This window comes from Arcanobacterium urinimassiliense, assembly GCF_900119495.1.
Taxonomy (GTDB): domain Bacteria; phylum Actinomycetota; class Actinomycetes; order Actinomycetales; family Actinomycetaceae; genus Arcanobacterium_A; species Arcanobacterium_A urinimassiliense.
Window position 1 is genome coordinate 668,359 of record NZ_LT632435.1, and the last position, 57,671, is coordinate 726,029.

The 57,671-nt window shown below is 50.5% G+C and carries 51 protein-coding genes (1 of these 51 running past the window's edge); 44 read left to right on the forward strand and 7 right to left on the reverse strand.

Annotated elements, in window-relative coordinates; translation table 11 throughout:
- Window positions 1–95: 95 nt before the first annotated feature.
- On the forward strand, window positions 96–1,748 hold the full coding sequence (ptsP, locus tag BQ7117_RS03035; protein ID WP_073996134.1) for a phosphoenolpyruvate--protein phosphotransferase: 1,653 nt from the start codon (window positions 96–98) through the stop codon (window positions 1,746–1,748).
- Between the two features lie 92 nt (window positions 1,749–1,840).
- Here ptsP and ald read toward each other — a convergent pair whose 3' ends face one another.
- Window positions 1,841–2,956 (reverse strand): alanine dehydrogenase, encoded by a 1,116-nt coding sequence (gene ald, locus BQ7117_RS03040; RefSeq protein ID WP_073996135.1) that lies wholly within the window; start codon window positions 2,954–2,956, stop codon window positions 1,841–1,843.
- Window positions 2,957–3,290: 334 nt separating this feature from the next.
- On the opposite strand from ald, the gene BQ7117_RS03045 reads away from it, so the two are divergent.
- From BQ7117_RS03045 to ffh, 8 genes are all read left to right on the forward strand, one after another.
- Window positions 3,291–4,034: an SDR family NAD(P)-dependent oxidoreductase gene (locus BQ7117_RS03045; RefSeq protein WP_073996136.1), complete on the forward strand. Its 744-nt coding sequence runs from the start codon at window positions 3,291–3,293 to the stop codon at window positions 4,032–4,034.
- A gap of 311 nt (window positions 4,035–4,345) precedes the next feature.
- Complete coding sequence (gene ileS, locus BQ7117_RS03050; RefSeq protein ID WP_073996137.1) at window positions 4,346–7,570, forward strand: isoleucine--tRNA ligase; 3,225 nt, start codon at window positions 4,346–4,348, stop codon at window positions 7,568–7,570.
- Complete coding sequence (locus BQ7117_RS03055; RefSeq protein ID WP_073996138.1) at window positions 7,567–9,096, forward strand: bifunctional folylpolyglutamate synthase/dihydrofolate synthase; 1,530 nt, start codon at window positions 7,567–7,569, stop codon at window positions 9,094–9,096. The genes ileS and BQ7117_RS03055 overlap by 4 nt, the downstream gene beginning before the upstream one ends.
- A 60-nt stretch (window positions 9,097–9,156) precedes the next feature.
- Entirely contained in the window at window positions 9,157–9,570 is a 414-nt protein-coding gene (ndk, locus tag BQ7117_RS03060; RefSeq protein WP_073996139.1) for a nucleoside-diphosphate kinase, read from the forward strand.
- 3 nt (window positions 9,571–9,573) lie between these two features.
- Window positions 9,574–13,134 carry a chromosome segregation protein SMC gene (gene smc / locus BQ7117_RS03065; RefSeq protein WP_073996140.1) on the forward strand — a complete coding sequence of 1,187 codons (3,561 nt, stop codon included), beginning with the start codon at window positions 9,574–9,576 and terminating at the stop codon, window positions 13,132–13,134.
- A gap of 262 nt (window positions 13,135–13,396) precedes the next feature.
- Window positions 13,397–13,819: a hypothetical protein gene (locus BQ7117_RS03070; RefSeq protein ID WP_073996141.1), complete on the forward strand. Its 423-nt coding sequence runs from the start codon at window positions 13,397–13,399 to the stop codon at window positions 13,817–13,819.
- Window positions 13,820–13,829: 10 nt separating this feature from the next.
- Complete coding sequence (gene ftsY / locus BQ7117_RS03075; RefSeq protein ID WP_073996142.1) at window positions 13,830–14,990, forward strand: signal recognition particle-docking protein FtsY; 1,161 nt, start codon at window positions 13,830–13,832, stop codon at window positions 14,988–14,990.
- A 64-nt stretch (window positions 14,991–15,054) separates the two neighbouring features.
- Complete coding sequence (gene ffh, locus BQ7117_RS03080) at window positions 15,055–16,623, forward strand: signal recognition particle protein (RefSeq protein ID WP_073996143.1); 1,569 nt, start codon at window positions 15,055–15,057, stop codon at window positions 16,621–16,623.
- Here ffh and BQ7117_RS03085 read toward each other — a convergent pair.
- Complete coding sequence (locus tag BQ7117_RS03085) at window positions 16,620–17,615, reverse strand: cation diffusion facilitator family transporter (protein ID WP_073996144.1); 996 nt, start codon at window positions 17,613–17,615, stop codon at window positions 16,620–16,622. The genes ffh and BQ7117_RS03085 overlap by 4 nt on opposite strands.
- A gap of 418 nt (window positions 17,616–18,033) precedes the next feature.
- On the opposite strand from BQ7117_RS03085, the gene rpsP reads away from it, so the two are divergent.
- From rpsP to BQ7117_RS03145, 12 genes are all read left to right on the forward strand, one after another.
- Window positions 18,034–18,528 carry a 30S ribosomal protein S16 gene (rpsP, locus tag BQ7117_RS03090; RefSeq protein ID WP_073996955.1) on the forward strand — a complete coding sequence of 165 codons (495 nt, stop codon included), beginning with the start codon at window positions 18,034–18,036 and terminating at the stop codon, window positions 18,526–18,528.
- A complete protein-coding gene (locus BQ7117_RS03095) occupies window positions 18,528–18,761 on the forward strand; it encodes an RNA-binding protein (protein ID WP_073996145.1) in 234 nt (77 codons plus the stop codon). The genes rpsP and BQ7117_RS03095 overlap by 1 nt, the downstream gene beginning before the upstream one ends.
- Window positions 18,762–18,945: 184 nt before the next feature.
- Complete coding sequence (gene rimM, locus BQ7117_RS03100; protein WP_073996146.1) at window positions 18,946–19,488, forward strand: ribosome maturation factor RimM; 543 nt, start codon at window positions 18,946–18,948, stop codon at window positions 19,486–19,488.
- The gene (gene trmD / locus BQ7117_RS03105) at window positions 19,489–20,898 is read left to right on the forward strand and encodes a tRNA (guanosine(37)-N1)-methyltransferase TrmD (RefSeq protein WP_073996147.1); all 1,410 of its coding nucleotides are present in this window, start codon (window positions 19,489–19,491) and stop codon (window positions 20,896–20,898) included.
- A 127-nt stretch (window positions 20,899–21,025) separates the two neighbouring features.
- Window positions 21,026–21,379, forward strand: a complete 354-nt coding sequence (rplS, locus tag BQ7117_RS03110) for a 50S ribosomal protein L19 (RefSeq protein ID WP_073996148.1) — start codon at window positions 21,026–21,028, stop codon at window positions 21,377–21,379.
- 152 nt (window positions 21,380–21,531) lie between these two features.
- Window positions 21,532–22,464: a signal peptidase I gene (gene lepB / locus BQ7117_RS03115; protein ID WP_143273960.1), complete on the forward strand. Its 933-nt coding sequence runs from the start codon at window positions 21,532–21,534 to the stop codon at window positions 22,462–22,464.
- 2 nt (window positions 22,465–22,466) lie between these two features.
- Window positions 22,467–23,162 carry a ribonuclease HII gene (locus BQ7117_RS03120; RefSeq protein WP_073996149.1) on the forward strand — a complete coding sequence of 232 codons (696 nt, stop codon included), beginning with the start codon at window positions 22,467–22,469 and terminating at the stop codon, window positions 23,160–23,162.
- Window positions 23,163–23,177: 15 nt separating this feature from the next.
- Window positions 23,178–23,492, forward strand: coding sequence for a DUF2469 domain-containing protein (locus tag BQ7117_RS03125; RefSeq protein WP_073996150.1), 315 nt, complete (start codon window positions 23,178–23,180; stop codon window positions 23,490–23,492).
- Between the two features lie 202 nt (window positions 23,493–23,694).
- A complete protein-coding gene (locus BQ7117_RS03130; protein WP_073996151.1) occupies window positions 23,695–24,102 on the forward strand; it encodes a YraN family protein in 408 nt (135 codons plus the stop codon).
- Window positions 24,099–25,742 carry a YifB family Mg chelatase-like AAA ATPase gene (locus tag BQ7117_RS03135; RefSeq protein ID WP_073996152.1) on the forward strand — a complete coding sequence of 548 codons (1,644 nt, stop codon included), beginning with the start codon at window positions 24,099–24,101 and terminating at the stop codon, window positions 25,740–25,742. Before BQ7117_RS03130 ends, BQ7117_RS03135 begins: the two co-directional genes overlap by 4 nt.
- Window positions 25,742–26,869 (forward strand): DNA-processing protein DprA, encoded by a 1,128-nt coding sequence (dprA, locus tag BQ7117_RS03140; RefSeq protein WP_073996153.1) that lies wholly within the window; start codon window positions 25,742–25,744, stop codon window positions 26,867–26,869. Before BQ7117_RS03135 ends, dprA begins: the two co-directional genes overlap by 1 nt.
- Window positions 26,870–26,888: 19 nt before the next feature.
- Window positions 26,889–27,860 (forward strand): tyrosine recombinase XerC, encoded by a 972-nt coding sequence (locus BQ7117_RS03145; RefSeq protein WP_073996154.1) that lies wholly within the window; start codon window positions 26,889–26,891, stop codon window positions 27,858–27,860.
- Window positions 27,861–27,968: 108 nt separating this feature from the next.
- On the opposite strand, the gene BQ7117_RS07545 is transcribed toward BQ7117_RS03145, so the two are convergent.
- Window positions 27,969–28,634, reverse strand: a complete 666-nt coding sequence (locus BQ7117_RS07545) for a M23 family metallopeptidase (protein WP_161939414.1) — start codon at window positions 28,632–28,634, stop codon at window positions 27,969–27,971.
- Window positions 28,635–29,036: 402 nt separating this feature from the next.
- Between BQ7117_RS07545 and rpsB the strand changes: the two genes are divergently transcribed.
- A complete protein-coding gene (gene rpsB / locus BQ7117_RS03155; protein WP_073996155.1) occupies window positions 29,037–29,924 on the forward strand; it encodes a 30S ribosomal protein S2 in 888 nt (295 codons plus the stop codon).
- Between the two features lie 27 nt (window positions 29,925–29,951).
- A complete protein-coding gene (tsf, locus tag BQ7117_RS03160; protein ID WP_073996156.1) occupies window positions 29,952–30,809 on the forward strand; it encodes a translation elongation factor Ts in 858 nt (285 codons plus the stop codon).
- Window positions 30,810–31,033: 224 nt separating this feature from the next.
- Here the strand turns inward: tsf and BQ7117_RS03165 are convergent, their stop codons facing one another.
- The gene (locus BQ7117_RS03165; protein ID WP_073996157.1) at window positions 31,034–32,584 is read right to left on the reverse strand and encodes an MFS transporter; all 1,551 of its coding nucleotides are present in this window, start codon (window positions 32,582–32,584) and stop codon (window positions 31,034–31,036) included.
- Window positions 32,585–32,928: 344 nt separating this feature from the next.
- On the opposite strand from BQ7117_RS03165, the gene pyrH reads away from it, so the two are divergent.
- From pyrH to BQ7117_RS03205, 8 genes are all read left to right on the forward strand, one after another.
- Complete coding sequence (gene pyrH, locus BQ7117_RS03170; protein WP_073996158.1) at window positions 32,929–33,696, forward strand: UMP kinase; 768 nt, start codon at window positions 32,929–32,931, stop codon at window positions 33,694–33,696.
- Window positions 33,693–34,250 (forward strand): ribosome recycling factor, encoded by a 558-nt coding sequence (gene frr, locus BQ7117_RS03175; protein WP_073996159.1) that lies wholly within the window; start codon window positions 33,693–33,695, stop codon window positions 34,248–34,250. Before pyrH ends, frr begins: the two co-directional genes overlap by 4 nt.
- A 13-nt stretch (window positions 34,251–34,263) precedes the next feature.
- A complete protein-coding gene (locus BQ7117_RS03180) occupies window positions 34,264–35,151 on the forward strand; it encodes a phosphatidate cytidylyltransferase (RefSeq protein ID WP_084789847.1) in 888 nt (295 codons plus the stop codon).
- 91 nt (window positions 35,152–35,242) lie between these two features.
- Entirely contained in the window at window positions 35,243–36,502 is a 1,260-nt protein-coding gene (gene rlmN, locus BQ7117_RS03185; protein ID WP_073996160.1) for a dual-specificity RNA methyltransferase RlmN, read from the forward strand.
- Between the two features lie 48 nt (window positions 36,503–36,550).
- The gene (locus tag BQ7117_RS03190) at window positions 36,551–37,153 is read left to right on the forward strand and encodes a DivIVA domain-containing protein (protein ID WP_073996161.1); all 603 of its coding nucleotides are present in this window, start codon (window positions 36,551–36,553) and stop codon (window positions 37,151–37,153) included.
- On the forward strand, window positions 37,154–38,371 hold the full coding sequence (dxr, locus tag BQ7117_RS03195; protein ID WP_073996162.1) for a 1-deoxy-D-xylulose-5-phosphate reductoisomerase: 1,218 nt from the start codon (window positions 37,154–37,156) through the stop codon (window positions 38,369–38,371). It begins immediately after the preceding gene.
- Between the two features lie 69 nt (window positions 38,372–38,440).
- Window positions 38,441–39,592 (forward strand): flavodoxin-dependent (E)-4-hydroxy-3-methylbut-2-enyl-diphosphate synthase, encoded by a 1,152-nt coding sequence (gene ispG / locus BQ7117_RS03200; RefSeq protein WP_073996959.1) that lies wholly within the window; start codon window positions 38,441–38,443, stop codon window positions 39,590–39,592.
- Between the two features lie 193 nt (window positions 39,593–39,785).
- Window positions 39,786–41,567 (forward strand): proline--tRNA ligase, encoded by a 1,782-nt coding sequence (locus BQ7117_RS03205; RefSeq protein ID WP_073996960.1) that lies wholly within the window; start codon window positions 39,786–39,788, stop codon window positions 41,565–41,567.
- A gap of 31 nt (window positions 41,568–41,598) precedes the next feature.
- Here BQ7117_RS03205 and BQ7117_RS03210 read toward each other — a convergent pair whose 3' ends face one another.
- Window positions 41,599–42,495 carry a hypothetical protein gene (locus tag BQ7117_RS03210; RefSeq protein WP_073996163.1) on the reverse strand — a complete coding sequence of 299 codons (897 nt, stop codon included), beginning with the start codon at window positions 42,493–42,495 and terminating at the stop codon, window positions 41,599–41,601.
- Window positions 42,496–42,576: 81 nt separating this feature from the next.
- On the opposite strand from BQ7117_RS03210, the gene BQ7117_RS03215 reads away from it, so the two are divergent.
- From BQ7117_RS03215 to truB, 5 genes are all read left to right on the forward strand, one after another.
- Window positions 42,577–43,080 (forward strand): ribosome maturation factor RimP, encoded by a 504-nt coding sequence (locus tag BQ7117_RS03215; protein WP_073996164.1) that lies wholly within the window; start codon window positions 42,577–42,579, stop codon window positions 43,078–43,080.
- A gap of 13 nt (window positions 43,081–43,093) precedes the next feature.
- A complete protein-coding gene (nusA, locus tag BQ7117_RS03220; protein WP_073996165.1) occupies window positions 43,094–44,098 on the forward strand; it encodes a transcription termination factor NusA in 1,005 nt (334 codons plus the stop codon).
- A 305-nt stretch (window positions 44,099–44,403) separates the two neighbouring features.
- Window positions 44,404–47,226 (forward strand): translation initiation factor IF-2, encoded by a 2,823-nt coding sequence (infB, locus tag BQ7117_RS03225; protein WP_073996166.1) that lies wholly within the window; start codon window positions 44,404–44,406, stop codon window positions 47,224–47,226.
- A 37-nt stretch (window positions 47,227–47,263) separates the two neighbouring features.
- Window positions 47,264–47,746, forward strand: coding sequence for a 30S ribosome-binding factor RbfA (rbfA, locus tag BQ7117_RS03230; RefSeq protein ID WP_073996167.1), 483 nt, complete (start codon window positions 47,264–47,266; stop codon window positions 47,744–47,746).
- The gene (gene truB, locus BQ7117_RS03235; RefSeq protein WP_073996168.1) at window positions 47,718–48,752 is read left to right on the forward strand and encodes a tRNA pseudouridine(55) synthase TruB; all 1,035 of its coding nucleotides are present in this window, start codon (window positions 47,718–47,720) and stop codon (window positions 48,750–48,752) included. The genes rbfA and truB overlap by 29 nt, the downstream gene beginning before the upstream one ends.
- Before the next feature lie 94 nt (window positions 48,753–48,846).
- On the opposite strand, the gene BQ7117_RS03240 is transcribed toward truB, so the two are convergent.
- A complete protein-coding gene (locus BQ7117_RS03240) occupies window positions 48,847–49,410 on the reverse strand; it encodes a DUF421 domain-containing protein (protein ID WP_073996169.1) in 564 nt (187 codons plus the stop codon).
- 60 nt (window positions 49,411–49,470) lie between these two features.
- Between BQ7117_RS03240 and BQ7117_RS03245 the strand changes: the two genes are divergently transcribed.
- The 6 genes from BQ7117_RS03245 to dapB all read left to right on the forward strand — a co-directional run bounded on the left by BQ7117_RS03245 (window position 49,471) and on the right by dapB (window position 55,876).
- Window positions 49,471–49,710, forward strand: a complete 240-nt coding sequence (locus BQ7117_RS03245; protein ID WP_143273961.1) for a hypothetical protein — start codon at window positions 49,471–49,473, stop codon at window positions 49,708–49,710.
- Window positions 49,711–50,697, forward strand: coding sequence for a bifunctional riboflavin kinase/FAD synthetase (locus BQ7117_RS03250; protein ID WP_073996171.1), 987 nt, complete (start codon window positions 49,711–49,713; stop codon window positions 50,695–50,697).
- 214 nt (window positions 50,698–50,911) lie between these two features.
- Window positions 50,912–51,181, forward strand: coding sequence for a 30S ribosomal protein S15 (gene rpsO, locus BQ7117_RS03255; protein WP_073996172.1), 270 nt, complete (start codon window positions 50,912–50,914; stop codon window positions 51,179–51,181).
- A 183-nt stretch (window positions 51,182–51,364) separates the two neighbouring features.
- On the forward strand, window positions 51,365–53,695 hold the full coding sequence (locus tag BQ7117_RS03260) for a polyribonucleotide nucleotidyltransferase (protein ID WP_073996173.1): 2,331 nt from the start codon (window positions 51,365–51,367) through the stop codon (window positions 53,693–53,695).
- Between the two features lie 113 nt (window positions 53,696–53,808).
- Complete coding sequence (locus BQ7117_RS03265; RefSeq protein ID WP_073996174.1) at window positions 53,809–55,125, forward strand: M16 family metallopeptidase; 1,317 nt, start codon at window positions 53,809–53,811, stop codon at window positions 55,123–55,125.
- 13 nt (window positions 55,126–55,138) lie between these two features.
- Window positions 55,139–55,876, forward strand: a complete 738-nt coding sequence (dapB, locus tag BQ7117_RS03270) for a 4-hydroxy-tetrahydrodipicolinate reductase (RefSeq protein WP_073996175.1) — start codon at window positions 55,139–55,141, stop codon at window positions 55,874–55,876.
- A gap of 24 nt (window positions 55,877–55,900) precedes the next feature.
- Here dapB and BQ7117_RS03275 read toward each other — a convergent pair whose 3' ends face one another.
- Entirely contained in the window at window positions 55,901–56,536 is a 636-nt protein-coding gene (locus tag BQ7117_RS03275) for an N-acetyltransferase (RefSeq protein WP_073996176.1), read from the reverse strand.
- Window positions 56,537–56,611: 75 nt separating this feature from the next.
- Here BQ7117_RS03275 and dapA point away from each other — a divergent pair, with 75 nt between their 5' ends.
- Together dapA and BQ7117_RS03285 are read left to right on the forward strand one after the other, a co-directional pair.
- On the forward strand, window positions 56,612–57,517 hold the full coding sequence (dapA, locus tag BQ7117_RS03280; RefSeq protein WP_073996177.1) for a 4-hydroxy-tetrahydrodipicolinate synthase: 906 nt from the start codon (window positions 56,612–56,614) through the stop codon (window positions 57,515–57,517).
- Between the two features lie 32 nt (window positions 57,518–57,549).
- Window positions 57,550–57,671, forward strand: partial view of a ribonuclease J gene (locus BQ7117_RS03285; protein ID WP_073996178.1) — the start only. Its footprint extends 1,555 nt past the window's final position; only the first 122 of its 1,677 coding nucleotides appear in the window; the start codon lies at window positions 57,550–57,552; its stop codon lies beyond the right edge, outside the window.

The window sequence follows — 57,671 nt, forward strand, 5'->3', positions numbered from 1 at the left end:
GCCCCCGCCGATGCTTTTAACCCTTGGTAGAGCGCCGTAACTTCGTGGTAGCGCGCCATAATCCCGTGGTAGAGTGCAGTAGTTGAGGAGGAAAAATGAGCGAGATTATACGGGGAATCGGGGCAGCTCCGGGAATCGGCTACGGACCTGCCTATTTGCTTTTTCCACCTAGCGGGCCAGATTTAGCGGAACCTGCCGGCACACCGGCAGATTTAGAGAGAGTACAGATAGCTTTTCGCGAAATATCGGCAGATTTTCAGCAACGAGCAGCAGATACGACGGGCACCCGGGCAGAAATTTTACATATGACAGCCGGCTTAGCTCGCGATAAAGGGCTGATTAACAACGTCTTGCAAAAAATTCAATCCGGAGTAGGAGCCACTACCGCAGTAGGGCAAGCGACTGCAGAGTATATGCAGATGCTCAGCTCTTTAGGTGGCTACATGGCAGAGCGGATCACCGATTTAAAATCAGTGCGCGATTGTGTAATCGCAAAATTGCGCGGGCTCCCGCTACCTGGATTACCGGAAATTACTACTCCGGGAATTTTGGTGGCCGTAGATTTGGCACCCACGCAGGTAGCGGAACTAGATACTGAAAAAGTTTTAGGTATTGTACTGGAGAAAAGTGGCGCCACTTCCCATACGGCAATTTTGGCAGAAAGTATGGGGATTCCTACCGTGGTGGCAGTGGCAGAGAGAGCAAAAATAAAAGCTGGCGATAATCTACTGGTGCGAGGGCGGGAAGGGAAAATATATATTAATCCGCAACCGGTGGCGGTGCAGAAAACTTTAGCTGCTGCCACGGCGCAGGAGAAAATTCTAACTTCGCTGCGCGGGCCGGGGCATACTAAAGACGGCTGCCCGGTGCACTTACAGCTAAATATCGCTTCCGCAGCTGATGCGCAGCGGTTTGCGGCGGCTGATACCGAAGGAATTGGGCTGCTGCGTACGGAATTTATGTTTCTTTCGCGCCCGCAGGCTCCTTCTTACCGCGAGCAGGTAGAGCAATTCCAAGAAATTTTTCACGCCTTTTCTGCTCGCCCAGTGACTGTACGTACCTTAGATGTGGGGGCAGATAAGCCTTTGCCGTTTTTAGAGCGCCCAGCAGAAGATAATCCAGCTCTCGGGCAAAGAGGAATTCGGCTGAGCCAAGCTGAGCCTGAACTTTTCATGCAGCAGCTCCAGGCGATAGGAGCCGCCGCAAATGAGTTTACGCAAGTAATGGCTCCGTTAGTGAGCACAGTCGCGGAAGTGGAATGGTTTATAGAGCAAGCGCATGCCGCGGGTTTGCACCGCGTAGGTATTATGGTGGAGACTCCGGCGGCGGCGCTAAATAGCCGTGCCTTGCTGGAAAATTTAGATTTCGTATCTATTGGTACCAATGATTTGACGCAGTACGTGATGGCAGCGGACCGTCTGAATCCGCAGGTAAATGAGCTAAATAATCCTTGGCAGCCGCCAGTACTAGAGCTGGTAGAGCGCACCTGCCAGGCCGGAGAAATTACTCAGACGGAAATCGGTGTCTGCGGAGAAGCGGCGGGAGATCCATTATTGGCTTTAGTCTTGGTGGGGATGGGAGTGCGCGTGCTCTCGATGGCGGCGGCAAAAATACCGGCGGTGCGCTTAGCTTTGGCGCAGCATACTCTCGCTGAATGCCAGGAAATAGCGCAAGCGGTGCGGCAGGGAATTTCGCCGGAGCAGGCTCGAGCAGCTGCGGCACAGGCGGCGAAAGAAATAATTTCTTAAAAATAATTTTCGAAAAGCGCGGCATAAACCTATAGAAAAACGGTGGGAGGCTGGTAAACAGCCTCCCACCGCGTGGATTCAGAAACTAAATTCTAGGCAAATAGCGCATCTGGATCGTTGTACTCGATATCGAGGGCATCAGCTACGCCCTTGTTGTAAATCTTTCCAGCGTGGGTGGTGAGGCCCCGACGCAAATCCTTGCGGCGGCGGCAAGCTTCTTCCCATCCCAGATCAGCGATAGTCGTCATGTAGCGCAGTGTCGAATTTGTCAGGGCATAGGTCGAAGTATTCGGCATTACGCCCGGCATATTCGCTACGCAGTAGAAGACCGAATCGTAGACCTTGAAGGTCGGGTCGTCGTGCGTAGTCGGATGCGAATCTTCGAAGCAGCCGCCCTGATCGATAGCAATATCGACCAGTACCGAACCCGGCTTCATATCCTTAACCATTGCATTGGTCACTAGATGCGGGGTGCGGGCACCCGGAATGAGTACCGAACCGATTACCACATCCGCGCTCTTCAAGGCTTCAGCCACTGCGAGCGGTACCGAGTAAGCGGTGTCGATTTCGTCGCGGTTCACATCTTCGATATAGGACATCCGGTCGATATTCACATCGAAAATCGTCACTAGTGCGCCCATACCGGCCGCTACTTTTGCCGCTTCATATCCGGCGGTTCCGCCACCTAGTACTACTACCTTGGCCTTAGCCGTGCCAGTGGTGCCACCCATAAGCAGGCCACGCCCGCCGTTAGTCTTCATGAGTAGGTTAGCGGCTACCTGTACGGAAAGCCGGCCGGCTACTTCAGACATGGGGGAGAGCAAGGGGAGCTTCCGGTCGTCGGTCTGGACGGTCTCATAAGCAATAGAAGTAATATTCTTCTCCAGCAGCTTCTCGGTCAAAGGCCGATCGGCAGCCAAATGCAGATAGGTAAAGAGAATCTGATTGTCCTTCATCAAGTCGTACTCGGGCTCAATGGGCTCTTTTACCTTCATAATTAAATCAGCCGCATCCCATACTTCTTTAGCAGTATCGAGAATCTTTACTCCTACTGCGGTGTATTCCGCATCCGGAATAGCTGATCCTTCGCCGGCTGCCTTCTCCAAATACACGGTGTGCCCCTTTTCAATTAGAGCATGTGCACCTGCGGGAGTAAGAGCTACCCGGTATTCGTTATTCTTAATTTCTTTTGGAACGCCAATAATCACGTTTTCACTCCTTTGTAAAACAATTGCTGACACTATAAATATAATGCTTTATCTAGCATTTCGTAACCATTTTAAGAAACTACTACTTAAAGTTTTATAAAACTCTGCGTTCGGGAAACTTTAGAGGTTATTTTTTGTTGATTTTTCGCCAATTTCTTGCTTGTGTCACTTTTCAGTAAAATTATTAATAGAGACGAAATTACTTAGAAAAGTCGGCGTTTAACTAATGAATCGTGGTAAAGAATCGGTGAGTAGCCAATATTCGCCCGGCGAATAAGAAAATTGCGTAGGAAAATTAGCGAGTTAAAAAATTAACGAAGGTGAGGAAAATAAAATGACTAGACGCGTATTAGTTACAGGCGCTTCTTCTGGAATCGGAGCGGCTACCGTGCGGGCGCTGTGTAAAGAAGGTTTGCAAGTGATAGCCACCGCGCGGCGTGCGGAAAAATTAGCTGCGTTAGCTGCAGAAACGGGAGCGCAGCAGATAGCTGCCGATATTACGCAAGAATCTGGGCGGCAGCAAATAGTAGATTTTGTACACGCGCAAGGCAAACTCGATGTGTTAATTAACTGCGCCGGTGGTGCTTTAGGGCAAGATCCCGTAGCCGTAGGAGATCCGGAAGAGTGGCGGGCTATGTACGAGCTGAATGTGATTGCACCGCTGCGGATGACGCAAGCCTTTTTACCGGAAATGCGCGCCCACGGGGGAGATATAGTGTTTATTTCTTCCACCGCTGGGCATGCTACTTATCCGGGAGGAGCCGGCTACGTGGCGGCGAAACACGCCGAACGGCAAATCCCAGCTACTTTACGTCTCGAGCTAGTAGGGGAGCCGGTGCGCATTATCGATATTGCTCCCGGAATGGTGAAGACTGAAGAATTTTCGTTGCGGCGTTTCCATGGCGATAAAGAAAAAGCTGCGCAGGTGTATGCCGGAGTTGAGAAGCCGCTAACTGCCGAAGATATTGCGGAAACTGTTCGCTGGGCAGTCACGCTGCCGGCACACGTCAATATCGATACGCTCGTGGTGCGCCCCGTCGCCCAAGCCTCTAATCTGCTGGTAGCGCGGAAGAACTGAAAAAATTTTTGCTGCTGCCAATTAGGGAAAATCAAAAAAGAAATGGGTAAAATACCACAGTTACCTAATTGGCGGGAGCAGATTGGCTAGATTAGACTCGCATACAGGGCGATGAACCGGCAATCACCGGGGAGCTTCCGGAAGAACAGCATAAAGCGCAGATAAGCAGTTTATGCTCAGTAGACCCGGGCGGGTAGGATCCGAAATCATCTTTCAATGAGCGGTCTGCCGAGAGGTAGACAAGCGGGGTGGTACCGCGGTGTGAAAGCGCATCGTCCTCGTGGGCCAAAGTAATCCACGAGGAGAAAAGAATGACCGATAAGAACCACTATCCGCTACATAAGAGCGGTAAAGTAGCTGCTTCCCCCGATCTTCCCCAATTAGAAGAGAATATTCTCAAATTCTGGGCCGAAGATAATACTTTTCAAGCCTCAATTGATAACCGCCCGGCCGGCAAAGATGGTTCGAATGAATTTGTGTTTTACGATGGGCCTCCTTTTGCTAATGGTCTACCGCACTACGGGCATTTACTCACTGGCTATGTAAAAGACTTAGTGGCGCGTTTTCAGACTCAATTAGGGCATAAAGTTGAGCGTGATTTCGGTTGGGATACCCACGGTTTGCCAGCCGAGTTAGAAGCCGAACGTATTCTCGGCATTGAAGATAAATCCGAAATTGAAGAAAAGTTCGGAATTGAAAGCTTTAATGATGCTTGCCGCTCTTCCGTCATGACCTACGCCGGAGAGTGGAAAGACTATGTGACTCGCCAAGCGCGGTGGGTAAATTTTGATGGCGGCTATAAGACGCTCGATCCGACCTATATGGAATCGGTAATCTGGTCTTTTAAGACCCTTTACGATAAAGGCCTCATCTACGAAGGCTACCGCGTACTGCCATATTGTTGGAATGACGAAACTCCTCTTTCCAATCATGAATTGAAGATGGATGACGATGTCTACCAGGATCGGCAAGACCAAACAGTCACGCTCGGTTTGCGCTTAGAGAGTGGCGAACTGGCACTTATTTGGACCACCACGCCGTGGACTCTACCTTCGAATCTTTTAATCGCCGTCGGGCCCGATATTGAGTACCTGACGGTGGAGCCGAGCGAAGGGCCACTGCAGGGTGAAAAGATAATTATTGCGGAGGCGCGCTTAGCTGACTATGCAAAAGAGCTGGGAGAGAATCCGCGAGTAGTAGCGCGGCAAAAAGGTAGCAATCTCGCAGGGCGAAGCTACTATCCTATCTACGATTACTATAATCGCGAAGAAGAAGCTCCCGGGCCGAAAGCCTGGCATATTTACGCCGCCGATTTCGTATCCACCGAAGATGGTACTGGGCTAGTACACTGCGCTCCCTACGGTGAAGACGATATGCTCCTCATGAATAAAGTAGGAGTAAAAGTAATCGAAACAGTAGACGAAGGCGCGAAATTCTATAATCGTATCTCCGACTATGCCGGTATGCAGGTATTCGATGCCAATAAAGAAATCATGCGCGATCTGCGCAATAGCAGCGGGCCGTTGAGCCGGAGAAGCGCCGAAGAGCGAGCCATTTTAGTGCGAGAGCAATCCTATGTGCACTCTTATCCGCATTGCTGGCGCTGCCGGAAACCGCTTATCTACAAGCCAGTTACCTCTTGGTTTGTGGAAGTGACCAAATTCCGCGACCGCATGGTGGAGCTGAATCAGCAGATCACTTGGCAGCCCGAGCACATCAAAGACGGTATTTTCGGCAAATGGCTGGAAGGCGCGCGCGATTGGTCTATTTCGCGCAACCGCTACTGGGGCACCCCGATTCCGGTATGGAAATCCGATAACCCGGATTATCCCCGTATCGATGTGTATGGTTCTTTTGCTGAATTAGAGCGAGATTTCGGCCGTTTGCCGGTAGGGCCAGATGGAGAGCCGAATCTGCATCGGCCTTATATCGACGAGCTAACTCGCCCCAATCCCGATGATCCGAGCGGTAAATCTACTATGCGCCGGATAACCGATATTCTGGACGTCTGGTTCGATTCTGGATCTATGCCCTATTCGCAGAAGCACTATCCTTTCGAAAACCAAGATTGGTTTGAGCACCACTTCCCAGGCGATTTCATCGTGGAATACGTGGGGCAGACGCGCGGCTGGTTCTATGTGATGCACGTGCTGAGCACGGCTCTATTCGATAAACCTGCTTTTACCTCCTGTATTTGCCACGGCATTGTGCTGGGGAATGACGGAAGAAAAGCCTCTAAATCGCTGCGTAATTATCCAGATCCGATGGATATGTACAAAAAGTACGGTTCCGATGCGGTGCGCTGGATGCTTATGAGCTCTCCAGTGCTGCGCGGCGGGGATTTGATCGTCGCGGAAGAAGGCATTAGAGAAGCAGTACGGCATGTGATATTACCGCTGTGGAATACCTATTACTTCTTTACCCTCTATGCGGGAGCTTGCAATAATGGCGCCGGCTATTTAGCGAAAAAGCTGGATTTAGCTGATAGTGAGCAATTGGCGCAGCTCGAAGTGATGGATCGCTACTTGCTTTCCCATACTGCAGCTTTAGCGGATGAAGTACGGGATTCTTTTGTGGATCTGGATATTCCGGCGGCGGCGGAAAAGGTGCGCGCCTATATCGATCTGCTCACTAATTGGTATGTGCGCACCACCCGCGATCGCTTCTGGAATGAAGATAAAACCGCTTTCGATACGCTTTATACAGCGCTCGAGATTCTTATGCGAGTGGTAGCGCCTTTACTGCCGATGATTGCAGAAGAAATTTGGCGTGGTCTCACCGGTGGTAGATCGGTGCATTTAGAGGATTGGCCGCAAATGCCGGCAGCGCTCTATGACGAAAAACTCGTGCAGGTGATGGACGAAGTACGGGATGTAGTTTCCCATACGCATGCGCTGCGCAAAGCGAATAAGCTGCGCGTGCGCCAGCCACTCACTTCTTTGACGGTAGTTACTGCCCAAGATCTCACTCCGTTTACCGAGCTGATTGCAGCGGAAGTAAATGTGAAGGAAGTAAAGGTATTGAGTGCTGATGAATCTGGTTTAGATATATCGGAGAAACTGGCCGTGCTGCCGCGCGAACTCGATCCAGATATTCGCCGTTACACTTCGGCGCTTTTCCAAGCTGCCCGCAACGGCAATTGGGAAAAGCTGGAAGAGGGAGTGCTTATGCACACCGATCCAGAAATCAAATTACTGCCCCATCAGTATGAACTCACCACGGTAGTGAGTGCAGCTACCGGTTCGGTGGCGGCCGTGTTGAATTCGGGAGCATTCGTCGTGCTCGATACGCTACTCACTCCGGAGCTGGAAGCAGAAGGATATGCACGCGATGTAGTACGCGTAGTGCAGGATAAGCGAAAAGCTGAAGACCTGCATATTTCCGATAGAATTCGCCTCGAATTGCGAGTACCGGATGATAAAGTAGGTGCCGTAGAGGCTAATTTGGCCATGATTAAAGAAGAGACGCTCTCTCTCGAAGCGAAAGTGCAGGGAGGCAGCGCTGATATTGAAGTACAGGTGGAAAAAATCGGATGAGTGGAGAAGAAAATTCTCCTGCCGATGAGGCAGAGCAGTTAGAAGCAGCAGCCCTGGCTGCTCTGCTTTCTTCGGGTCTGATTGTGGGGCCAGACCCGCATATCTTAGAAGAAGTGCGGGAAAGCCCCGATTTAGCCCCAGAGCCACCTAATGAATATGCGCTTGAAAGCCAAGTCGAAGAGATTTATCAAGAAATTTCGCGGCGGGCTCCAGAGCACAAGATTCAGCCCTCTACAGAGCGGGTCGCAGCGTGCCTAGAATATCTAGGCAATCCCCAAGATTCCTATCGTGCTATTCATATTACGGGTACGAATGGGAAGACCTCTACCGCACGAATGATAGAGGCGCTGCTCAGAGAAAAAGGGCTGCGTACGGGGCGTTTTACTTCTCCGCACCTCACCTCGGTGCGGGAGCGCATCTGTATAAATGGGGTAGCTATTTCGGCTGCAGATTTCATTGAAACCTGGGAAGAAGTAAAACCCATAATCGAGATGGTAGATGCCAAGTCGGTGCAATCCGGCGGCTCGCCGCTTTCTTTCTTTGAAGTATTTACCGTGATGGCCTACGCCGCTTTTGATACCGCGGCGATAGATGTGGCGGTAGTAGAAGTAGGGATGGGCGGAATCTGGGATGCCACGAATGTAATCACTGCGGATATTGCGGTATTAATGCCGGTTGGTCTAGATCATCAAAAATGGTTAGGAGCCACGGTAGCGGATATTGCGCGGGAAAAATTAGGAATTTTGAAGGAGCGAAAGAGTCTTATCTGCGCTCCCCAAGTGCCAGAAGTGCTGCAGTTGGTAGAAGAAAGAGTCGCTGCTCTGCACGCGCGATTGTTCTACTTCGGGGAAGATTTCCGGGTGCTGAATCGGGAGCGTGGAGTAGGAGGGCAGCTAATCTCGGTGCAGACTCCGGCTGCTCGCTACGAAGATGTGCCGGTGGCGATGTTCGGTGCTCATCAAGCCTTAAATGCGGCAGTCGCTTTGAAAGCCGTCGAAGAATTTTTCGGCGGGGGAGCACTGGATGCGCAAGGGGTAGAGCAAGCGTTGATGGCCACCACTTCTCCGGGGCGTTTGGAAGTACTTAAAGGCTCTCCCGCAGTTATCGTAGATGCTGCCCACAATCCAGCGGGTATGGAAGTGACGCTAGCGGCTTTAGAAGAAAATTTCCCTGGCGAACGCATTGCCGTATTTTCTGCTATGGCAGATAAAGATATTGCGGGCATGCTCAGCCTGATGGAGCCGAGTTTCTCCAAGATAGTAGTGACGCAGATGCCCGGGCCGCGCGGCGCTGAATTAGCGGATTTAGCGGCACAGGCTGAAGAAGTATTTGGCGAAGATAGAGTGCGGGCGGAAGCAGATTTAGGCAATGCTATTAGCGCAGCCGCTGAATTAGCGGCAGCTAGTGAAGTAGATGCCGCTCGGGAAGCTAAATTCCTTCCGCCCAGTATCGTAATTCTCGGCTCGATTATGCTGGTGGCACAGGCGCGTGAACTCTTAGGAGCTCGCCGCCCGGACAGTATCTGAAAAACTATACTGCCTGTTGTTATTAGGGAGAATCTACGGGAAAATGCTACACTTTTAGACATGAGTGAAAAGACTTTAATACTAGTAAAACCGGACGGCGTAAAGCGCGGATTGACCGGAGAAATTCTCAAGCGAATCGAAAATAAAGGCTATGTGATTACCCAGCTGCGGATGCTGGAAGCTACTCCTGAGCTTTTAGCTAAGCACTATCATGAGCACGTAGAAAAGCCTTTTTATTCGGAATTAGTGGAGTATATGACGGCCGGGCCAATAGTTGCAGCAGTAGTAGAAGGCACGCGCGTAATTGAAGGAGTGCGGGCGCTCTCTGGCGCAACTGATCCGACGGCGGCTGCTCCGGGAACTATTCGCGGAGATTTTGGGCGTTCTTGGGAAGGAGGAGCTATCTATAATTTGATTCACTCCTCGGATTCTCCGACCTCGGCTGCCCACGAAATTTCGGTGTGGTTCGCCTAAAACGTGCATCTAAAAACTCTGGTACTGCGCGGTTTTAAATCTTTTGCAGCTTCGACTGTTTTAAAGTTTGAGCCCGGAATTAACTGCGTGGTAGGCCCGAATGGTTCGGGGAAATCTAATGTAGTGGATGCCTTAGCCTGGGTGATGGGTGAGCAAGGCGTAAAAAATTTGCGCGGCGGCAATATGGCAGATGTAATTTTTGCCGGTACCGCAGCTCGCCCCGCTCTAGGTAGGGCAGAAGTATCCCTTACTATCGACAATACCGACGGGGCATTGCCGATAGATTATTCCGAAGTTACCATCACACGTACCCTTTTTCGCTCGGGTGGTTCTGAATATGCCATAAACGGTACTCCCTGCCGTTTGCTCGATATTCAAGAATTACTTTCCGATACCGGTATGGGCAAAGAAATGCACGTGATTATCGGGCAAGGAAAATTAGATGAAGTGTTGGCCGCTACGCCGGAAGAGCGGCGCGGCTTCATCGAAGAAGCAGCTGGAGTGCTGAAGCATCGAAAAAGAAAAGAAAAAGCTCTGCGCAAGCTGGAGGCAATGCAGGCAGATTTGTTGCGCATTGAAGATATAAGTGCCGAACTTCGCCGGCAGCTGGGTCCGCTGGCGCGGCAAGCGGCGGCGGCGCGGCGTGCGCAAGTGATTCAGAGTGAAGTATTTGCCGGCCGGGCGCGAATTCTCGCTGACGATATTGCCCAAGCGCAAGCGCGCCTCAGCTCCCAAAATAGTGATTCATCGCGGTTGGAAGAAGAAAAAGCACAGCTCGGTGCAGTGCTGACTGAGAAAAAAGCGTATCTTGCACAGTTGCAGCAAGACGCCGAAAACGCCAATCCACATTTAGCGGCGCTTATTGCCCGTTGGCAGCAACTTGCGTCTTTGGTGGAACGCTATCGTGGGCTTATTCAACTGGCACAAGAGCGGATGCGCTCTTTAGAAACGCCGGCTTCGGCGCCTGCGGGTGAAGATCCGGAGCAGCTGCGCCAACGCGCTGCGCAGGTAGCTGCCCAAACTGCAGAACTAGAGCAAGAAATAGTAGCTGCCCAGCAAGAATTACAGGCAGTTATTGCGGAGCGGGAAACTAAAGAAGCGGCAGAGAAAAACTTAGATCAGCGCCTCGGGCAGATGAACCGTTCGGTAGCGGATAGACGCGAAACAGCTGCGCGGCTGGGCGGAAAAATAGCGGCGGCGCGTTCCCGCCTAGAAGCTTGGGCAGAAGAATATGAGCGAGTGCAGAAAGCCACGGCGGCTGCGCAGGAACGAGTGGCGGAAGCAGCTGCACAGATAGCGGAATTAGAGCAAGATGCAGTGGCGCAGAGTGACGGGGGAGATGATATTTCCCAAACCTATGCCGAGCTCGCCGGGCAACAGCAAAAATGTGGAGAAAAAGTAGAGAGCGCCCGGAAAAATTTAGCGCTTGCGCAGCAGCGCGCCGCCGAATGGCAAGCCAAGGCTGATACGCTGCAGCTCTCTTTAGCGCCCGAAGATGCCACCGCGTGGGTGGTGAAAGATTACCGGCTCGGGGTATCTGGGCTAGTGCGAGACCATATTAAAATTCAGCATGGTTGGGAAGCGGCTTTAGAAGCTGCTTTGCAAGGAATAGCGGGCGGTGCATTAATTTCCGATACGGCGGCGGCAGTCGATGCTTTAAGAGCTGCTCGCGCCGCAAAAGCAGGGCATCTCGAACTACTTATAACGGATGCACAGAAAAATTCTGCTGCGCTAGCGCAAGCGGCAGCACAAGCCCTGCAAACGAGTGGATTTTCTGCCGATAGAGCGCAAATCGCGGGTGAAGTACTTCTAGGAGAAGACCGCCCCACGCAGGCACTGCGGGAAATGCTGGCCGGTACTTTACTTTGTGTAGATTTAGTGACGGCAAAAGAGCTACTCGCTTGCGGAGCTCCGCAGGTAGCTACCGCGGAAGGTGATTTACTTTCCCCGCATCGGGTGGCGGGCGGAGAAGTAGATAAGAATCTACTACTCAGCCGCCAGAGTGCTTTCGCAGCGGCAGTGGAAGAAGCGGAAAAAGCGAAAACGGCGGTAGAAAAAGCGGCTCAAGCACTGGAATCTGCGCAAGCAGAAGCAGAAAGAGTGCAGAGCGATTATGAGAACGCCGGCCGGGAATTGAATGCGCGCGATGCACGGCTTGCAGCCGTTACTGCCCAGCTGGGCGTATTGCGCCAGAGCTTGACGGCCGGAGAGAGTGAAGTAGAACGAAATCAGGCCCGAGCTGAACATATCCGCCAAGAGCAGGAAAAAGGAGAAAGTGAATTAGCGGCTGCGGAGCAAGCACACGCTGATTTAGGGGTACAACCGCAGGATTTGGAGAAAAAACTTCTCGATTTACAAGAAGAGCAGCGGGCTGCTCATATCGCCAGCATGGAAGCGCGTGGAAAAGAAACAGAAGCGCGGTTATTGCTACGTACGCGGGAAGAAAGATTGCGGCCACTTGCTGGAAAAGTGGAGTATTTAGAAAAATCTGCGCGAATTGCCGAAGAAAAACTGGCGCAGGCGGCGCGGGCAGCGGCGCGACGCGCAGAATTGCATGGTGAAATTCAGGAACTTTCGGAGCAAGCGGGGCAGGCTCTCGCAATAGCAGAAGATTTACTGCAGGCGGCGCAAGAGGAGAGAACTGCTGCTGATGCTGCGCGCTTAGAACGTGATACAGCTCTGCGTGCCGCGCGGCAAGAAGTAGATGAGTTAGCAGAAAAAGCGCACCAGTTAGAAGATCTGCAGCATCAACGAGAATTAGCACGCACGGAAATGCGGATACAATATGAGCAGTTAGCGGCGAAGTCGGTGGAATTATTGGGGGTGGAACCGGATACTCTTATCGAAGAATACGGCCCACATCTACCTATCGTCACTGCCGAAGGGGAAGAAATACCCTATGTGCGTGCCACTCAAGAGCAGAATTTAGCCCGGGCAGAAAAAGCCCTCGCGCGATTAGGGAAAATTAATCCCCTCGCTCTCGAAGAGCATGCCGCCTTAGAGGAGAGGCAAAAATATCTGACTACGCAATTGCAGGATCTGCGGCGCTCGCGGGCAGATTTGCTGCAAATTATTGAAGAGATTGATGCCCGAGTAGAAGGCATAATGCAGCGGGCCTTGGCAGATGTGGCCAAAGAGTTCCAAGAAGTATTCTCTTATCTTTTCCCCGGGGGAGAGGGAAAGATAGAACTTACGGATTCTGCTTCACCGCTTACCGCCGGAGTTGATATTTTTGCGCGCCCGCCCGGGAAAAGAGTAAAGCGTCTTTCGCTTCTCTCAGGAGGAGAACGTTCACTCACGGCTATCGCTTTCTTAATGGCTATTTTTAAAGCTCGCCCCTCGCCTTTCTACGTGCTAGACGAAGTAGAGGCCGCTTTAGATGACACCAATCTTTCCCGGCTATTAGAGCTTTTCCGCAATTTGCAGCGCAATTCGCAGTTACTAATAATTACGCATCAAAAGCGCACTATGGAAATAGCGGATGTAATTTACGGAGTGGCGATGCGCGAGCAAGGAGTGACCTCTGTGATTTCGCAGCGTCTGCCGGAGCTACTGGGCGAATAAATATCTGGTGCACCCAATCTAAAAGTGTGAGATGAAATAGCGACTTTCAGTATTTGTGTGGGAATCTGGGATGCTGGATTCAGGATGTTGGATTTGAGGTATTGGATTTGGCAATACCAATTGCAGATTCGGGGTGCTGGATTCGGGATGCTAATTGGGAATCTGGAATTCGAAATTTGAAATTTGAAATTCTAATTGTGAATTTAGGGTTTGTTGCCAATCTTCAGTTCCCCTCGCGGATATTTTTACGTAGACTGAGCGCGTGCTTCTGGTAATCATATTGTTTCTAATAATTTTTTTCGTAACTTTGCTTGCGCTGGGCGTTATCTTCTATTTGAGCTGGGGAAATAGAGAGTTTATTTCTCCGTTGCAGCTGCTTAAATCCGCTTTTGCGCCCCCAGAGAAACCGCGCACCTATGTGCCTAAAGTGCGGCCAGTAGAGGCGGCGGCTATTTTTCAAGATTTTCCTCCTGCCGCCGAATCCGAAGAACTCTCCGCCGGATACTACCAATTTGCAAAAGTGACGGATGTTTTTTCTACGCTTACTCGCTACCGTGCTTCGCGGCGGCAAAATCCCTCTATAATAGAGGAAAAGAAGGCAGCTACCGAGGCTGAGGAAGTTATCGAAGTTAATGAAACTGCCGAAGCTAGTGAAGTTAAAGAAGACGCCTCGCGCATAAACTAGGAGCTATGGAGTGAATACAGTAATCATTGCCCTCGTACTTGGTGTAATTTTCCTGGGCGGCGGTGCCGTACTTATCTACAAATACCGCCAAAAACCTACTGCAAAAGAACTTCCTGGAAAAGATAGTAAAGCACAGCTAGAAGCAGAAGCACTAGTAGATGCGGAAGTAATAGAAGATATTCCGCCGCTTGCTGCTAGTTCAGCGGCTTCTGCAGAAGAAATCCAGAGTGCTCCCGAGTCGCTTCCTTCGCGTATGCAGAGAGTGCGGGCGCGGTTAGCGAAATCGAATGGTTTGGGTAAAGCGCTGCTATCAGTGCTATCGCGCGCAGATTTACAGCGTTCTGATTGGGAAGAAATAGAAGAAACACTTTTGCTAGCAGATGTGGGGCTAGATGCTACCACTGAGTTGCTTGATATTCTGCAACGCGAAGTGAAGGTGCGCGGAAATTCTGATTCGGCAGTGGTGCGGGAAATTTTGCGCGCAGAATTATTAAAGCTAGTGGAGGCGCCGGCGTCGCGCGAGTTACAAATAGCTCCTATGCGCGGGGAATCTGGAGAGTCCCTCCCCGCAGCTATTCTCATGGTAGGAGTAAATGGCACCGGCAAGACTACTACCACTGGGAAGCTCGCTCGGCTGCTGGTAGCGGAAAATAAAAAAGTAGTGCTCGGAGCAGCCGATACTTTCCGGGCAGCTGCTGCGGATCAACTGCAAACTTGGGGAGAACGAGTCGGAGTGCCGGTGGTGCGCGCCGCAAAAGAAGGAGCAGATCCGGCGGCAGTAGCTTTCGACGCGGTGGAAAAGGCCTGCCAAGATCAGGCAGATGTGGTGATTGTGGATACGGCGGGCCGGCTCCAAAACAAAGCGGGCCTGATGGATGAACTGAGCAAAATAAAACGGGTAATGGAAAAGAAAGTACCGGTAAAAGAAGTACTTTTAGTCTTAGATGCCACTACCGGCCAGAACGGATTGCGGCAGGCAGAAGTATTTGCGCAGGCTGCCGGTGTGACTGGAATCGTTTTAGCGAAATTAGACGGCACGGCCAAAGGTGGAATAGTGATTTCTGTACAGCGCGAGCTGGGGGTGCCGGTAAAATTTATCGGTCTCGGAGAAGGTGCAGATGATTTTGCGCCTTTTGCAGCAGAAGCCTTTGTGGATTCTTTGCTCGGCTAGGCTATGCCCTAGAATAGGGGCAGTTAATAGATTTTATAGAAACTAACTTGAACAAGGTGGGTGCATGTTTAGCTCTCTTTCCGATCGCCTTACTAACTCTTTGCGTAATTTGCGTAAACAAGGCCGGCTCAATGCAGAAGACGTAGAAAAAGTAGTCAGTGAGATGCGCCGCGCTCTCTTGGATGCCGACGTGGCATTGCCAGTGGTGCGTTCCTTTACCGATGCGGTCAGAGAGAAAGCGACGGGAGCAGTTGTTTCCGAAGCGCTCAACCCGGGGCAGCAAGTAGTAAAAATAGTAAATGAAGAATTAATTGCCATGCTCGGGGGAGAGAGTCGGGAGCTCAATTGGGCACAAACTCCTCCTACCGTCATTATGCTGGCGGGCTTACAAGGTGCTGGAAAGACCACTCTGGCCGGAAAGCTAGGGCGTTGGCTGCGGGAAAATGGCCATAAGCCCTTGCTGGTAGCTTCGGATTTACAGCGTCCGAATGCAGTAAATCAGTTGCAGGTAGTGGGGCAGCAGGCGGAAGTAGAAGTATGGGCTCCGGAGCCGGGAAATGGAATTGGTGATCCAGTCGCCGTAGCTAAGAGCGGATTAGACTACGCGCGCAGTCATGCTTTTGATGTGGTGGTAGTGGATACTGCCGGCCGGCTGGGTGTCGACGAAGAGATGATGGAGCAGGCGCGCAATATTCGCGATGCGGTTTCTCCAGATGAAATTTTATTCGTACTAGATGTAATGATTGGGCAAGACGCCGTCAACACTTCTTTAGCTTTTCGGGACGGAGTAGGCTTTACCGGCGTCGTGCTCTCAAAGCTAGACGGTGACGCGCGCGGCGGTGCAGCTCTTTCAGTACGAGGAGTAACTGACCGGCCAGTATTATTTGCTTCTACTGGCGAGAAGTTGAGCGATTTTGAGCGATTCCATGCCGAGCGCATGGCCTCTCGAATCCTCGATATGGGTGATATTCTCACCTTGATTGAGCAGGCAGAAAAGACCTGGTCAGAAGCGCAGGCAGAAGATTTAGCGGCTAAAATGGTCGAGGGGAGCTTTACGCTCGACGACTTCATTGAGCAGTTAGAACAAATGCGCAAGATGGGCTCCATGAAGAAGATCATGGGGATGCTCCCGGGGATGAATCAGTATCGGGATGCGCTCGAAGCTTTTGACGAAAAAGAAATTGATCGCCAAGTAGCTATTGTGCGTTCGATGACGAAAGCGGAGCGGAAAGATCCAAAGATTCTGGACGGATCGCGCCGGCAACGGATTGCGAAAGGTTCGGGCACCACTGTGCAGGAAGTAAATTCGCTGATGGAGCGTTTTGCCCAAGCGAAAAAGATGATGCAAAGTGCTGCGCGGGGAGGGATGCCCGGAATGCCGGGGATGCCGCGTATACCAGGGATGCCGGGAATGCCCGGAGGCGGTTATACCAAAAAGAAATCGAAGAAAGCGCGGGGGAAGCGCAATCAATCTGGTTTCAAGAAAGGGCGTTCTGGAAATCCAGCGAAGCGGAAGCAGCAGGAATTAGCTGCGCAGAATGCGGGCGAAAAAGCGGAAAAAGGAAGTGCTTTCGGAATAAAGAATTCGGAGCCGGAAGTAGATTTAGATACGTTGGCTAAGTATCTGCGTTAATCACTCTCGGCAGGAGTTTGCGGATAGAGTTGATCTTTTCCATCTAAAGGCACGTAGCCTACGGGGATATCGTCATAAGATTTAGGATCTTCAATGGCCTCTAAGTGCAGTGCTACTTGTGCGTGAGGAATTTTCTCGTGTAGCGCAGTTTCTACCTCTACACAGAAATCGTGCCCGCGGCGTACGGTCCAATCTCCTGGCACCAGCACATCTACGTTGATATAAGAGATATGGCCGGCTTTCCGAGTGCGCAAGCCGTGGAAAGATATATGGCTTTGCCGGAAAGAATTTAGGGTATCTATTACTAGTTGGTTTTCTTTATCGGGCAAGGTTACATCCATTAGCCCAGCTAAAGAGCTATGGAGCAATTTATGCCCCGTCCAGGTGATATTTATTGCCACGAAAATAGCGAGCACCGGATCGAAAATATTTATTTTCGTCAAGCAGATGAGAAATACGCCCAGAATTACTCCGGCTGTGGTCCAGAAATCGGTGAGCAGATGTTTACCATCGGCGTGCAGGGTAGGAGATTGCTGTTTTTTCCCTACTCTTACTAGATAGAGGCCGACTCCGCCGTTGATTAGTGCGGAAAGCCCAGAAATAGTTAATCCAACTTCAAAATTGCTGAGGGCAGCCGGGTGCATAATTCGGTTTATTGCCGAGATAATAATCAGCAAGGCAGCTACGAGAATCATGCTTCCTTCTACTGCTGCAGAAAAGTACTCCACCTTGGAGCGGCCGAAAGTATAGCGAGAATTAGCTGGTTTAGCGGCCAATTTTAGAGCAAATAGTGCTATCAGTGCCGCCACTAGGTTTACTACGGATTCGAGGGCATCAGAGAGTAGAGATACCGAGCCTACCAGCAGATAAGCGAGAGTTTTCAAGAGAATTGTGCTGATAGCAGCGGCAATAGAAATCCAGGCGTAGCGCGAAAGATCAGGGCTTTCACTTTGCGCTTTATTTGGCGCTGCCGCCGGAGAATTTTTCTGCATAATTCTTTTGTAGCCGATAATCGCGGGAATTTACACCGGAGAAAGGGGGCTCCTTTGCGCATTTTCCCACAGTTCGCAGCCCCGAAGTATCGCCTTCCGTGCACTAGAAATCTTTTATTTTATGGAAGTAATTTTTTCGGCCGTATTTAATAAGTAAATAATTTAATGCAGTGGATACGTAGATATAGGTGTGTAATTTAGATAATCATCGGTATGAAACTTTAAGTGAGCGGAAACACCGCTATTTTGCGGTACTCGACTATCTTCTCCGAGAAAAATCTGGCAGAATATACGAATGTACTTCGGCTTTATCGAGCCCCTCTCTTCCTCGGTAGAGTCTTAGTCCGGGTAAATGGCAGGCGTGTTTCCCACCGCCCTAAATTTCCCACTGATAAAAGAACTAGGAGTGACCGCACAAGTGGCAGTCAAAATTCGTTTAAAGCGTACAGGTAAAATTCGTGAAGCTTCCTACCGTGTGGTAGTAGTGGATTCGCGCAAGAAGCGTGATGGCCGGGTAATTGAAGAAATTGGTTTCTATAACCCGCGTACCAATCCTTCTACTATCGACATTAATTCGGAGCGAGCCCGGTACTGGATTTCCGTGGGCGCGCAGCCGACTGAGCCGGTATTAGCGCAGCTGAAAATTACTGGTGATTGGCAGGCAGCTAAAGGTCTACCGGGAGAATCGACTCTCCGTACGGTAGAAAAAGTAGATAAGCAGCAGGCGCGGGAGCAGGCAGCTCAAGCTATTCAGGACGCAGCAGAAAAGCAGCGGGCTGATAAGGCAGCTGCTAAGGCGGAAGCCGAAGCAGCAGCCAAGGCAGAAGCTGAAGCCGAAGCGGCAGCTGAGGCGGAAAGTGCTGAAGATGCCGCAGCAGAAACTGCAGAAGCGCCAGAAACTGAGGAAGCCTAATGTTGGCAGAAGCTCTGGAACATTTAGTACGGGGTATCGTAGATAATCCGGACGATGTGGAAATTACGGAACGCAGCAATCGGCGTGGCAAGCTCTTTGAGATCCATGTAAACCCGAGCGATTTAGGCCGAGTAATTGGCCGGCGCGGGCGCACTGCGAAAGCCTTGCGTTCGGTAATGAAAGCTCTTTCGACTGAAGGTCCGCTGCGCGTAGATGTAATTGAATCTGACTAAAGCAGCCGGTGTTTTAGAGTAAATAGCTTATAAGCAGGGGCGGAACGCATACATGGTGTGCATTCCGCCCTCGCTTTATGGCTATTAGTTAGAAAATTTCCTTAATTTACAGATAACGAAGGGGGAGAGTATTCTGCCTCTTAAGGAAGTATCTGCGGAGGTAAGGATTGAGAGGAAGCGGGATATGAAACTGACCGTAGGCATTATTGGAGCTCCGCACGGGCTAAAAGGAGAAGTTAAAATTGATGTGCGTACCGATAAGCCCGAATTGCGCTTATATCCGGGAGCTTCTTTAGAAACCATTCCTCCAGAAGAAGGTCCGCTCGTAATTGCAGCAGTGCGAGAGTATAAAGGTGCTACCTATGTGCGTTTTACAGATATTAGCGATCGCAATGCGGTAGAAACCTTGCGGGGTGTGCGCTTAATCGTGGAATCAGATGAAGAAGAGCCCGAAGATGACGCCTGGTATCCACACGAACTCGTCGGTTTAGAAGCCTTAGATCCCGAGGGGTATGAATTGGGCATCGTGAAAGATCTCTATCTACGCCCGGCACAAGATTTATTAGTAGTCGAAGAACCAGACGGCCAATTAGCTTATGTGCCTTTTGTGCGCGATATAGTGCGAGAAGTGGATATTGATGATCACTGCGTGGTGATAGATGCTCCGGCTGGATTGTTTTCCGAAGCCGAGTTACCTGCCGAAGAAGCTGAAGAAGACGGAGAATAAATGCGCTTCGATGTAATAAGTATATTTCCGGAATTTTTTGCGGCTTTGCAGCTTTCTTTAGTAGGGAAAGCGCAGGAAAAAGGCATATTAGATATCGGCATACACAATTTACGAGATTTCACTTCCGATATTCATCGCACAGTAGACGATACGCCTTGTGGGGGCGGAGCTGGAATGGTGATGAAAGCCGATATTTGGGGAAAAGCTATTGACTACGTATTGGCAGAAAATTCCGGTGATTCCGCGGTAGCAGAAAATTCCAGCTTGCGCCCGGTGCTAGCTATCCCTACTCCCGGCGGCAAACAACTGAAGCAAGCAGATTGCCATCGGTTAGCGAAAAGTTCGCACGTAATAGTGGCTTGTGGGCGTTACGAAGGCATCGATGCGCGGGTGGCTCAATATTATGGGCAGAATTCGCAAGTAGAAGTATTTGAATATTCCCTCGGCGATTACGTGTTAAACGGAGGAGAAGTAGCGGCTATTGCGCTTATTGAAGCAGTCGCGCGTCTAGTGCCCGGTATGGTGGGGAATCCAGAATCGTTGACGGAAGAATCTTACAGCGCGGCAGGGCTCTTAGAATACCCGGTGTACACGCGTCCGCTCGAATTTCGAGGTTTAGCGGTGCCGGAAGTTTTACTATCCGGAAATCATCAGAAAGTCCGGCAGTGGCGCCGCGAGCAAGCTCTGCGAAAAACGGCGCAGCTGCGCCCCGATCTGATAAGAGCGCTCGCCCGCGAACAGTTGGAAAAAGACGATTTACGGCAGCTGGCGGCAGCTGGGTGGTTTCTTGCGGCAGATTCGGAACAATATCCGCATTTGCAGCAAATAGAGTTTCGCCCCGCGCGCTTAGAAGAGGCAAAGAAATTAGCCGATTTTGCGGCACAGACTTTCCCGGATGCGTGCCCGCCTGGAATGCGCCCAGATTCCATAGCCAGTTTTATAGCAGAAAATCTTTCCGAAAGCTGTTTTCGCGATTATCTAAATGACGAAACGCGGAGAGTGCTAGTAGCTTGTACAGATACTGGAGAAATAGCTGCCTACTCGCTAGTAATTATCCCGAGAGCGGCGGGAGTGGCTAATATTGAAGAAGGAGCACCAGTAGATTTCGTGGTAGACGGAATACCGCGGGAAGGCCCGTTGCTCTATCTTTCTAAACTCTATTTAGGTAAGCCGTGGCGGGGAAGTAGGCTGTGTCAGCAATTCTTAAAAGCAGTGTTAGCTGATGCGGCTGCGCAATGCCGAGAGTGGCCAGAGCCGTATATATGGCTGGGTACGAATCAGACTAATAAACGGGCGCAGCGCGCCTATAAAAAGGTAGGATTTTTACTGAGCGGGCAGCGGGTATTCTTTGTGGGTGATGAGTCCAACAAAGATATAACTATGGTGCGCCGGTTAAATATGACAAACTGAGATAGTTCCTCGCTAAATAGAATGTCGAGCCTGCCGCAGGGGGTGGCATTCCAGCGAGTTTATTCCGTAGGGAATAAAAAGTTCCTAGATCGTTCTGGCCTGCGTGCAGATCGGAAAGTGATGAATCATGCAGATTCTAGATAAAGTAGTTGCTGCGCAACTAAAAGACCGCCCCGAATTTCGGGCCGGCGATACGGTAAAAGTAAATGTAAAAGTTGTGGAAGGTAACCGCGAGCGTATTCAGGCATTCCAAGGAGTGGTACTGGCGCGGCGGGGTGGCAAAGGTATTGGAGCCACTTTCACCGTCCGGAAATTCTCGTTTGGTGTGAGCGTGGAGCGTACTTTCCCCTTGCATTCTCCAAATGTGGAATCCATCGAGGTGCTTACGCGCGGAAAAGTGCGGCGCGCCAAGCTTTACTATTTACGCGACCGCTACGGTAAAGCAGCAAAGATTCGGGAAAAGCGCGCTGACGAACAGTAAAAGCGTTTACCTGGATAAAAATTTTCAGAGGAGAGGTACCCACCTCTCCTCTGCTATTTCTAAGCAAAATTAAGATAGGCTACTTAAGTAAATAATTCTTATTGTATTACTAAACTTTATAAGTGCTGAAGAGCCTAACTGCAGGAGTAGGAATGGAAGAAAAGTCGGGTTATAGCGATTCCGGCATCGGCGAAGAAACTATGCCGCCGTCTTTTTCTCCCGCTGAAAACGCCGAAAGCCGCCACGCCCAAGAAAAGTTTTATGCGGAAAACGGTATAGCACTTTTTCCATCTAAAGCAGAAGAAGAATTCTTCGCGGAAACGGGAGAAAAATCTCCAGATTCTGATCCGCCGGAGAGTACTCTTTCCCGCGTAGTTTCGGGGATTTTAGAATTATTGGCCGTAGTAGCAGTGGCTCTTATCTGTGCAATTTTTTTGAAAACTTATCTAATTCAGCCCTTTGAAATTCCTTCCGAATCTATGGCGAATACCTTGATTCCGGGCGACCGCATTATGGTAAATAAATTAGCGGACAGTGAAAAAGAGCTGCAACGAGGCGATGTAGTAGTATTCGTAGACCCGGGCGGTTGGTTAGATAAAATGCCTGAGAAAGAAGGCTCGCGGCTCCGCCACTCTTTAGAAAAAATTGGGCAGACGATAGGATTACTGCCGCAAAATTCTGGGCACCATCTAGTGAAAAGAATTATCGGCATGCCCGGGGATACGGTGGAATGCTGCAGTGCAGATGGGAAATTGACGGTAAACGGCACTCCGATAGCGGAGAGCTATTTACCAGAAGGTATGGTTCCTTCGGAAGAAGAATTTTCGGTGCAAGTGCCGGCCGGCCATTTGTGGGTGATGGGAGATAATCGTAGTAATTCGAAGGATTCACGCTTCCATCAAAAGCACAGTGGCTTTGGATTTGTGCCGATTGATAATTTGGAAGGGCGCGCTTGGCTACGCATCTATCCTTTCGGGCGCTGGGGAAGAATACCGGATGTGAGTGGCGTATTTTCTGCGGTGCCGGCTCCCAGCAACTCGGTGAACGAGTCTGTGGCAGAGTATAAAGGTGAGAGCAGCGCATAGGGATGGATAGAACCTTAGCGCCGAACCGAGAACTGGAAAAAGCGCTTTTAGCTGAGCTAGCAGAGACGGTGGAAAATCCGCTTTTAGCGGGAGTAGATGAAGTAGGGCGCGGTGCTTTAGCTGGGCCAGTGGCCGTGGGTATTGCCTTAGTGGACGGCGCCACTTCGGATAATTTTCCAAGTGCGTTGCGAGATTCTAAAATGCTTTCCGCCGCTGCGCGGGAAAGCCTTGTCCCGTTACTTCAAGATTGGGTACGCGCCTATGCAGTCGGATATGCCTCCGCAGCGGAAATAGATAAATGGGGAATCATAGCTGCTTTACAAACGGCGGCAGCGCGGGCGAGCGCTGATTTACGGCAACAAGGCTGGAAATTTACGGCAGTGCTGTTAGATGGTTCGCATAATTGGTGGGGAAATAATTCCCTCTACTCTCCGCAGCCACCCGAATTGTGCCCACCCAATGTGCCGGTAAAAACCTTGGTAAAAGGTGATGCGAAATGTGCTGCGCTCGCGGCGGCTTCCGTCTTAGCAAAAGTGCAAAGAGACGCTTTGCTGAGCCAGCTAAATACCGAGCATCCAGAGTATGATTGGGAGCATAACAAGGGATATTCTTCTCCTAAGCACATTGCAGCACTGCAGAAGTATGGAGTTAGTGAATATCATCGTATTTCTTGGAAATTACCGGGGATAGCGGAATAGAGAGGGCGCGAGCTTATGAGTGAATTAGAAAATTATGAAGCGGAGCGGGAGCTCGCTCTCTATCGCGAATATCAAGATGTAGTAAATCTTTTCCGCTTTGTAGTAGAGACGGAACGGCGCTTTTATTTAGCTAATGACGTAGATGTAAAAGTGCGAGCGGCGGAAAATGGCGATATTTTCTTTGAAGTAACTCTTACCGATGCCTGGGTGTGGGATATATTCCGCTCTTCTCGCTTTATACGCGGTGCGCGAGTAGTCACCTTTAAAGACGTGAATGTAGAAGAACTCAATAAACCAGATATAAGTAAAGAAATCGATTTCGAGCACTGAATTTCCTAAGAAACTAAACGAAACTTAGCGGGGCGGGGCAGCTAAACTCTGAACCTATTGGGAGGAGCTAAACGCTGCGCTTATCTTAATTTTTATTTTAGGTTTTCCACACTTTCTATTAGCTCCAGTATTTTCCCTCTCTGCTGGGTAATCCTTATTTCCCTATCTCTGTTGTGCTTGAATCAGGGCAGGAGGTAATCTCATGCTGGTATCGAGTGGGCAAAGTGCTGGTAACTCGCTAAATACGCTAAATTCGCGCCAGGCGCTGGGAGTTTGGGGTGAAAAATGTGCGGCTGCTTATTTGCAGAATAATGACTACGAAATTTTGGAGCGCAATTGGCGAATACGTGGGGGAGAGATCGACATAATTGCCTACGACCCACAGCGACAGGCGGCCGTGGCAGTAGAAGTTAAAACGCGCCGCCAGCGAAAATTCGGCACTCCCGAAGAAGCAATAACTGAAGTTAAACTGCGTAGATTGCGCTCTCTCTTAATTGCGTGGGTCTCACAGCAGAAAAACTATTGGCCGCATATCGCAGTAGATTGCATCGGTATTGAAATACGAGGCCGGGAATATACTTTACGGCATATGAAAGATTTGCTGCTATGAATACTCCAGCGCTCGGCACTGCGCATGCCATAAGTTTGCAGGGTCTAGAAGGCACCGATGTGGCAATAGAAGCTACTCTGCTTACAGGTCTTCCGGTGTTTACCATGGTCGGTTTAGCTGATACTGCGGTTATTGAAGCTAAAGAGCGCTTACGCGCCAGTTTCCACAATGTGGGTTTGGGCTGGCCAAATCAGCGGCTTACCGTCAATCTATCTCCGGCAGATACCGCTAAATCGGGGGCGGGTTTCGATTTAGGAATCGCCGCCGCCATAATTGGCGCCTTGGGATATGGGCAATTGCCGGCAGATACTTTTCTGATAGGAGAATTAGGTCTAGATGGTGCCGTGCGTGGTGTGCGCGGCGTATTACCCGCTTTGCTAGCTGCGCAGAAGCTTGGTTTTCGCCAGGCTTTTGTGTCGGAGGAGAATAAACACGAAGCGGAGCTGGTAAGTGGAATTTCCGTTATTAGCATTGCAAATTTAGCAGTTTTAGCTGCCAAATTGCGGGTGCCGGGAAAACTTATTGCTATTCCAGAGGCTAAAACTGTACTAGGAAGTACAAGAGCTGTGCCGGGAAAGAGCTCAGCTTCGCTAGGTAAGAGTGCAGCTTCGCTGAGCGGTAGCGGAGCTGAAGAATCTTTTGGAAATTTGAGCCAACTGGCAGCTCCGGTGAAAAATCCAGCGGGAGATATTTCGGATGTGTACGGGCAAGAAGAAGCTATTTGGGCTCTGCAAATAGCGGCTATAGGAGGGCACCACACCCAGATGCTGGGGCCACCGGGCGTGGGGAAGAGCATGTTAGCAGAGCGGTTTCCCACACTCTTGCCACCTTTGGCGGAGGTAGAAGCGATGGAGGTGGCAGCTATTCGCTCGCTCTGTGGAGTAAAAATTACGGATTTGCCGCGATATCGCCCTTTCATATCGCCGCATCACACTATTTCAGTAGCCGCTTTAATCGGGGGTGGCAGTGGCACGCCGTTGCCTGGGGCAATTACGCTTGCCCATCGGGGAGTGCTCTACTGCGATGAATTTGCGGAATTTCCCAATTCTGCTATTCAGTCCTTGCGTCAACCTTTAGAAAAAGGGTGGATAGAGTTGCAACGTACGCGAGCTCGCCTGCGTTATCCGGCGGCTTTTCAGTTGCTAGCCGCTGCTAATCCGTGCCGCTGCGGAATGGGGCCCGCTAATGCTAAATGTAGTTGTACTTCTCATGATATTCGCCTATATCGGCGTAATTTAGGTGGGCCAATACGCGATCGGATAGATATTCGCTTGCAGCTGCGCCGCCCTTCACGGGCGGATATGCGCCGTGGGGGCAGCGTTAGCAGTAAAGAAGCACAAGCGGCAGTAGCGGCAGGTATTTTTCGTCAACGCCGTCGGGCTGCGCAGGATACATTGCTACCAGATACACTGCAGAACAAAGATTTACCTGGAAAGTGGCTCCGCCAGAATACGCCTTGGAAAGGTGGAGCGGTAAAAGATTTAGAGCGGCATTGGCAGCAGGGGCAGCTTTCGCTGCGTGGAATAGATAAAATCTTGCGAATTGCCTGGAGTGCAGCAGATTTTTTCGGCCATGATTTCCCACATGATGAAGATATCGCGGCGGCCTGTTTATTGCGGGGCGCGGAAGGAATTATCTGATGAGTGAAACTAGTTTAGATTCTGCGCATTTAGCTGCGATTACTTGGTCGCGTATCACCGAAGGAGGAGATATAGCGGCGGTGCGATGGGTGCGGAAACATGGCTATGAAAAGGCACTAGCATTACTGCGCGCCAATAGTCCTCAACTTCCGCCGGCTGGAGCTGCTTGGAAAATACGGCTCCAAAATTTAACAGATTTTTCTCCTGCTGCTCTGGAAAAGCTGGGGATAAAAGTATTAATTCCAGGAGATAAATACTGGCCGGCACAATTAGCAGATTTAGGAGAGCGCTGCCCACTTAGTTTATGGGTGCGCGGCGCGGAAAATATATTAAAGCTCCCCGCTGTTTCGGTGGTTGGAGCGCGTGCCTGTACTCATAATGGGGAAAATCTTGCGCGCGATTTCGCTTATGAATTGGCAGAAGATTTTGTAATAGTATCTGGAGGCGCATTCGGAATAGATGCCGCAGCCCACCAAGGAGCGCTACTGGCCGCGGGAAAGACGATTATTCTTTCTGCGGCCGGAGTAGATAGGGTCTATCCGCGTTCTCACGCCGGGCTCTATGAAAAAGTGCTGCTAAGTGGGGGAGCGGTGGTGAGTGAATCGCCTCTAGGGGCTACTCCACAGCGTTTTCGATTTTTACTGCGTAATCGAATTATTGCCGCACTTGGTTTAGCCACGGTAGTAGTCGAGGCCGGCGGGCGCTCGGGGGCTCTAAATACGGCTCGGCAAGCTTTGGAAATTGGGCGGGAAGTAGGAGCAGTTCCGGGAGCGCCAAGTGCGCCTATGGCGCAGGGGTGTAATGATTTAATACGCAACGGCGGCACTTTGATCTACCAGCCGGCGCAGGTAAAAGAGCTTATCGATCCTTTCGGGCAAGAGATGCTGCCTTTAACGATTGGAAAAGAAAGTGAATCTGGTTTCGGCGTTGTTCCTTTAGAAGAAGCTTGGGATGAGGTGACGGCACGTATTTATGATGCGGTGCCGCAGCGCTATCCCGGAGCAGCCGAAAAAATCGCTAATTCCGTGGGGTGCCCAGTAGTGGAAGCGCAAATAAAACTGAGTAAACTGGCTTTGAGTGGGCATATTAATAAATGCGGAAATCTTTGGGTGAAGAATCTGCACTAGAGCAGGGTGGAAAAGCATAATGGTAGAACTCAGTGCCGGGATTCTCGAGCTGCTGGAAAAGTATAAAAAAGAGCTACTTTTTCGGCGCGGATATTCTGAGCACACCGTGCGAGCATATTTACAAGAAGCTAGCGATTTATGCCAATTTTTATTTACGCAAGGTAGTACCCCCGCAGTTGGTTCTGCACAGATAGAAATGTTGCGCTATTTAGATTTAGCGGATTTACGAGCTTGGCTGGCGATGCTTAGTAATAAAGGGCAGAGTCGGGCTTCTATTGCTCGCCATGCTGCAGCTATTCGCACTTTCCTTAGTTGGCTTTACCGGCAAGGCTATCTAGAGAAAAATTCCGGTGCCCGGCTGCAAGCTCCGAAAGTGGTAAATGGGCTTCCGCAGGTTTTATCGCGCCAACAAGCTGCGAAATTACTCGATTATTTTCAAACACTTGCGCAAACCGGGGGAGCAGTGGAGCTGCGGAACTGGGCAATTTTTGAATTACTCTACGCCAGTGCCATTCGCGTAAGTGAATGTGTGGGATTGAATTTAGCAGATATCGGAGAAGATACCCTGCGTATTTACGGCAAAGGCGGGAAAGAGCGCATAGTTCCCTACGGAAAAATGGCGCAATACGCTCTGGCGGAGTGGTTAAAAGTGCGGGAGCAATTATTGCCCGTTTCCTCTTCCTCTTCTTCTAAATCCACCGCGCTTAGCTCGGCACAGGAAGCCGTTTTCTTAGGTGAAAAAGGCGGGCGGCTAGATGTGCGGATAGTGCGAGGAATTTTGGAAAGAGCTACTGGGCAACTAAGTCTGCCTCCTATATCGCCGCACGATTTACGCCATTCGGCAGCTACCCATCTGCTTGACGGTGGTGCTGATTTGCGCAGCGTACAGGAAATTCTCGGGCATTCTTCGCTCGCTACCACGCAGCGTTATACACATATAAGTGCTGAGCGATTACAGAAAGCATTCCAGCAGGCACATCCGCGGGCGTAAAAATCTTCGGGGTGGGTGATAGGTATTGGATGCATGAGTGCTTGGATGTATGAACACGTGAGTGCGCGTGTAGGTGCATGGATGGGTGCTATCTATCTAAGCTGTGCTTTATAGGAGGCGTACTCGTTTCTTCGCTAATAACAGCCATGGATTCAGATAATTATCCGGAGCAGTTTTTGCACCCCAATGCAGGCAAGTACTCATTCCGCAATGCTTTCCTACCACAACTGCAATTAGCTGCCCGCGCTGCACTTCTTCACCTTTTTGCACTAAAGGTAAAACTGGCTCATACGTGGTGCGGATATTTTCCGGGTGGGAAATCGAGAGCACTTTTCTATTAACTAGTTGTCCGCTATATACTACTTTTCCCTGTTGCGGAGCATATACGGGCATGAAGAAGGAAGCAGCTAGATCCACGCCGCGATGCCCTGCATCCCAATTGTGCTTTCCCGGAGAAAAAGCTCTCACTACCTGGCAGCTAGAAAGTGGGCAGCTATAGTTTTTCGGTGAAGATGCGGATTCGCGCGTAGTAATTTTAGTAGCTTGCGGTGTGGTTTGGATGGTCTGGGGTGCGGTTTTAATGCCTTGGTACGTGGATTGGGTACTTTGGGGTGCGGCTTGAGCAATTGGCGGTGCAGTTCGGGAGATTGAAGGTGCAGTGTGCGCAATCGGCGATGTAGCTCGGGCAGTCTGCACTGTAGCTCCGGCGGTAAATACCGGCAGTTGTAAAAGCAAAATTCCACTTAGCGCCCAGAGTAGTAGTTTTCGTTTCATAGTTACAGTTTCGCCAGTTTTCCTTTTGGGCGCTGCAGTCAAAATAACTTGCGGAAAAATTAGCCTTTTGTACCTTTTGTGCCCAAAATTCAAAATCCCATCTGCAAATTCCATAGATTCACAAAATATGCTGAGATATTGGCAGTAATTGTGCAGAACATCGCATTCAGCGTCATTTTTCTGCTGGATACTTCGGGCCCTTCTCCGGTAAAATAAAAGGGCTGCCGTTTTTATAAATGGCAGACTTCGCGTGTGCCTTGCCTGCGGGGTCAAATAGTGCGGTGAAGAAACTGCCCGATGCAGATTTCTTTAGCTATTTGAATGCACACTAGGATCTGACAGTATTCTCTGCAGATAAAACCGAGAGCAGGAGATTCCTGCCGATAAGAAAGGACGACGACCATGGCAGTCGTTACCATGAGCCAGCTGCTGGAAGCTGGCGTACATTTCGGGCATCAGACGCGGCGCTGGAACCCGAAGATGAAGCCGTATATATTAAATGATCGCAACGGAATTTATATTATCGATTTGCGCAAGACCATTGCCGACATTAACCGCACCTACGATTTCGTAAAAGAAACGGTAGCGCACGGCGGAAATATTCTTTTTGTAGGCACGAAGCGGCAGGCGCAGCAGTCGATTAAAGAAGAAGCTGAGCGGGTAGGAATGCCCTATGTGAATGAGCGGTGGCTGGGCGGTATGCTCACCAATTTCCAAACCGTGCATGCTCGGATCAAGCGCTTAAAAGAACTGGAAATGATCGATTTCTCCGATACCGTGGCCAATGATCGCACCAAGAAAGAGCTGCTCATGATGCGCCGGGAGAAAGAAAAGCTGGAGCGCACCCTCGGCGGTATCCGCGATATGGTGAAGGTACCTTCCGCAGTGTGGATTGTAGATACCACCAAAGAGCATCTGGCTGTAAAAGAAGCTCGTAAGTTGCATGTGCCGGTAGTAGCTATTCTCGATACGAACTGCGATCCGGATGAAGTGGATTACGGCATTCCGGGCAATGACGATGCGATTCGTTCCGTAGAATTACTCACCCATATTGTGGCTGATGCGGTAGCCGAAGGTCTGCTTGCTCGCAATACTGCGAAGAATGCAGACGAAGTGGCCGAAGAACCGATGCCGGAGTGGGAGCGCGAGCTGTTGGCTGGCGAAGAAGCCGCCGCTGATGAAGCTGCAGAAGCTCCTGCCGCCGAAGAAAAAGCAGCCGAAGAAGCAGAGACAGCTGTAGAAGATAGCGCCTCTGTCGAAGCTGATGAAGCAGCTGCAGAAGAGAAATAAAACAATCTGATTGATTGTGGAGGAATAATGGCAAACTATACTGTGGCCGATATTAAGGCTCTGCGCGAAAAGACCGGCGCAGGAATGTTAGATGTAAAGAACGCTTTGGCAGAAGCAGAAGGTGATTTGGCGAAAGCTGAAGAAATTTTGCGGCTGAAGGGCGTTAAAACTGCTGCGAAGCGCGAAGGCCGGACTGCTTCGGACGGCTTGGTACTTTCCAAGATTGTCAGCGATGCAAATGGCCAGACCGGCTATATTGTGGAAGTAAATTCGGAGACGGATTTCGTAGCTAAGAATGCTAAGTTCATTGCTTTTGCAGAAGAAATTTTGGAAGCAGCGGTGGCTGTGGAAGCTCGCACGGTAGAAGATATCTTGGCAGCTCCGCACGCTGATGGCACCATTGCTGATCGTATTACCAACTTTACAGGCGTAATTGGCGAGAAGCTCGCCATTGGTCGCCTGGAAGTAATCACCGGTGAGCATCTCGAGGCTTATATGCACCGGACTTCTACTGATTTACCTCCGCAGGTGGCAGTAATCGTAGCTACCGATGCGGCTGGGGAAGCGATAGCTCACGATGTAGCAGTACATATTGCAGCTATGAATCCGAGTTATGTATCTATCGACCAGGTACCCGCTGAAGTAGTAGAAAACGAAGAGCGGATTGCTACGGAGTTGACGCGCGCCGAGGGTAAGCCGGAAAAGATTATCCCCAATATCGTAGCCGGCCGGCTAAAGGGTTTCTACAAAGAAATCGTACTTTTAGAGCAGGCCTATGTGCGTGATCCGAAGCAGACGGTCGGGCAGATAGTGAAAGCTGCGGGCGGGAAAATCACTGATTTCCGCCGGGTACGTGTAGGAGAAAATGCGGAAGACGCGGAGTGAGAAATAATTTCCTAAGTCTTTAGATACGTATTAGCGATATTGCAGATGCGGGTGGAATTGGAAAATTCCACCCGCATCTCTTATATCTAAGCTCAGTCCAGGCGTTACCGTATCTTATAATTGTTTCGGTGCTTCCGTACTTTATAATTGTCGGTTTTTATATCTATATATGCGCCCGGTATCTGCGCCTTTATATCTTATAGACCCCAAATCTATATTTACGTTTACTTCTGCTTCGCGTTACCTTTGCGCCAAAATATAATTGCCAGAATTAGCCCCGCCGTCACCATTGCTGCTACCACTAAGTAGGAGGCGGTGATGCCGCGATAGAGCTCCGGTAAAGCCGATCTTTTTCCGGCTCCCGCTAAGGAAAAAAAGACGGCAGTGATTATGGCGTTTCCAATTGCGGTAGCGAGGCGCTGCCCAGTTTGCATTACGCCGCCCGCGGTACCGCCGTGCGCGGGTGGCACATCTAGCATGGCTTGAGTTTGGTTGGCTGACCCCATACAGCCAGTACCGAATCCTAGTAAACACAGTGGTACTGCCAGCCACCAGTAAGAAATGCCGCTCTGTACTGCCCAAGTAGTTCCGATGATTCCGAGTATTCCCAGGACGATGAGAGAGAGGGCGCCTACTTGAATGCCGCGGCCATGATCGTAGGCATATTTACCTGCCCACAGTGCGCCTACGCCAGAGCAAACTGCATTGGGGAAAGTAACCATGCCGACCGTCAACGCGGAGGCGCCTATGCCTTGCAGGAATACCGCAAATATTACGAAAATAGAGGTAGTGCCGAGGAACTGAAAGACGGAGATTCCCATAGCGTAGCTGAAAGTGGGGATGCGAAAAAGATCTAAATCCACCATCGGAGTACGCCCGCGCTTTTTATACCAGTTTTCCCAGAGCACCCAGAGCGCCATAAGGGCAAATCCGCCCAGTACGATTAACCATTTTTCTGGCCCGGCTTTGATCATAAACGGCAGCATAATGCTCAGCACAGCCAAGCTGAGCAGCAGCATTCCAAGCGGATCTAAATCTATCTTGGGGTGGGCGGAGCGGTTTCTGCGTTTTTCACCGCGTTTTTTCCCTGGTTTTGCCTCGCGCTTTTCTTCCTGAAAATGATTTCTTTCCGTGCCGAAAGGGAGCCAGAGCAGGCCAAAAATTATTCCGATTACGCCAATAGGTGCATTCAGAATAAAAGAAAGACGCCATCCCAATGATTCACCAAAAAAGCTGACTAGCCAGCCGGAAAAAAGCGGCCCAATTGCCACTGACATTGCTATTACCAACCCGAATAACGCAAAAGCCTTCGCCCGGGCACGGCCGGCAAAATACTGTTGAATTAAGCCGGTAGTTTGGGGAGAGAGCACTCCAGAGCCAAATCCCTGCACGAAACGCAACACATTTAATTGCAGTGGTGTGGTGGAGAGCCCGACGAGGAGCGAAGCGAAAGTGAAGATAATTAGCCCCACTATGTAGGTAGAAGAACGGCCAAATAAATCGCCAATTCTTCCGGCGGGTACCAGCGTGATACCGAGGGAAAGAGCATAGCCGGAAAGCACCCATTGTAGTTGAGAAGTGCTGGCAGAAAGAGCACTCTGCATGGTGGGTAAGATATTATTTACAGAAGAAATCTGCATAAGCGTCATGAGCAGCGGTACCAAAATCACCAGCAGGATTTTATTGCGGTCGAAGATACGCTCCGAGCCGGGAATCCGAATTTCCCGCGGATTAGTAGTAGATATCTGATACCCCGTAATTTCTTCTCTAGCCATGCAATCCTCAGCACTAGTGCCCAAGCAAATAAAATATCTCGTTTTTCGGTATTTTCGTATGTAAATACCTAATACCTGTACTTGGATTCTAAGACGAATACGGAAAGTGTGGCGGCGGGAAAAGAAGAATTGTGATGGCACTCAACAAGAGATAAGTCACGAAAACTTCGGGTAGCATTTCAAAATCCGGAATTCGGTGTAAAGCAGTGAATTTTTGCCAACTCTGGCGCCTTTATGTAACGCTACGTTTTGCGAAATAACATGCTTATTTTTACCCTATTTTTCCTTATTAGCTAGGGTGGCATAAGGTATTATTTGAAAGAGCGCTACAGAAAGGAATATCTATGACTGCTGAAAATGTACCGAGTGATAAAAATTCCCCGCACAGACGCCGAGTTTTATTGAAACTCTCCGGAGAAGTTTTCGGGGGAGGAGCAGTCGGATTAGATACGCAAGTACTCGGGCGGATTAGCAGTGAAATAGCAGCGGCCGTACAAGAAGGCATAGAAGTTGGAGTAGTAGTGGGAGGCGGAAATTTTTTCCGCGGTGCAGAGCTCCAAGAAAACGGAATGGATAGATCCCGCGCGGACTATATGGGAATGCTTGGTACGGTAATAAATGCAGTAGCTTTACAAGATTTTCTCGAGCACGCCGGCGTCCCCACGCGCGTGCAGACTGCCATTACGATGGCGCAAGTAGCCGAAGCCTATATTCCCTTGCGGGCGATTCGGCATTTAGAAAAAGGTCGAGTAGTTATATTTGGAGCAGGTGCCGGAATGCCTTTCTTCTCTACCGATACGGTTTCCGCACAGCGCGCTCTAGAATTGCGTTGCGATGAACTATTAGTGGGGAAGAACGGGGTAGACGGCGTTTATACGGCTGATCCGCGCCGCCATCCGGATGCCAAGAAGCTTGATACACTTACCTATGAAGATGCAATACGGCAAGGTTTGCGCGTAGTAGATGCCGCAGCATTTTCGCTTTGCCAGGATAATGGCATGAAGATGCGGGTATTTGGGATGAGTGAACCCGGGAATGTGACGCGCGCACTCCGCGGGGAAAAAATTGGTACTTTGGTAAGTAATAAAGCTAAGAATGAGGAAGAACTATGATTGACGAAGTAATGCGGGAAGCCGGAGAAAAAATGGAGAAAGCGGTGGAGGCAGCGCGCAACGAATTTTCTAAAATTCGCTCGGGGCGTGCCAACCCAGAGATGTTTACTTCTCTGCTAGTTGATTACTACGGAGCTCCTACTCCACTGCAGCAGCTGGCCACCGTATCGGTGCCCGAAGCGCGGAGTGTTTTAATTACTCCCTATGATCGCTCAGCTATGAAAGATATTGAAAAAGCCATTTCGGAATCTGATTTAGGGGTAAACCCCACAGACGATGGGCAAGTACTGCGCATTAATATCCCTGTACTCACCGAAGAGCGCCGGCGTGACTATGTGAAAATTGCGAAAGCAAAGGCGGAAGAAGGAAGAATCTCTATTCGCGGTATTCGCCGGAAAGCTAAAGAAGAGCTAGACCGGATGAAGAAAGACGGCGATGAGGGAGAAGACGTAGTAGAGCGGAAAGAAAAAGAGCTCGAAACGCTTACGAAGAAATATACAGATTTAATAGATGAATTATTAGCTGGAAAAACTGATGAGTTAATGGAGCTGTGACAGCTTTAGGACTATGGCGAAAACATCTATTTCCCAAGTTTTCCACTCCGCTTATGATTGGTTGCGCCCGCGCCCGCCGGCGCCGCCGGTAGTTTCGACTTCGCGAGCGGGGCGCAATCTGCCCGCTGCCATCACTACGGCAGTTATTTTGCTGAGCCTTTTTGGGCTTACGCTCTTTTTCTGGGTAGATGGCTTCATCTTGGTAGGAGTTATATTTCTTTCCATAGCTCTCTGGGAAGCAGCCGGGGCCTTCCTCACTCGGAATGTGCACATTCCGTTATTGGCTTTGTTTCCTATTCAACTGCTCATGCTATTCCTCACTGCCTATCGAGGGATTGTGCCGGCGTTAATCAGCTACCTGCTGGGATCAGGCTTATTGCTTGCAATTGCCTTGATAAGGAAAAACGGCAATTTACGGGGTACAGCTGCCGGAGTATTTATGCTGGGCTGGATTGGGTTAGCGGGCTGCTTCCTCTTGAGTATGTTGGATTTACCAGGTGGCTCGCATCTGATTGTGGCGGCTATTTTGCTTACCGTCGCCAGTGATACCGGTGGTTGGTTGCTGGGAATTCTCATCGGTAAGCATCCGATTCTTCCGCGTATTTCTCCGAAAAAATCTTGGGAAGGATTATTGGGATCTTTGTTGTTGTGCCTCCTGGCGGCGTTCCTCGGGATATTCTTATTACTCGGAAAAAGCTGGAGCTGGGTATTGGTATTTGCTTTCCTCACTCCGCCTTTGGCTACTATGGGAGATTTCGCAGAATCGGCTCTAAAGCGCGATTTAGGAATTAAAGATATGGGCACTATTTTTCCGGGACACGGCGGTATGCTAGACCGCTTAGATTCGCTACTCTTCTGCGCGCCGGTATTCTATTGTCTTTTCCTCTTTATGCAGCACTAACATTTTTATGTAGCACTGATATCGACAACCGCTAATTCGCTTTATATACCACTTAGCTTTATATACCAATTGGAGAGGGGGAGTGATAAGAATGGAGCATTCTCGGCAGGTACGCCCAAAGGTAGAAAAAGGGCCGCGTCCAGCTCTCAGCTTTACGGCGCGGCGGAGTGGTAAACCGCCTCTACATCTAGCTGATTTAGATATGGCTGCTCGCAAAGATGCCGCTAGCAGTTTCGGCTATCCAGCTTTTCGCGCTTCCCAACTCTCTACCCACTATTTTCAACATGCTTGTGTAGAAGCAGAAAAAATGCCGGATCTGCCGGCTGGCCAGCGCGCAGAAATGGTGCAGAAGTTTTTCCCTCCGCTACTGCGCCCTTTGCGCACTTTGCAAGCAGACGCAGGGAAAACGCAAAAAACTCTCTGGCAACTTTTTGACGGAGCAGTAGTGGAATCAGTATTGATGAAGTATCCAAACCGCTCTACGCTCTGTATATCTTCGCAGGCAGGCTGCGGCATGGCTTGCCCATTTTGTGCCACTGGGCAAGGTGGTTTAATGCGAAATCTTTCCACTGCTGAAATAGTGGAGCAACTGCGTTTAAACATGGAGATAGCTCGCTCGGGAGCTCTCGGGGCGCCGGAACGTATCTCCAATGTGGTCTTTATGGGGATGGGAGAGCCGCTTTCCAATTACAAATCAGTAATCCAAGCTCTGCATAGATTAATAGAGCCGCCGCCGGCTGGCTTTGGAATTTCCGCTCGCAATATCACTCTTTCTACCGTGGGAATCGTGCCCGGCATTGAGCGGCTTGCCCAAGAAAATCTTCCCGTCACCCTTGCGATATCTTTGCACGCTCCCGACGATGAACTGCGTGACGATTTAATTCCGATTAATAGCCACTACAAAGTAGGAGAACTGCTCGATGCGGCGCGTGCCTATTTCCGGAAAACGGGACGGCGGGTATCAATAGAATATGCGCTCATAAAAGATATGAACGATCACAAATGGCGAGCTGAGTTACTTGCGCATGAGTTAAATAAACGGGGCAAAGGCTGGGCGCATATAAATCCGATTCCACTCAATCCTACTCCGGGCAGTATTTGGACAGCTTCGACGCCAGCCGCGCAGAAAATATTTGTAAATACGCTGCGTCAAGCAGGGATATCCACCACAATTCGAGATACGCGTGGTTCCGATATTGATGGAGCATGTGGGCAGTTAGCAGCAGAAATAGTAGATCCGGCGCATATAGCACGCAAAGCGGCGCGGGCGCAACAAGCAGTAGACTCCCGCATTGCACAACACCGAGAAGCACCGGAAAACTTGTATAGTATTCTCCATAAGGAAAGTTAAGATATTGGCAGTAGTTTTATTTAATATAGAGAGCTGGGCCGTGCAAGAATGAATGAGACTTTTGAAAAAGTAGGGCGTTTTCGCTTCGGGTACCATGTGAAAGATGTAGATAATTTCTTTTCTGCTGCAAAAATTGCTTATGCAGCTTGGAAAGATGCTGATAACCCCGCGGATGATCCAGCAGATTTAAATCAAGATAAGGCGGGGGAGAATCCGGTATTCGATGAAAGCAACGTCCGTGATGCTGCTTTTCGGTGGGTGCGCGGCGGATATCGCCCCGATAAAGTGGATGCAGCTCTTGACCGTCTCGAAGGAGCTTTTTTGCAGCGTAAGCGCGCGCGGGTAATGCTCGATGAGGGAGAATCTGCGTGGTTGGAAAAAATCTACGCCCAGGCTACTACGCTTTATCCGCGGATGTTGCGCCCGGCGGGGATGCGTTTTCGCGATGCCTCTGGCAAGGGATATCTGAAGACGGATGTAGATAAACTACTGGATCTGATTGCGAGCTATTTCGATGGAAAAGCGCAGCTAAAATCGGAAGAAGTACGTAAGGCAGTATTTCGGCCAGCTCGAAAGAATAATGCCTATGATGAAAGCGTCGTAGATGTCTATTTAGACCGCGTAATTCATGTGCTCATGGCGGTAGAGTAAATGCGGCCGGTAATTCTACTCGGTTCCACTGGCTCTATTGGCCGGCAAGCTTTAGAAGTAATCGCTGCGCATAGGGATCGTTTCCAAGTAAAAGCGCTGGGAGCCGGCGGTGGTCATATAAAATTATTGGCCGCACAGGCAGCTCAATTTTCCGTCTCCGCCGTGGGAATTGCCGATGCGGCGCAGCGGGAAGATTTTATAAGTGAATATAAGAGCTGCAGTGGCGGGCAGAAATTACCGGAAATTTTTACGGGCCCACAAGCTATGGAAGATCTCCTTACCCTAGCTACTCCCCAGGCAGTGGTGCTGAATGGTATCACTGGTTCACGGGGGCTCGGCCCCACTTTAGCGGCTTTACACAGTGGGGCTACTCTGGCGCTCGCTAATAAAGAATCCCTGGTAGCGGGAGGAAAATTAGTAGCTGAAGCACTGCAGCGCCCCGGGCAGATAGTTCCGGTAGATTCGGAGCACTCGGCGATAGCGCAGTGTTTAAGCGCCGGCCGGCACCGCAAGGGGTTAGTTTCTCCAGAAGTAGACGGCACTTCGGAAGTAACGCGTTTAATTCTCACCGCTTCGGGTGGGCCTTTCCGCGGGAAAAAACGCTCTGAGCTGGCCGAAGTCACGCCGGCGCAGGCTCTGGCGCATCCGACCTGGAATATGGGTGCTGTGGTGACCATAAATTCCTCCACCCTGATGAATAAGGCTTTAGAACTTATAGAAGCTGCCCATCTTTTTGCAATCCCGCCGCAAGATATTGTGCCGGTGGTACATCCACAGTCAGTGGTACATTCCATGGTGGAATTTCAAGACGGAGCTACGATTGCCCAAGCTTCCCCTCCGGATATGCGTCTCCCTATCGCCTTGGGGCTTTCGTGGCCGGAGCGTTTAGTGGCTACTGCTGCTCCTTGCCAGTGGGATAAGGCTACCCAGTGGGATTTTGCGCCGGTAGATTCCGAGACTTTCCCCGCTTTGGATTTGGCGCGGGCAGCACTAGCGGCATCGCCGCTCCACCCGGCCGTTTTAAATGCGGCTAATGAGGAATGTGTAGATGCGTTTCTGAGTGAGAAGCTTACTTATTTAGCTATTACTGAAATAGTGGAAAAAGTTTTAACAGATTTTTCTGCTCCACCCGCACTTTCTTTGGCAGAAGTACTGCACAGCGAAGACTGGGCTCGTCAGCGCGCCTGGCACTATATAAAGCAGGAAAAAGGCAGATAAATCTGCGTAAGTGGAGTTTTTATACGAGAGTGGAATAATAGAAGCGTGAGTACACCGATTAATTTGGGAATGCCGGAAGTGAAAACACCAGCTCCGGTACTGGCAGAGCGAAAAAAGACCCGGAAAATTTCTGTAGGCGGGGTCGAAGTAGGGGGAGATGCCCCGATAAGTGTGCAGTCTATGACGAATACTAAGACGCACGATATCGGTGCCACTTTGCAACAAATTGCGGAACTCACCGCAGCTGGCTGCGATATTGTGCGCGTAGCTTGCCCCACCGATAAAGACGCCGAAGCCTTGGCCACGTTAGTGGAAAAATCCAATATTCCGGTAATCGCGGATATTCACTTTCAACCACGCTACGTATTTGCGGCCATTGATGCCGGTTGTGGTGTGCGGGTAAATCCCGGAAATATTAAGAAATTTGACGATCGAATTCCCGAAATAGCGGCTGCTGCCAATGCGAACGGTACCGCTATGCGTATCGGTATCAATGCGGGATCGCTGCATCCGGCGTTGCTAAAAAAATACGGGAAAGCCACTCCGGAAGCTCTAGTGGAATCGGCAGTGAGTGAAGCGCGCCTTTTTGAAGATGCGGGTTTCTACGATTTTGCTATTTCAGTTAAGCACCACGATCCAGTAGTTATGGTGAGAGCCTATGAGTTACTTTCCGAAGCAGGGGATTGGCCTTTACATCTGGGGGTGACGGAGGCGGGCCCAGCTTTCCAGGGGACTGTGAAATCTGCTGTCGCTTTCGGAGCACTTTTATCGCAAGGAATTGGCGATACGATTCGCGTTTCCCTTTCGGCGCCGCCAGTAGAAGAAATAAAAGTGGGAGAGCAGATACTGCGTTCCTTAAATCTGCGGGAAAAAGAACTGGAAATAGTTTCTTGCCCTTCCTGCGGGCGCGCGCAAGTAGACGTCTACACCTTAGCTAATCGGGTCCAAGAGGGGCTAAAAGATATTAAATACCCACTGCGGGTAGCAGTGATGGGGTGCGTGGTGAACGGCCCCGGCGAAGCACGAGAAGCCGATCTCGGGGTAGCTTCTGGAAATGGTAAAGGCCAGATTTTTGTGCGCGGAAAAGTTGTGGAGACGGTGCCCGAATCTGAAATAGTGGAAACTCTTATTCGCCGCGCTGGAGTAGTGGCAGAAGAGTTGGGGCTACAAGCTGCCCCTGAGGCGCACGCCGAAATTATTACTGCTGCACCGCGTTGCTAAAAGTTTGTAGCGTTATTCTCGTTCGTTGCTATCCGCACATACTCCTCGATAGCTCTAATACTCATTAATATCTGCTAGCGCTACTTTTGATTTTTGGCGGAATTTTACAATCCATATTTCAGCTATCGCAGTATTCACACCGGAGAAAGAAGCGAATTCCACACTAGCGCGTTAAACTGTGAGCGTGCATAGAATGTCTGAATTGTTTTTGAAAACGCTCCGTGAAGATCCAGCCGATGCGGAGGTAGCTTCGCATAAATTACTCGTGCGCGCCGGATATGTGCGCCGGGTATCTCCTGGTATTTATAGCTGGCTGCCGCTGGGTTTGAAAGTACTGCGGAAAGTAGAGCAAATAGTGCGGGAAGAGATGGACGCCGCGGGCGCGCAAGAAGTGCTGCTGCCGGCTTTGCTTCCGCGGGAGCCCTACGAAAAAACTAATCGCTGGGAAGAATACGGAGCGAATCTTTTCCGTCTGCAAGATAGACGCCAAAATGACTATTTATTAGCACCTACGCACGAAGAGATGTTTACCCTCGCGGTAAAAGATATGTACTCTTCTTACCGTGATTTACCAGTAATTCTTTATCAGATTCAAACTAAATATCGCGACGAGGCGCGCCCGCGGGCGGGATTGATTCGCACCCGCGAATTCTTAATGAAAGATGCCTATTCTTTTGACGTCGAGGACGCCGGCTTAGCTCATGCCTATGAGGTAATGCGGGCAGCCTACCAGAAGATTTTCACTCGCCTCGGATTACCTTTCGTAATCTGCTCTGCCACTTCGGGAGCTATGGGCGGATCGCGTTCCGAAGAATTTCTTTTCCCCTGTGCTATCGGCGAAGATACTTTTGTTTCTTCTCCCGGTGGCTATGCAGCCAATACGGAGGCTGTGACCACTCCCGAACTTCCCGCTTGCGATTTTTCGCGGGTGCCGGCGCAAATTTTGGTAGATACTCCTGAGGCGACGACTATCGAAGCCTTGGTGGAAGTGGCTAATAAATGCTGCCCGCGCTCGGACCGCCCTTGGGAAGCGGCCGATACGCTCAAAAATGTGGCTTTGGCAGCTATTCATCCCGATGGGGAGCGCGAAGTAATAGTAGTGGGAGTCCCCGGAGATCGAGAAGTAGATATTAAGCGCTTAGAAGCCAATATGGCTCCGCTAGAGCTGGAGATGGCGAGCACGGAAGATTTAGAAAAGCATCCTGAGCTCGTGCCCGGCTATATTGGCCCGGAAGTATTGGGGCCGAATTCGCCGGCGCGGCAGCAAGATGAAAATGGCCAGCCGGTAGGTTCCGTGCGCTACTTCCTCGATGCACATATTGCGCCAGGATCAGCTTGGATAAGCGGTGGGAACGCCCATGAGAAGCACCTTTTCTACACCGTATACGGAAGAGATTTCACTGCCGACGCTACGGTAGAAGCAGTAGTCGTAGAGGAAGGAGACGCTGCTCCAGATGGCAGTGGCCCGCTCAGTATCGAACGCGGCATCGAAATTGGCCATATCTTCCAGCTCGGGCGGAAGTACTCGAAATCTTTAGACTTGACGGTGCTAGATAAAGACGGCAAACCGGCAGTAGTCACTATGGGCTCTTATGGAATCGGAGTTTCGCGCGTTTTAGCGGCACTCGCCGAGCAGAATCACGACGAAAAAGGCTTGATTTGGCCAGCAGAAATCGCTCCAGCTGCTGTATATATTATTGCAGCTGGGAAAAACCCAGAAGTCGCAGCGGCGGCAGAAAAAATTGCTGCGGAGCTCAGCGCGCGCGGTTTAGAAGTAATTTATGACGACCGCACGAAAGTATCGGCGGGAGTGAAATTTAACGATTTCGAACTGCTTGGCATTCCTTATGGAATAGTAGTCGGGCGCGGCCTGGCGCAAGGAGAAGTAGAGCTGCGTATTCGCCAGAGCGGCGCAAGCCAGAATGTGGCTTATACCGAGATTTGTGATTACCTCTGTGCCGAGCTGCAGAACTAATTTATAGATTTAATTGCGCGCGGAAGCGGAATCAGTTGGCCGGTTGCCAGCCAGGAAGAGCTGAGTCATTCGGAAATACTTGTAGTATCTGCGCTAATATTTCGGCAGCAGTTTCGCGCGCGGGGGCTTCGCTGCGTTCTCCAAGCATGAGTAATTCTCCGCAGAGTGCCGCCCCTAAATCTGCCACTTTCATATCCGGATCTACCATTACCGGCCGGGTATCTGTTACTTTATTTGCTAATGCGCCGTCAATAAGTGCATTTAGTGAGTCCAGGAGCTGAAGTCGATTTTCCCGTTCGGAAAAAGCTAATTCCGCGGTGGTATTTTGCAGCTGTTGCCGGAGCGCTTCTAAACGATTCAGCTCCTCTGATCCGGAAACTGCTTTACCGAGTTCTTTTAAGCTACCGGGAGTTATATCTACTGCAGTTTCGCCATTATTTCCGCTTTCTTTAGCGAGTAGAGCTATATAGTAGCGAGCCTTGGCGCTAGTGGAAATTCCTAGTTGGCGGGCAGTGTGGCCGGAGCCAGCCTGTATAGATAAATTAGCGAAGTTTAATAATTCGCTTTGCAAAGCGGGAATATCAGTGGCGGCCGGGGTGAGGGAGAGCTCTGGATTTTGATAGCCAGCAGGCGCACCTTCCGGCCACGGCACCCACACGCCACCCCAAGCTTTTTCCCAGGCTTCTCCGGCGGCTCCTAGAGCACTTAATTGCGGATGCTGTTTGGCAATTTCACTAATCAGATGCGCGCTTAGAGCAGTTTTTTGTCTTTGTATTTCGCCAGCGGAAGGCTCCGGAGGAGTTAAATCCGGATTTTCGCTGTGGAGACCGATGGAATACATAAAAATTCCGAATAGAGCTACCGAGCTGAGGAGCGAGATAATAAACACCCACTGTTTTTTTAACCAACTGCGCAGATTATCCGGCATTAATGCTCCTCAGTTAGCCGATCGTAAATTAATTTTTGCTCCGGCTATGACACTTTTTCCTACTTCGGTACTCTTAATAGTATGGCAGATAAGAGTAAAAATCTTAATACAGAACTGACGGAACTGCTCCAACCGCTAGTAGCTGCAGCCGGGCTGTATTTAGAGGATATAGTACTGAAGCGGGCGGGGAAATACACTACTTTGCAGGTGGTAGTAGATTTAGAAAGCGGCACCGGCGGAGTAGATTCTACGCAGCTCGACGAACTCACGCGCAGTATTTCTGCCCAACTAGATAAAAACGACCCCATCTCCGGTCCCTATACGCTGGAAGTGAGTACTCCGGGGGTAGAGCGTCTGCTCACGCAGCAACGCCACTATTTGCGCGCTAGTGGCCACCTGATTGCTTTTGTGCTCCAAGATGGAGAACAGCTCACTGCTCGCCTGCAAAAAGTAGAAGAATCTTCCCTGGTGGTGGTGCCGGAAACAAAAGAAAAACACCGTATACGGAGCGGGGAGCCACGGGAGATTTCCCTCTCGGAAGTAAAAAAGGCCCGAGTCGTAGTAGAATTACGTCAGCTTGACTAGGGCAGGAGGAATTATGGATATCTCGATGAACGAGCTACGCATTGTAGAGACGGAGCTCGGCATTGATCTCGAAGTGTTAATAAAAACTATCGAGGAGGCGCTCCTGCATGCTTATAACCGCGTGCCGGGAGCGGTAAAAGGAGCTCGTATTAACCTGGACCGTAATACCGGCCAGGTGACGGTAATAGCTCCGGAGCGAGATGAAAATAACGAAATAATCGGTGAATTTGACGATACACCGAAAGATTTTGGAAGGATTGCCACCGCTACTGCTCGTTCCGTGATTACGCAGCGGCTGCGCGATGCTGAGAGTGCTCGTATCTTAGGTACTTTCCATGGCAAAGAAGGAAAAATAGTATCCGGAGTCGTAGAGAGTGTGCCGGGGCAAAATCCAGAATCGCGCGATTTATTCGTCCAGCTGGGAGAAAATCGGGGAATTTTACGCGCAGAAGAACAAGTACCTACCGAGCATTACGGGCATGGTGATTTGATTCGGGCTCTCGTACTAGATATTTCTGTTGGTCCCAACGGAGCTTCGATTCGGCTTTCCCGTTCGCATCCGGATTTCGTGCGGGAGCTTTTCGCCACTGAAGTGCCGGAAATAGCAGACGGTACGGTAGAAATAGTGGCTTTAGCTCGTGAAGCAGGGCATCGTTCGAAGGTTGCTGTCTGGTCGGCAGATGAGAAAGTGGCAGCTAAGGGCTCGGCAATTGGGCATAATGCGCAGCGGGTGCGCGCCGTCACCCAAGAGTTGCATGGGGAAAAGATTGACGTCGTAGAATATGATGATGATCCAGCTACCTTTATTACAGCTGCTCTTTCGCCAGCGCGGGTAGTGCGGGTAGATATTCTGAATCCGGATATGCGCCAAGCTTTAGCTATCGTACCCGATGATCAGGCTTCGCTCGCTATCGGTAAAGAGGCGCAAAATGTGCGTTTGGCAGCTAAATTAACTGGCTGGTCTATCGATATTTGGAAAGAATCCGATAATCCATATCAGGCAGAAGATCCAGAATAATTTTGCGGCCGCGCGGCTGTGGTAGTGAGAGTATTCACCTGCGAAAAGTGGCTAATAGATACGGAAATGGCAAATTTTCCGGTAAACTGGGCGGAGTGCGCGGGGGAAGTATGCCCCTATACGATATCCCGGTATATGAGTAATTTCCCCGTCTGCAGTAGGCATTTTGCCAACTGTTTAAGTCAGATAAAGAACGATATGAAAGCGGGTAGAGAGCCGATGGGCACCCGATGAGTACCCAGCGATGAGCTGCCAGATAAGAGAGGTCTGACGCCTTGGTGCGCGGACCGTAAAGAAGGAGAAAAGTGGCCAAGGTCCGCGTCCATGAACTAGCTAAAGAGTTAGGTATTCCCAGTCGGGATTTATTAAAGACTCTGACGGAGAACGGCGAATTCGTAAAGTCCGCTTCGTCCAGCATTGAAGCGCCGGTAGTACGCCGAGCGCGTGAATATTATAAGCAGCATCCGGAATTATTGCCTGATGCCAAGCCAGAGCCGGCGAAAAAAGAAACTAAGGCAGCCGGGGCGAAGAAAAAGACAGCCGAGAAAGCTACTGCTGCGAAGAAAACCAGCGGAGATAGTGCAGCTACTACCGCTAGTGCAGAAGATAAGGCGCCGGCTTCCGCTGCAGAAGCAGTAACGGAAAAAGCGCCGAAGACAGCTAAAACGACTAAAACAACTAAAAAGCCGGGGCCAGTGCCGCAGCCGGCTAAGAAAGCACCGGTAGAGAAATCAGAAGCAGCTTCGAGCGCGCCTGCAGCGCCCGCGAAGAAGCCGGCGGCGCCGCGCCCCAGTGCGGTATCGGTAACTCCAGGAGAAGCGCATCGCAGTGCGAAAGCAGCGCGGGAGGCAGCTCCACCGCGGCCGCAAGCACGGAAAAAGGCAGGCCCGCGCCCAGGTAATTCGCCTTTCTCTGCTCAGCAAGGAATGCGGAGTCGGGGCAAGCCGCGCCCGGGTAATTCGCCTTTCGCTGCTCAGCAGGGAATGAATGGTGCGCGTGCGGCAGAAGATACTTATAGTAAAGGAAAATCTGAGCGGTCTTATAAGCCGAAAGCAGCGCCGGCGATTCCGAGTATGTTCCCCGCGCAGGAAGAAGCGCGCGATAACCAAGGCCGGGGAGGCCGGGGCGAGCGTGGTGCGAACCGTTTTGGCAATTCGCGCCGGGGTGGCCATGTGCGTTCCGGTGGAAAAGCGCGCGGCGGATCTACTGCCGGAGCTTTCGGTAATCAAGGTGGAAAGCGGCGTTCGAAGCGGGCTCCGCGCAATGATTTTGAAGAGCAGAAATCCCCGATGCTGGCCGGAGTACAGGTGCCGCGGGGAGATGGCTCTACGCTAGTGCGCGTTCGAAGTGGCGCATCCTTAGCAGATTTTGCCGAAAAGATTAAAGCAGATCCGGCAGCTTTGGTTACGGTACTCTTCCGCATGGGAGAGATGGCTACGGCTAATCAATCTTTAGACGAAGATACATTCCAGCTTCTCGGAGCGGAACTGGGCTACGATATTAAGATTATGAGCCCGGAAGATGAAGATCGGGAGATTCTCGAGGCTTTCGATATTGATTTGGAAGCGGAACGAGCCGAAGAAACTGATGCCGAGCGCAGCCCGCGTCCGCCAGTAGTGACGGTAATGGGGCACGTAGACCACGGTAAGACGAAACTTCTCGATGCCATTCGAAATGCGGATGTGGTAGAGGGAGAAGCTGGCGGTATTACCCAGAGTATCGGCGCCTACCAAGCACATGTAAAGGTGGAGAATACCGAACGTTTCATTACCTTTATTGACACCCCGGGCCACGAAGCCTTCACGCAGATGCGTGCGCGCGGTGCGGATGTGACAGACGTAGCGGTACTGGTAGTAGCGGCAAATGACGGCGTAATGCCCCAGACGGTAGAAGCGATTAACCACGCGAAAGCGGCGAAAGTGCCAATCGTGGTAGCGGTAAATAAGATTGATTTGGATTCCGCCAATCCAGAGAAGGTGCGTGCACAGCTCACTGAGTATGAGCTAGTAGCAGAAGAATACGGCGGAGATATTCCTTTTGTGGATATTTCTGCGAAGAAACGCCTGCATATAGACGATTTATTAGAAACTATCGTCACTACTTCTGATATTTTGGTCAATCCTACTGCGAATGCTAATAAGCCGGCGCGTGGAATCGCTATTGAGGCGAAGCTCGATCAAGGGCGCGGCTCGGTAATTACAGCTTTGATTCAAGATGGCACTCTGCGGGTAGGCGATCCGATTGTAGTAGGAGATGCCTATGGGCGCGTGCGCGCTATGGTAGATGAAAAAGGAGCGCCAGTAGCGGAAGCAGGGCCTTCACGCCCGGTACAGGTACTGGGGCTCACGTCAGTACCAGCTGCTGGAGATCAGCTCATTGTAGCGGATGATGATCGCACGGCCCGGCAAATCGCCGAGCGGCGGGCAGCAGCTCGGCGCGCCACTACTTTGGCGAAGCGCCGGAAGCGTATTTCTTTGGAGAACCTCACCGAGGCAATTGAAGAAGGCAAGCTAGAGAATCTCAACTTGATTATTAAGGGAGATTCTTCTGGCTCGGTAGAGGCGCTCGAATCTTCGCTCTACGATATTGAAGTAGGTGGCGATGAAGTACAGCTGAATGTAATTCACCGCGGTGTAGGTGCAGTTACCCAGTCTGACGTCAATTTAGCTACGGTGGATAACGCGATAATTATTGGCTTTAATGTACGCCCGGCCGAGCGAGTACAGGATATGGCAGAGCGTGAGGGAGTGGAGATGAAGTTCTACTCCGTCATCTACGATGCTATTAATGATGTGGAAGACGCATTAAAGGGCAAGCTGAAGCCGATTTATGAAGAAGTAATGCTGGGTACGGCAGAAATTCGCCAGATATTCAAATCCGGTAAATTCGGTAATATCGCTGGTTCCATCGTGCGCAGCGGCAAGATAAAGCGGCACACGAAGGCACGGCTAGTGCGCGACGGAGCAGTAGTAGCTCCCGAACTAGAAATAGTCTCGTTGCGCCGGGAAAAGGACGATGCTACCGAAGTTAAAGAAGGCTTCGAATGTGGAATCACGCTCGGGTATAAAGATATTCGGGTAGGCGATTTGATTGAGACCTGGGAAATGCGCGAAAAACCGCGTGAATGACCAGCCTTTTCAATTATCGAAATAAGCAGGAGGAATAATGCCGAATCCGCGCGCGGCTCGGGTAGCTGATCGGATACATCGCATTGTGGCTAGCTCTATAAATGGGCGGTTGAAAGATCCTCGCCTAGCGCAGGTGACTATTACCGAGGTGCGAGTAACCGGTGATTTACAGCAAGCGAGCATATTCTATACCGTATACGGAGGAGAAAAAGCGCAAGAAGTGGCTGCTGCTGGCTTGGAATCTGCGAAAGGTTTACTGCGGGCAAAAGTAGGGGAACAGCTGGGTTTGCGGCTAGTGCCAACTTTAGAGTTCGTGCCCGACGCCCTACCGGAGACCGCAAAATCTTTAGAAGCAGCTTTGCAGGCGGCGCGGGAGCACGATGCGCAAGTGCGGAAATTGGCTGCTTCTGCTCAGCCAGCTGGAGATGCAGATCCTTATCGGCGGCCGCTAAATACTGATGCCGTCGATTCGGTGCCAGAGGAAGATTTTGATGCCCCGCCCAGCGCTCCCTTGGGGTGAGGTACCGCGGGCAGAAATTTCTGCGCCTTCCGGAATTCTGTTAGTAGCTAAAGATACCGGAGCTACCTCGCATGATGTGGTGAATGCGGTGCGGAGATTGGCGGCTACGCGGAAAGTTGGGCACGCCGGTACGCTGGATCCTTTAGCTAGTGGATTACTCACTCTCGGCATTGGAAAATCCACAAAAATACTGCGCTATTTTACCAACTTAGATAAAAGCTATCGGGCGCAGCTGTGTTTGGGAGTGGCGACTACTACGGAAGATGCCGCCGGAGAAATTCTCTCTGATCCGCAGCCAGGGTTAAGCCCGCTTTTCCAAGCTGCTTTATATTCTCCAGATTCTGTGCTGGCCGCTAATGCTGCCCTGCAAGCTGCGCTGGCGCAGTTTCGGGGAGAAATTATGCAGCGCCCTTCGGCAGTTTCTGCGATAAAAGTGGAGGGTAAAAGAGCTTATGAACGCGTGCGTGCGGGGGAAAAAATTGAGCTGCCCGCGCGCCCAGTGGTGATAAGTGCTCTGGAAGTAGGGGAGCTCCACCCCGGGCCGATTTTTTCGCGAGCAGGAAAAGAAATTCCTACTTTAGTGGCCGAGCTTTCCCTCAGCTGCAGTTCTGGCACTTATGTGCGCGCTTTAGCTCGCGATATTGGCGCTAGTTTAGGAATGGGAGCACATTTACAGGCTTTAGAGCGCACCCGCGTAGGTACTTTTACATTGGAGCAAGCAGCTTCTATAAGTGAATACAGTGAAATGGTGCGCCGGGGCTTGCCGTTACCAGTTCAAAGCGCCGAAGCGGCTCTGCGGACGATGTTGCCGATATTAACTGTAAACGCGGCGGAGCGGAGGGCGCTTAGCTATGGGCAGCGAATTTCTTTACCGCCGGATTTCCGAAAAGAGAATCAAGATTTCGCGGCGGTATATGGTGAAGAATTAGTGGCTACCGGTACGGTAAAATCGGGAAAAATGCAGCTCCATACGGTATTTATTACTCCGCCGGTTGCTCGCAGTTGAAGTATCCCTTTTGCATTAAAGCTAGTATTTAGCTTTCGATAAAGAAGTAACTTTAGATAGAACTTTTCCGCCTTTTATGAGGCTGGAATAGCTTTTAATTACGGAAAAAATGTGCGGGTATTTGTGCAGCATCTTTTACATCCGCCACTAATTCCCGCGCTAAGGGCTTATCACTTTTAATTACGGAGAGTTTCCCGGAAGATTCCATAATCACACTAGCTACTTCGTCGAGGGAGTGTATGCCGCTTTCCCGCAGTTTGGAAGTGAGTTCGGAGTGGGTAGTGTGGGTAGCGCGCATATTATTTTCCAGTATTTTATCTCCCGTCATTAACAGTACGGGCTGGGTGTTGAGAATTTTATCGCCGCGCGGTTGATTAGCGATATTTCCCAGCGTTATCTGCAGCAGCACCAAAGTTAACAAGGCAACTACGCCGGTGGCCAAAGTGGGGACGGGACCAAGAGTAGTACGGGCAACTACGCTCCCGAAAAGTAGCACCATTACCGTATCGAAAGTAGTGATACTAGAGAGCATTCTCGGCCCGCGAATCCGCGTAACCAGTAGGAATAATGAATAAATAGCTATCGTAGCAATGATAGTAGAAGCCACTCCGACCCAGTTAAGACCTAACCAGGCAATAATTCCATCTGGATAATGCATTTTTCTTCTTTCATGTGGATGCGATTAGCACTGCAATCAACTTCGCTTTACACTATAAGCATGGGAAAGTGTGCATGTGGTAAAGAGCGGGAAAATTCACGCCCGGCGGTGTCGCCAGAAGTGGCGGCGCAATCTGAAGCAGCGCCAGCACCAAAATCGGCGCATAAATGTGGCTGCGGAGGTAAATGCGGGTGCGGTGGAAAAGGAAAACGGCGCGGAATTCGCACTGAACAAACTCCATCCGGCGTTCCGGACGATTTTTCCGAAGGCCGCCCGCAGTTAGGGCTGCGTGGTAAGTGAATGGAAATATGGACTAAACCGCAAGATGTGCCGAAAAATCTTCATTCTGCACTCACGATTGGCATATTTGACGGAGTACATCGCGGGCATGCAGAAATTTTAGCGCAGACCGTGGCGGCGGCGCGGGCAGCTAATTTGCGCGCAGTGGTATTGACTTTTTCTCCCCATCCGGCATCGGTGCATCATCCAGAACGGCATCTGCACTTAATAACCGCACTTCCAGAGCGTTTGCGGTTCCTGGAAAAAGCGGGAGTAGATGCAGTTTATATTCAGCACTACGATTTAGACTATGCAAGCACCGATCCAGAAGATTTTATTTCTTCCCAGCTCTGCGGTTTATTAAAAGCAAAAGTAGTGGTGGTGGGCAGAGATGCACGCTTTGGAAAAAATAATTCTGGAGATTGGCAGCTGCTGGAAAAATTGAGTGAAAAGCAAGGATTTAAGCTGCATTTAGTAGACGATATCGGCGGCGTGCAGGCGGCGCGTTGGTCGTCTACGGTAGTGCGCGAGCTGTTGGCAGCTGGGAAAGTAGCTGCTGCCGCGCAAATTTTGGGCCGTCCACATCGGGTGCGTGGCATAGTGCAACACGGAAACAAACGCGGGCGGCTGCTCGGATTCCCTACCGCTAATTTAGCTGGAGATAATTTAGGGGAAATTCCCGCTGATGGAGTATATGCCGGCTGGGTAGTAGAAAATGTGGATACGGAAGCCGAAGTAAAGTATCCAGCAGCTATTTCGGTGGGAAGTAATCCGCATTTTCATGGTGAAAACCGCACGGTAGAGGCTCATATCCTCGGCCGAGGTGATTTGCATCTTTACGGAAAAGAAATAGCGGTAGAGTTTATTGCTTATTTGCGTTCGATGCAGGCTTTTGCCGGAATAGCAGAGCTACAAGCACAGATGGATGCCGATATTGCGCAGAGTGCACAGATACTAGGAGTCCCCGATACCGGCCGGATAGATCCCGGTATCGTCACCGCGCAGTGAATAGAAGCAATTTGCGTGCTGTGGAGCAATCTCTACAGTTGAAACAATTTGCGCAAGCGGCACGGTGTGGCCTTAATGAGCCGGATATCACTCAGTGGGCGGCAGAGAATATGGGCAGGCATGATAAACTGAGGAAGCCGTTAGAGCCGGCCGCGGATGGATACTGAAGAGAACAGGCCTTCAGCTCTGCGCAACGAGAAATGAAGGAGATCGTATGGCTCTCGCTAAAGAAGTTAAAGAGCAGATTATTAAAGAGTATGCTACGCACGAGGGTGATACCGGTTCGCCGGAAGTACAGGTCGCCATTCTCTCTGCGCGCATTAAGGAATTGACGGAGCACTTTCACACTCATAAGAAAGATCATCATTCCCGCCGCGGTTTGCAGCTGCTAATCGGTAAGCGGAAGCAGCTGCTGAAATATCTGGCAGATGAAGATATTGAGCGTTACCGTTCTTTAATCTCCCGTCTCGGCTTACGCCGCTGACGAACCCATCGACCTGGCAAAATGCCGGGTCGATTAGTATATATAGAGTAATAAAAGAAGAAGTCCTCTCTAATCGGTTCGGTCCTCGGTTGTGGTGAGCGGTGGGGCAGTAAAATCACTGCCGTAACTGAGCATGATAATCGATGACCGTATCTGGGGAGGCACAGGAAATAAGGAGGTCCCGTGCAGGGTCCTGATATAAAATTTGCAGAAACCGTTATTGATAACGGAAAATTTGGCACCCGGAAGTTTCGTTTTGAAACCGGGTTGCTCGCCCAGCAGGCTGCGGGCAGCGTCTTAGTTACCATGGACGAAGAAACCACTATTTTGGCCACCACCTGCGTTTCATCGCAGCCCCGCGAAAATTTTGATTTCTTCCCTTTGACAGTCGATGTGGAAGAGCGCGCTTATGCGCTCGGTAAGATTCCTGGATCGTTTTTCCGGCGGGAAGGGCGCCCGGGCACGGAGGCAATTCTCGCCGCCCGTCTAATTGACCGGCCGCTGCGTCCTGCTTTCGTTAAAGGTCTTCGCAATGAGGTGCAAGTAATTGCCACCGTCTTTACTATTAATCCGGATGACGCCTATGACGTAGTAGCGATTAATGCTGCTTCTTTAGCTACCCAACTTTCTGGATTGCCTTTCTCTGGCCCAGTGGGTGGCGTACGGATGTCGCTAATCGAAGGGCAGTGGGTGGCTTTCCCCCGTTACTCGGAGCTGGAAAAGGCCACTTTCACAATGGTCGTAGCCGGGCGTATCGTCGGCGAAGACGTAGCCATTATGATGGTGGAAGCAGAAGGAGGCGAACACCTCGTAGAAAACGTAGCGAAAGGTGGCGTCGCTCCTACCGAAGAAGTAGTGGCAGAAGGCTTAGAAGTAGCGAAAGGATTTATTCGCACTCTTTGCTTGGCGCAGGCAGAATTGGCAGAAAAAGCAGCCAAAGAAACTGTGGAATATCCACTCTTCCCCTCTTATGAAGAAGAAGAGTATGAAGCAGTAGCATCCCGTATTGGAGATCGCTTCGTATCCATCTACGGAATCGTCGATAAGCATGAGCGCGATGACGCTCTGAATGCGGTTACAGACGCTATCGTCGCAGAACTCATTGAGCAGTTCCCCGAGCGGGAGCAGGCCTTAGCTTTGGCGGTAAACGATCACTGGAAGAAAGCTATGCGCAACCGCGTACTCACTGAAGGTGTGCGGATGGATGGGCGGACGCCAGTAGAAATTCGTACCATTACTGCTGAACCGGGTGTATTGCCGCGGGTACACGGATCGGCTATTTTCCAGCGTGGCGAAACGCAGATTCTCGGCGTCACCACTTTGAATATGCTGAAGATGGAGCAGCAGCTGGATAATCTTTCGCCTATTACCGCAAAGCGTTACATCCACCATTACAACTTCCCTCCGTATTCCACGGGAGAAACTGGGCGAGTAGGTTCACCGAAGCGGCGGGAAATTGGCCACGGAATGTTGGCCGAGCGAGCTTTGGTGCCGGTGCTGCCCGGGCGGGATGAATTCCCTTACGCGATTCGGCAAGTTTCGGAAGCTTTAGGGTCGAACGGTTCCACTTCGATGGGTTCGGTCTGTGCCTCTACTATTTCCTTGCTGAATGCTGGTGTGCCTTTGCATGCACCAGTAGCGGGCATAGCCATGGGTCTTATTTCGGGAGAAATCTCTGGAGAACGCCGCTACGTAGCTCTTACCGATATCTTGGGTGCGGAAGACGCCCTCGGCGATATGGATTTCAAGGTGGCTGGTACGCGTGATTTCATCACGGCGCTGCAGCTCGATACCAAGTTGGATGGCATTCCGGCGGAAGTACTCGCGAAAGCTCTGGCACAAGCCAAGGCCGCCCGCTTTGCAATTCTCGATTTAATTGAGCAAGCTATCCCCGGCGTAGAAGAAATGGCGATTACCGCTCCCCGGATTCTCACCGTACATATCCCGGTAGATAAGATTGGCGAAGTAATCGGGCCGAAAGGCAAGATGATTAACCAAATCCAAGAAGATACCGGAGCCGATATCACTATTGAAGATGACGGCACTGTATATATTGGTGCAGATAATGGCGCAGCAGCCGATGCGGCGCGGGATACGGTAAACGCTATTGCCAATCCGCAGATGCCGGAAGTAGGCGAACGCTTTATTGGTACCGTAGTAAAGACCACCACTTTCGGAGCTTTCATCTCGCTGACTCCAGGTAAAGATGGCTTGCTGCATATTTCGCAGATTCGCCGCCTGGTAGGTGGAAAGCGGATTGATTCCGTCGAAGATGTGCTGAATGTGGGAGATAAGATTGAAGTAGAGCTGGAAGAAGTAGATGATCGCGGAAAGCTTTCGCTAATTCCAGTGCTAACTGAAGAGCAGCTAGCTGCCGAGAAAGAAAATGCCGAAAAAGAGGATAGCCGGGAAGGCCGCGAGAACCGTGGTAAAAGCGAGCATCACCGCTCCAATCGGCAGAACCGTTCGCGGCGGCGTACCCGTTCTAAGAAAGTAGAAGAAGCTGGAGAATAGGTACCTAGTCTAGCCACTTAATCTAAATGTGGAGCATTCGGTTCATTACCGGGTGCTCCACTTTTTATATAAGATGGCAAAAGTAAAGAGTTCCCCGACTAGAGGAAAACGTTTTGGCTTTTTCGTGTATTGAATTCCCGCTCGATTCCGGTGCCTCCCAGACTTGGGAAGAAAATGGCGTAATTGGTAAAAGATCGGTACTACCAGGTGGAGTGCGGGTATTGAGTGAAAAAATTCCCGGGCACAGCTCAGTTTCACTTTCTTTCTGGATTGGGGCCGGTTCGCGTGATGAAAAAGAGGGGCAAGAAGGCTCTACCCACTTTTTAGAACATCTGCTTTTTAAGGGCACCACTCGGCGTTCTGCTTTAGATATTTCTCAGCTTTCCGATTATCTCGGAGGAGAGATAAATGCGGCCACCTCTCGTCGTTATACTTGCTACTACGGGCGAGTATTTGCTAGCGATATGCCGCAGCTTTTAGAACTACTGGTAGATTTGGTCACTTCTGCCACGCTAGATAAACCCCAAATGGAGATGGAGCGAGGAGTAATTCTAGAAGAATTGGCGGCGGCAAATGACGATGCCAATACGCGTGCCAGTGAAGCTATCTTGCCAGCCGTACTCGGGGATCATCCCTTAGCTCGGCCGGTGGGCGGAACTATTGCCGAAGTGCGCACCTTGGATCACGCACACCTATTGCGGCACTATCAGCAAAATTATTGTGCAAATGAGCTAGTAGTTACGGCGGCGGGGAATGTGGATCATGCCGAGTTGTGCCGAGAATTGCAAAGATTGCTACAAATATATGGCTGGGACTTAGCCGAAACGGCTCGCCCTGCTGCGCGGCGGAGTACCTACGATATTTCTTATACTGCAGGTAGTACGCAGGTATTGGCACATCCGGGGCTGCAAAGTGCAGTGGTGATTGGAGTGCCCGGCGTGCGGCAAGACAGCCCCGAAGAACCGGTACTGGATTTACTCAGCATTATTCTCGGTGGCGGTAATTCTTCGTTGCTTTTCCAAGAAGTACGCGAAAAGCGCGGCTTAGCGTATTCCGCTTTTTCCTGGGCTATGCAGTGGCAAGAAGGCGGAATTGTTTGTATGCAAGCTGGCTGTGCGCCGGAAAATTACGCACAGGTGGCACAAGTGATGGAAGACTGCTTAAAAGAGCTGGCAGAAAAAGAAGTGAGCGCCGATACTTTGGAGATGGCTTACCGGCAATATCGTGCGCAGTTGGTATTCGCTATGGAAAACAACAGTTTCCGAAAGAATCAACTCGGATATGCAGAGCTGCTGTACGGAAATAATTATTCTATCGCTGCGCAGCTGCAAAAAATTCGGGCAGTTACTCCCGCGGATATTCAAAATCTAGCGGCACAGTTAGCCACTGCTCCGCATTCCACAATAATCTGCACAGATACCGAGAAGTAGCTAGACTTAAAATATGAAAGTTGCGGTAATAGGCGCCCGTGGGCGTATGGGATCATCAATTGTACAGGCGGTAGAGGCGGCAGCTGATTTAGAGCTCGTGGCAGGGCTGGATGCCGGAGAAGAAATTACTTCTGCTTCGCTGCGAGGAGCAGAAGTGGCCGTAGAATTTACGGTGCCGGGAGCTACCGATAAAAATGTGCATGCTCTTTTAGACGCGGGAGTGAATGTAGTGGTAGGCACTACGGGATGGACGCCGGAGCGGCTAGAACGAGTGCGTGCTCACGCCGAAGAAGTACAAAAATGCGTACTTATCGCTCCGAATTATTCTCTCTCGGCAGTTTTTGCGATGCGTTTTGCACGGGAAGCAGCCGCTTATTTTGAATCAGTAGAGGTAATTGAGCTGCATCACCCTGATAAAGTAGATGCTCCTTCGGGTACAGCTCTAACTACTGCCCAAGGAATAGCACAAGCACGAGCTCAAGCAGAGGTGCCGCCGAGTCCAGACGCTACCGAAATTGATAATTATGGCGCGCGCGGAGCCAATATTGAGGGAGTGCACGTACATGCTATCCGGCTGCGGGGACTCTATGCGCACGAAGAAATTTTGTACGGCAACCCGGGTGAGCAGTTAGTGATTCGTCAGGATTCTTTTGCTCGTGAGTCTTTTATGCCGGGAATACTCTTAGGTATTCGGAAAGTAGGGGATCACCTGGGGCTTACTTACGGTTTAGATAAATTCTTAGATATCTAAAATCTCTTTGGCTTTCTGCGCCTTTTACGATGCGGGGTGGAGAGTAGTCCACCAGAGATGCTGCACTGCTTTTTTCCCGTCAATTTCAAAAGCGCTGCGGATACCGCCGGGAGCAAATCCGGCTTTTCCTAAAAATCCAGTAGTCCACTCATCACTGGCAAAGGCCCAAATATAGAGTTCGGTGGCGCCTTGGGAGCGGAGAATATCGGTAACTGCCGCTAAGAGCCGCCCTTCGTGCCCAGCCGCAGCTAGATCGGCGCGCACGGCGAAATTAGAGATCAGGAAACTGCGCCGTTCCCCAGCCGGAGCCTGTGCCAATTGGATAGGAGGCACTGCTTCGAAAGATAAAAATCCCCCTATTTCTTCTGCGGTTTTGTTATTAGCAGCGGGTGGTATAGGAGTGGCTGATGTAGCAGCGGGCGGTGGGGCAGTATCTTTGTGTATCGCTACTAAGAGCCCTGTATCAGCTCCGAGATTTTCCCAACTTTCTTTCCAAATCTGCGCAAAGTTCTGGGCATTTAACTGGGAAGAGGTGCTTAAAGAAAGAGGAGCTTCCAACTCAGCTACTAATTTTTCCCGCATATTCTGTGCCTGCAGTCTACTAATAGCCGGAATATCGGCGGGGACTGCCGGGCGCACACTTTCTTTACTGCTTTTCACCCCTTTATTCTTTCAGAACTTTTCCGATATATCGAACCTCTCCGTTTCTTGTTTATTTCCAGCTACGATAGAAGTATGAGTAATACGTATATTCCTGCCCGTCCTTTCGGTTCCGTAAGCGTAGCGATGGTGACTCCTTTCCACGCCGATGGTTCTTTAGATATTGATAGCGCTTGCCGTCTTGCCGATAAATTAGTTACGGAAGGTTGCGATTCTATTTTGCTTTCTGGTACCACTGGTGAATCTCCTACGACTCACCAGCCGGAAAAAGACGATTTAGTGCGTGCCGTAAAAGACACCATCGGGGAGCGCGCAATGTTAGTGGCCGGCGCTGGATCTAACGATACGGCACATGCAGTACGTATTGCACAAGGGGCAGCCGCTGCGGGGGCAGATGGTCTGCTAGTGGTGGCGCCTTACTATAATCGCCCTTCGCAAGCCGGAGTTTATCAGCATATAAGTGCCGTCACCGCTGCTACTGAATTACCAGTAATGATTTATGATATTCCGGGGCGTACGGGAGTGAAAATTTCTGAGGATACGTTACTGCGTTTAGCAGAAAATCCACAGATTCAAGCCGTAAAAGATGCTACGGGTGATGTGGCAGCCGGCTTCCAAAAAATGCGCCGTACCGGTTTAGCTTATTATTCCGGAGATGACGGTCTAAACTTTGCTTGGCTGGCACATGGAGCTTCCGGAGTTATTTCCGTAGCCGGGCATCTGATCGCGAGCAGTCTTCGCCGTCTGGTACAGGCAGTAGATGCGGGAGACCTTCCGGCCGCGCGGGCAGAATTTGCGCGCCAAATGCCAATCGTAGATGCCATTATGGGCTCTGGACAGGGAGCAGTAATGGCAAAAGAAGCTCTGCACCTACTGGGAGTACTTCCACAAGCTAATTTGCGTCTGCCACTCGTGGGAGCTAGCCCAGAGGAACTTGCGCAATTAGAAGCAGTGCTCCGTAAAGAAGGGTTTCTCGGCTAACCATTCGGCCCACAACATGGCAGAATAGAAACGTGGTTACTGAAGATTTACCTCCGCAATTAGCGAAAGACACAATACGTATTATCCCTCTCGGTGGTTTGGGGGATATCGGCCGGAATATGACGGTATTTGAGTGCAATGGCCGATTACTCAT

Coding starts and splice junctions, on each gene's coding strand:
- BQ7117_RS03190 (WP_073996161.1), top strand. CDS start 36,551: ATGAATGAGACTTTTGAAAAAGTAGGGCGTTTTCGCTTCGGGTACCAT.
- BQ7117_RS03245 (WP_143273961.1), top strand. CDS start 49,471: ATGGGAAAGTGTGCATGTGGTAAAGAGCGGGAAAATTCACGCCCGGCG.
- lepB (WP_143273960.1), top strand. CDS start 21,532: ATGGAAGAAAAGTCGGGTTATAGCGATTCCGGCATCGGCGAAGAAACT.
- rplS (WP_073996148.1), top strand. CDS start 21,026: ATGCAGATTCTAGATAAAGTAGTTGCTGCGCAACTAAAAGACCGCCCC.
- tsf (WP_073996156.1), top strand. CDS start 29,952: ATGGCAAACTATACTGTGGCCGATATTAAGGCTCTGCGCGAAAAGACC.
- BQ7117_RS03165 (WP_073996157.1), bottom strand. CDS start 32,584: ATGGCTAGAGAAGAAATTACGGGGTATCAGATATCTACTACTAATCCG.
- dapB (WP_073996175.1), top strand. CDS start 55,139: ATGAAAGTTGCGGTAATAGGCGCCCGTGGGCGTATGGGATCATCAATT.
- dxr (WP_073996162.1), top strand. CDS start 37,154: ATGCGGCCGGTAATTCTACTCGGTTCCACTGGCTCTATTGGCCGGCAA.
- rimM (WP_073996146.1), top strand. CDS start 18,946: ATGAAACTGACCGTAGGCATTATTGGAGCTCCGCACGGGCTAAAAGGA.
- trmD (WP_073996147.1), top strand. CDS start 19,489: ATGCGCTTCGATGTAATAAGTATATTTCCGGAATTTTTTGCGGCTTTG.
- BQ7117_RS03180 (WP_084789847.1), top strand. CDS start 34,264: ATGGCGAAAACATCTATTTCCCAAGTTTTCCACTCCGCTTATGATTGG.
- ptsP (WP_073996134.1), top strand. CDS start 96: ATGAGCGAGATTATACGGGGAATCGGGGCAGCTCCGGGAATCGGCTAC.
- BQ7117_RS03095 (WP_073996145.1), top strand. CDS start 18,528: ATGTTGGCAGAAGCTCTGGAACATTTAGTACGGGGTATCGTAGATAAT.
- dprA (WP_073996153.1), top strand. CDS start 25,742: ATGAGTGAAACTAGTTTAGATTCTGCGCATTTAGCTGCGATTACTTGG.
- truB (WP_073996168.1), top strand. CDS start 47,718: ATGCCCCGCCCAGCGCTCCCTTGGGGTGAGGTACCGCGGGCAGAAATT.
- rpsO (WP_073996172.1), top strand. CDS start 50,912: ATGGCTCTCGCTAAAGAAGTTAAAGAGCAGATTATTAAAGAGTATGCT.
- rlmN (WP_073996160.1), top strand. CDS start 35,243: ATGGAGCATTCTCGGCAGGTACGCCCAAAGGTAGAAAAAGGGCCGCGT.
- BQ7117_RS07545 (WP_161939414.1), bottom strand. CDS start 28,634: ATGAAACGAAAACTACTACTCTGGGCGCTAAGTGGAATTTTGCTTTTA.
- BQ7117_RS03240 (WP_073996169.1), bottom strand. CDS start 49,410: ATGCATTATCCAGATGGAATTATTGCCTGGTTAGGTCTTAACTGGGTC.
- nusA (WP_073996165.1), top strand. CDS start 43,094: ATGGATATCTCGATGAACGAGCTACGCATTGTAGAGACGGAGCTCGGC.
- BQ7117_RS03135 (WP_073996152.1), top strand. CDS start 24,099: ATGAATACTCCAGCGCTCGGCACTGCGCATGCCATAAGTTTGCAGGGT.
- ispG (WP_073996959.1), top strand. CDS start 38,441: ATGCCGGAAGTGAAAACACCAGCTCCGGTACTGGCAGAGCGAAAAAAG.
- BQ7117_RS03045 (WP_073996136.1), top strand. CDS start 3,291: ATGACTAGACGCGTATTAGTTACAGGCGCTTCTTCTGGAATCGGAGCG.
- rbfA (WP_073996167.1), top strand. CDS start 47,264: ATGCCGAATCCGCGCGCGGCTCGGGTAGCTGATCGGATACATCGCATT.
- BQ7117_RS03130 (WP_073996151.1), top strand. CDS start 23,695: ATGCTGGTATCGAGTGGGCAAAGTGCTGGTAACTCGCTAAATACGCTA.
- ndk (WP_073996139.1), top strand. CDS start 9,157: ATGAGTGAAAAGACTTTAATACTAGTAAAACCGGACGGCGTAAAGCGC.
- BQ7117_RS03055 (WP_073996138.1), top strand. CDS start 7,567: ATGAGTGGAGAAGAAAATTCTCCTGCCGATGAGGCAGAGCAGTTAGAA.
- frr (WP_073996159.1), top strand. CDS start 33,693: ATGATTGACGAAGTAATGCGGGAAGCCGGAGAAAAAATGGAGAAAGCG.
- BQ7117_RS03125 (WP_073996150.1), top strand. CDS start 23,178: ATGAGTGAATTAGAAAATTATGAAGCGGAGCGGGAGCTCGCTCTCTAT.
- BQ7117_RS03205 (WP_073996960.1), top strand. CDS start 39,786: ATGTCTGAATTGTTTTTGAAAACGCTCCGTGAAGATCCAGCCGATGCG.
- BQ7117_RS03210 (WP_073996163.1), bottom strand. CDS start 42,495: ATGCCGGATAATCTGCGCAGTTGGTTAAAAAAACAGTGGGTGTTTATT.
- pyrH (WP_073996158.1), top strand. CDS start 32,929: ATGACTGCTGAAAATGTACCGAGTGATAAAAATTCCCCGCACAGACGC.
- BQ7117_RS03250 (WP_073996171.1), top strand. CDS start 49,711: ATGGAAATATGGACTAAACCGCAAGATGTGCCGAAAAATCTTCATTCT.
- rpsB (WP_073996155.1), top strand. CDS start 29,037: ATGGCAGTCGTTACCATGAGCCAGCTGCTGGAAGCTGGCGTACATTTC.
- BQ7117_RS03215 (WP_073996164.1), top strand. CDS start 42,577: ATGGCAGATAAGAGTAAAAATCTTAATACAGAACTGACGGAACTGCTC.
- BQ7117_RS03120 (WP_073996149.1), top strand. CDS start 22,467: ATGGATAGAACCTTAGCGCCGAACCGAGAACTGGAAAAAGCGCTTTTA.
- dapA (WP_073996177.1), top strand. CDS start 56,612: ATGAGTAATACGTATATTCCTGCCCGTCCTTTCGGTTCCGTAAGCGTA.
- BQ7117_RS03145 (WP_073996154.1), top strand. CDS start 26,889: ATGGTAGAACTCAGTGCCGGGATTCTCGAGCTGCTGGAAAAGTATAAA.
- ileS (WP_073996137.1), top strand. CDS start 4,346: ATGACCGATAAGAACCACTATCCGCTACATAAGAGCGGTAAAGTAGCT.
- BQ7117_RS03085 (WP_073996144.1), bottom strand. CDS start 17,615: ATGCAGAAAAATTCTCCGGCGGCAGCGCCAAATAAAGCGCAAAGTGAA.
- ffh (WP_073996143.1), top strand. CDS start 15,055: ATGTTTAGCTCTCTTTCCGATCGCCTTACTAACTCTTTGCGTAATTTG.